Origin of the sequence: Nonomuraea ferruginea (assembly GCF_039540635.1) — a bacterium.
GTDB classification, from domain to species: domain Bacteria; phylum Actinomycetota; class Actinomycetes; order Streptosporangiales; family Streptosporangiaceae; genus Nonomuraea; species Nonomuraea ferruginea.
In genome coordinates this window covers 56,064-102,901 of record NZ_BAABFD010000029.1, presented here as the reverse complement: position 1 = coordinate 102,901, position 46,838 = coordinate 56,064, and the positions used below count along the sequence as shown (strand labels likewise).

Genomic DNA, 46,838 nt, shown 5'->3' with positions numbered 1-46,838 from the left:
CACGAGCAAGATCAAGAGATTACGTGGCCATCGACCAGGATTTCCGATGTCCGTCTACCGGGACCCTTCTGGCCATCTACCTGGAGTCACCTGTCCGCCGACCTGGAGTTTTAGATGGCCGCATACACCTCCCGGGGGACACCTCGGACCCCAGAGAATTCAGAGCTGTTCGAGCCAGTGGGTCAGGAACCGCCGCCGCGGGGGGCGGGGAAGTAGAGGTAGCCGTCCACCCGCGGGCCTGCGACGACGCGATCGCGGCCTGGACGGCACCGTCGCCCGTGCGGCCGCGGCGGACGAACTCCCGGTCGTACTCACGACGAGACGGGGGTTGACGCCGGCACGATCGAGGAGCTTCGCTGCCGGCCGTCGAATCCCGGCGGCACGGTCACCGGGTCGAGGGTCAGGTCGGTCATGCCACCTAGTCGCCGGCCCTGGACGGTGCCGAGTTGTAGAGCAGGTCGCGGTACTCGGGGTGATTGCGCAGCCAACTGAGGATGAAGGGGCAGATCACCAGCGCTTTCAGTCCTCGTTCGCGGATGTCGTCGAGCGCGGCGCGAGCCAGGGCGCCGCCGATTCCTCGACCCTCGAAGGTCGGGTCGACCTCGGTGTGAGCCAGGACGATCATCTCGCTGGTCTCCTGGTAGTCGATGAATCCGGCGACCGTCGTCTCGCCGACGGAGGCTTCGTAGCGCCGCCGGTCCGGATTCCTGGTCACGTTGACGTCGATGGACATTGTTCGTTGAGCCTCCTGTTTCGGTGCTGTGACAGGTCGTCATCTCGGGTCCACCGTGGGTTGCCCGGGGCCAGACGAATCAGATCGGTAGCGCTCCCCGCTCGCCACGTGGAAGGTCGGATTCGCGCAGCCGACGCTACTTCGCGTCAGGGAGAAGTGCCTAACCCGGTCGACCCAACCCGGTGCCTGACCGTGGTCTGCCTGTCTGGTCAGGGAAGCGGCAGTTCTCTGAGCTGCCGGCGGGAGGTGATGTCCAGCTTCCGGAAGATGTCGCGGAGGTGGGCTTCAACCGTGCGTGGGCTGAGGAACAGTTGGCGCAACGACCTCCCGGGAGGTCGCTGCGGTGGCCACCAGCCGTGCGATGTGCGGCTCGTGGGCGGTCAGGGAGTCGGTCGGCTGGGCGGTCCGTCTGCGGGGATGCTCACCGGTGGCGCGCAACTCGCGGGCGGCGCGCTGCCCTCGGGCGGATAGCCGCCTCTGATCATCTGTGCTCCTGACGGTCGGGGGACGCGGAGGACGGCGATCGGGGCGGTGCCGCGCCGGGCGGCAGGAGCCGTGTTCGAAGCTCGGGTTTGAGGATCTTGCCTGAGCCGGTTCTCGGCAGTGTGTCCATGATGTCGAAATAGACGGGGATCTTGTACTTTGCGAGCCGGGAACGGAGGAAGTCCGCCAGCTCTGCCGCGGTGAGGGCGACGCCGTCACGGGGGACGACGAAGGCCCGGCCGACCTCGCCCCATTTCTCGTCGGGCACCCCCACCACGGCGGCCTCCGCCACGGCGGGATGCCCGAAGAGCACACCCTCCACCTCGGCCGGATAGACATTCTCCCCGCCGGAGATGTACATGTCCTTCAGCCGGTCGACGATGTGAAGGTGCCCCTCGTCGTCGAGGGTGGCGATGTCCCCGGAGCGGAACCAGCCTCCTTCGGTCAGCGCGGCGGCGGTCGCCTCCGGGTTCCGCCAGTAGCCGGGGGTGACGTTGGGCCCCTGGATGTGCACTTCGCCCGCCTCGCCGGCCTCGGCCTCACTGCCGTCGGGCCGGACCACGCGTATGTTGGCGAAGAACACCGGCACGCCGGCCGACCCCACCTTGCGCACGCTTTCACCCGCCTCAAGGAAGGTGGCGCCCGGCGAGGTCTCCGTCAGTCCGTAGCCCTGACAGAAGACCAAGCCCCGCTGCTGGTACGTGCGGATCAACGCGACCGGGATCGCCGCTCCCCCTGACATCAGGGTCCGCAGCGAGGACAGGTCGGCGTCGGCCCACCGCGGCGACCGCGCGAGGGCGGCGAACATCGCGGTGACCCCGAACATCCAGGTGACGCGGTGCTTCTCGATGAGGTCGTAGCAGGAGTCCACGTCCCAGAACGGCATGATCAGCGAGGTGCCGCCCTTGAGGAAGGTCGGCAGCAACGTCTGGTTCAGCGCCGCGACGTGGAAGAGCGGCGCACTGATCAGCGTCACCTCGGTGCTCGCCACGTCGACCCCGACCATGATGTTGAAGCAGTTCCACACCAGGTTGGCGTGACTGAGCATCGCCCCCTTGGGACGCCCGGTCGTGCCCGAGGTGTAGAGGATGAGAGCGATGTCGTCGAGCGCGACCGGGGTGTCGATCGGCGTGGCATCGCCTCCCGACAGAAAGGCCTCGTACTCCCGCTCCCCCGGTGCCGGCGACTCCAGCGCCACGGCCGTGCGCAGTCCCGGGAGTCCCGGAAGATCGCGTACGACCGTGGCGCACTCCGGCGCGTAGACGAGGACGGAGGCGCCGGAGTCCTCCACCATGTAGGCGATCTCCGATGCGGTCAGCCGGAAGTTCAGCGGGACGAAGATCCCTCCGAGCAGGTGCGTGGCGAACATGGTCTCGGCGAAGGCGACGTGGTTGGGGCCGAGGTAGGCGACCCGGTCCCCGGTCCGAACCCCGGCGCCGCGCAGACTCGATGCGAGCCTTGTCGTCCGCTCGTGCACCCAGGCGTAGGTGACCGCCCGGCCGTCGAAGACGAAGGCGATGCGGTTCGGGCTCATCCGCGCCCGGCGGGCCGGCCAGCCGCCCAGTCCGGCGTTACGCATCGGCGACTCCTGTCAGGTGGAGGACGGTTCGGCCGGGTCGGTCGCGCGCGCCGCCGGGGCGACGGCGGTCAGGTCGCGGCGGCTGGTCTCGCCCAGGGCCAGGAGGCAGACCACCGTCAGCAGGCAGGAGGCGGCGATGATCACCGAGATCATCATCGTCCCTCCCCCGCCGGTGGACGCGTCGAGCTGGGCGAACAGCAGCGGGGCCAGGCCGGCGCCGAGCCCGGCGAGCTGGTAGCCCATCGAGGCTCCGGTGTAGCGGCTCCTGGTGGCGAAGACCTCGGTGTACAGCGCCGCGAGCGGGCCGTACATCATCGGGTGGATGACCGCCTGGCCCAGCACGAGCGCGACGGTGAGGACGGCGACGCTGCCGGCGTCCACCATCGGGAAGAGGACGAAGCCGAACACGGCCATGAGGAGTGCGCCGGCCAGCACGACCGGACGGCGTCCCACCCTGTCCGACAGCGCCGACCACCCGATGATGCTCAGGACGGCCAGCGCCGAGGAGAGCGTGAGACCGTTCAGCACGTCCGGCCGGGGGAAGCCTGCCCGCACGCCGTAGGCGATGAGATAGGTGGTCAGCGTGCCCTGCGCCACGAAGGCGGACAGACCGACGCCCACACCGAGCAGGAGAGTCCTCGGGTGATGGCGGAGCACGTCCAGCAGCGGCGCTCGGGAGCCATGGTCCGCGGCGGCCTTGAACACCGGGGTCTCCTCGACCCTCAGCCGGACGAACAGGCCGACCGCCAGCAGGACGACGCTGATCAGGAACGGCACCCGCCAGCCCCAGCTGAGGAACTCCTCCTCGCCCAGGACGGCGGCCGTGCCGCCGAGCGCCGCGGTGGACAGCACCATGCCGAAGGGGGCTCCGGCGTTGGTGAAGCTCGCCCACAGTCCGCGACGGCTGGTCGCGTGCTCGGCGGACATCAGCACGGCTCCGCCCCATTCACCGCCGACCGCGACGCCCTGCAGGATCCGGAGTACGACGAGTGCGATGGGCGCGAGGACGCCGATCTGCGCGTAGGTGGGGAGCAGGCCGATGAGGAAGCTGGCGACGCCCATCAGGGTCATGCTCAGCACCAGCATGCGCTTGCGGCCCAGCCGGTCGCCGAAGTGGCCGAAGATCGCTCCGCCGAGCGGCCTGGCCAGGTAGCCCGTGGCGAAGGTGCCGAAGCTGGCGACCGTCGCCGTGAGCGGGTCGAGAGAGGAGAAGAAGACCTTGCTGAAGACCACGGCCGAGGCGGTGGCGTACAGCAGGAAGTCGTAGTACTCGATGACGCTGCCCAGGAAGCTTGAGGCGACCGCGCGTCGGAGTTGGATCCGGTTGGGGGATGTGACTGGCAGGTTCGGCATGACCGAGCTCCTCGTCCGGGAGCGAGCTAAGACTCTCGCTTGCTTGTCCCGGAGGTTAGGCAGATCCATAACGGACGTCAATACTTTGCCCAATATGGGCGGGGGGTGGGGTGCGCCGCGCTCGCCGCGCCGGGCGCGGGCCGTACGTTTCGCCCGGTCAGGCGTAGTGACGGTAGATCACGCGCGCGACGCAGGCGGGCTTGGCGGAGCCGTCGATCTCTACGGTGAAGTCGAGGAGCATCTGGACGCCGTCACCGGGGACGTCGTCCACCGACGCCACGGCGGCGGCGAGGCGGATCTTGGCGCCGACCTTGACGGGACTGGGGAAGCGGGCCTTCTCCAGTCCGTAGTTGACGCTCATCGTCACGCCCCGGATGTCGAGCAACTCGGTGAAAAGCGGGATGACCAGGGACAGGGTCAGATAGCCGTGGGCGATCGGACCGCCGAACGGCCCCTCCTTCGCCCGCTCGGGATCGACGTGGATCCACTGGTGGTCGTCGGTGGCGTCGGCGAAGGTGTTCACCCGTTCCTGGGTGATCTCCAGCCATTCGCTGCGGCCGAGGTCCGCCCCGGCGAGCGCCTTGATCTCGCCGAGTCCGTGCACCGTCGTGGTCATGACCGTGTCGTCCCTTCCTGCGCACCCAGCCCGAGCAGGCGCGCGGCATTGTCCTTGAGGATGCGGGAGCGGACCTCCGGCTTGATCTCGAGCTTGCCGAAGTCGGCGAGCCAGCGGTCCGGGGTGATCACCGGATAGTCGGATCCGAAGAGCACCTTGTCCTTCAGCAGCGTGTTCGCGTACCGGACGAGCTGCGGCGGGAAGTACTTGGGCGACCATCCGGACAGGTCGATGTAGACCTGGGGCTTGTGCGTGGCGACGGCCAGCGCCTCGTCCTGCCAGGGGAACGACGGATGGGCCAGCACGATCTTCAGGTCGGGGAAGTCCACGGCGACGTCGTCCACCAGCATGGGGTTGGAGTACTTCAACCGGATCCCGCCCCCGCCCGGCACGCCCGCGCCGATACCCGTCTGGCCCGTGTGGAACAGGGCGATCGCGCCGGACTCCTGGATCACCTCGTAGAGGGGATAGGCCATGCGGTCGTCGGGCGCGAAGCCCTGGATGCTGGGGTGAAACTTGAAGCCGCGCACGCCGTGCTCCTCGACGAGCCGGCGGGCCTCGCGGACGCCCGCCCGGCCCTTCCACGGATCGACACTGGCGAACGGGATCAGCACGTCGGCATGCTCGGCACAGCTCTCGGCGACCTCCTCGTTCGAGATGCGAGGGTGGCCGGTGGCGTGCTCCGCGTCGACGGTGAACACCACCGCGGCCATCTTGCGCTCTCGGTAGTAGGCGGCCATCTCGGGGATGGTCGGCCTGGGGTGCTCCTTGAAGTACTTCTCCGAGGCGCCGAACAGCTCCGCGCTCAGCGAGACGTGCCCGCCGGCGGAGACCTCGGCGTGCGTGTGCACGTCGATCGCGACCAGTTCGCCGACGTTCATCCGCGGCATCTCAGCTCTCCGCCGTCTTCTGTTCGGGGACCTTGGGCGCGGGCACGCCGTACGTCTCGGGATCGGCGCCGACGCCCGTCCGCCATGAGGCGGCGATCGCGTCGGCCGTCCAGCCACCGTCGGCGTAGGCCACCGCCTTCTCGCCGGGGTGGGACCAGAGCGCCAGCCGGTCGCCGCCGATGCCGATGGCCTGGCCCGTCACCTCCGCGGAGGCGTCGGACGCGAGGAAGACGACGAGCGGGGCGACGTCCCCGACCGTGCCCAGGCCCTCGCCCCTGCGCAGCCATTCCGGGAACGGCCGCCCGGTCCGCTCCGACTCCTCGATGACCGGGGCGAAGGCCGGGATCGTCTTGGTCATCTCCGTCGCCGCGACCGGGACGATCGCGTTCACCGTGATGTTCGCCCTGGCCAGCTCCATCGCCCAGGTCCGGGCCATGGCGACGATGCCCGCCTTGGCGGCGGCGTAGTTGGTCTGGCCGAAGTTCCCGCGCTGACCGGCGGGCGACGAGACGAGGATCAGCCGTCCGCCCGTCCCCTGCTCGCGCATCCGCACCGCCGCCGCCCGGGCGCAGGTGAACGTGCCCCGCAGGTGCACGTCGATCACCGCGTCGAAGTCCTCGTCGGACATCTTCCACAGGACCCGGTCCCGCAGAATGCCCGCGTTCGTGACCATCACGTCCAGCCGGCCGAACTCCTTGACGGCCGTGGCGACCAGCCGCTCGGCGGCCTCGGCGGAGCCGACCGGGGCGACGACGGCCGCGGCCCTGCCCCCCGCCGCGATGATCCCACCGGCGACTCCGGCCGCCGAGTCGCCGTCCAGGTCGTTCACGATGACCGCCGCCCCGGCCGCCGCCAGCGCCTCGGCGTAGGCCCGCCCGAGGCCACGACCCGCGCCCGTGACGACGGCCACCTTGCCCGACAGATCCATGCACCTCACCTTTCGCAGGGAAGCCTGACATCGCCGAATCTATGGCACTTATGTGACTGCCGTCAAAGATTTGCCTGACGTTGAGAACCGTCTACCCTTTGGCTGTGACCTTCGGTGGCGAAGACGACCTGACAGCGCAGTTCCGGCGCCCGCAGTCCCTGATGTTCAGCTTTCTCGGCATCTACGTGCTGGACCGCGGCTTGGCCGTCTACTCCGGCAGCGTCATAGACGTGTTCGCCCGCCTCAACGTCTCCGAGGAGGCCGTACGGTCGACGCTCGCGCGCATGGTCAAGCGCAACCTGCTGATCCGGCACCGACGGGGACGAAAGGTGTATTTCGGGCTCGCCCCGCACGCCGCGGAGGTGCTGAAGGATGGGCGCAGACGGGTGTGGGAGACCGGCGCGGTGAACCGCGACTGGGACGGCACCTGGACGGTCGTCGGGTTCTCGCTGCCGGACAGCCGGCGCAGCACCCGGAACGACCTGCGCTCTCAGCTGATCTGGAACGGCTTCGGCCTGCTGCAGAACGGGCTGTGGATAGCGCCGGGCGAGAAGGACGTCACGGACATCATCGCCTCGCTGGAGCTGGGCGACCACGTCACCGTGCTGACCGCCCGCGCCTTCAAGCCGACCGAGGCCGCCGACCTCGTCAGGAAGGCCTTCGACATCGAGCGGATCGCCGGACGCTACCGGGCGTTTCTCGCCCAGTGGGACGTCCCCCGGCCGCTCCCCGGCGCGCCGGACGACCTCGCCCGCCAGTTGCTGCTGCACACCGACTGGCTGCAACTCGTCCGCCAGGATCCCCACCTGCCGGCCGAGCACCTGCCCTCGGACTGGCCGGCCATCCGGGCCGAGCAGCTCTTCCAGGTGCTCGCGCGGGAGTACGAAAGACGCGCTGCCGAGCAGGCCGCCGCCATCCTGGACGAGCTTCCCGTGTGACGGCAGGCGCCACCGCCGTTGATCATCGTCGTCCGCCGAACTCCCAGTGGTGGACTTCGATGTCGGCATAGCGGTCCGAGGTCAGGACGGTGCGGGCCGTGTCCCGATCCCCCGCCCGGATCAAGGCTGCCGTGCCCAGCCAGGTGGCGCCGTCGTCGGACAGCAGCGACCCGTAGGCGATCAGGTCGTCCTGCCGGTCGGGCGGTGGAAGGAGGTCGGCGGCCTGGCCCGTGCCGAGGCCGAGAACCAGATAGCGGCTGCCGCCTTCGCGGCCACCGGGGAAGTCCCACATGGTGCGACCCAGGACGTTGCGCCAGCGGCGCAACAGCACGTCCCGGTATACGCCGGCCTGGTAGTTGGGCTCGTCGAAGGCGAACGCCCGCGCGGCGGCGGGGTCCGGCAGGTCGACGATGTGCACGCTGCCGGTGGCCGTGTCGCCGTCGAGGGTGGGGCCGCGGGCGATCAGCCGCGCGTCGAAGCGGTCCATGTAGGACCAGTGCTCCTCGGTGAGCTTCTCGCGCAGCGCCGCGGAGCCGGGCCGGTCACGGTGGTAACAGAAGAATTCCATGTCGAGCCTGTCTATCACGGGTTGCGGCAGGACCCGGTGCCGCGCGGACCATCCAGGCCGCCGTGGCCGAGCAGGCCCTGACAGCGCTCGATGGCGGCTTGTGGGCGACGATCGCAACCTGTAGGTTGCCTTTGATGGCAACCTACAGGTTGCGAAAGAGGGTGACATGGGTTCGGACGCGATCGAACGGGTGCTGGTGCTGCGGCACCCCGTCGAGCGGGTGTGGGCCGCGCTGACCACCGCGGAAGGGCTCTCGCGGTGGTTCGGCTCGGTGGCGGAGATAGATCTGCGGCCCGGTGGGCGCGCGTTCTTCCGCTGGGACGACCTCGGCGACGAATCCGTCGCCACCATCGTGGTGGTCGACCCACCACGCCGTTTCGCGTTCAGGTGGGCGATCGAGGGCCTGCCGGAGGACGACGCACCCCGGACGCTTGTGGACTTCACCCTGGAACCGATACCGGACGGCACCCGGCTGCGCCTGGTGGAGAGCGGGTTCGCCCAGGCCGCCGCCGACGTGGCCCGCTCCGCCCACCAGGCCAACAGTCAGGGATGGGACGCCGAGCTCGCCGACCTGGAGACCTACCTCGATGCGGCAGCCTGATCCTGAACGGCAGGCCGTCGCGGTGTTCGCGGCGCTCACCGATCCGACGCGGCGCGCACTGCTGGAGGAGCTCGCCCGCGCTGGGCCCGCCACCGTCACCGACCTGGCACGACGGCTGCCGATCAGCCGCCAGGCGATCGCCAAGCACCTCGGCCAGCTCGCCGAAGCGGGCCTGATCAGCCCAGGAGAACCGGCCGGCCGTCGCCATCCCTACCGGCTGGAATCAGCCCCCATTCGCACGGCGCAGATTTGGCTGGCCATGCTCGCCAACCGGTGGGACGACCGGCTGACCGCGCTGGAGCTCGCACTGGACGCCACCGACACGAAGGAGTCGAGCGACAATGAACAAGCCTGAATTCACCGCCGGCCTGAACATCGCCATGAAGATCCCCAAGGCCCAGTACGAGGCCACCGTGGCCTTCTACCGCGACACCCTGGGCTTCGAGGTCGAAGAGGATGATGTCTCGTACGCTCCGACCGTCTCGAGAACTCATTCGGTACGGTTCGGACCCAATACGCTGTGGCTCGACTGCGTCGACAACTACAGCCGGCCCGACCTGTGGCTGCAGCTGCACACCGATGACCTGGACGCGGCAGCGGCCAGACTGGCCGGCAGTGGCATCCACCCGTGTGACGAGGTCGAGCCCCTGGAGGGCCTCGACTCCAGAACCCACTGGATCAAGAACCCGGCCGGTGTCGTGCACCTGCTCGCGGAGTCCCGCTGATCCCGCGGCCGTACGGTCACCGGACGGCTCGTCGCAGGACGGCCTGGATGTGATCAGGGTCGGCGGGGGCGTTGTCGAGGAGGATCGCGGTGCACAGTCCGTCGGAGGCCGCGACGAGGGCGGCGATCGCCGAAGGGTCGTCGGTCAGAGTGGCGGCGAGCTCGGCGATGTTCTCCCGCCAGCGTCGTGCCACGGGTCGTAGCGCGGGGCGGCGGGCGGCCAGGGTCGCCAGCTCGCGTTCGGCCAAGGCGCGTTCACGTCCGGAACCGCCGGACTCGGCGATGAGGTGGGCCAGGCCGGTGAGCTTGTCGCCGGGGCTGTCGATGATGTCGCGGATGCGGTCGGTGTAGGCGTCGGCGACACTCGTGAGGGCGGCGACGAGCAGGTCGTCGAGGGTCGCGAAGTAGTAGGTGCTCAGGGACGTCGTGGTGCCGGCCTGCTTGGCGACCGTGCGGTGGGTGACGCCTGCCGCGCCGTCGCGCGTGACCACGGCGAGGGTGGCCTCGATGATCTCCGCGCGTCGTCTCTCGCCACGCGCGCGGCGGCCGTCGATGTGCTCGCTGTCGTCGGTGGTGTCGCCCATGCCGCTCCTCGGTCCGACCCAAAAGGATAGTCGGACCATCGTTCAAACGTCGGTGTCGCGGCTCCGCGCCTCCCCGAGTGTGGGCACGTGACGCAGCATCCCGACGCACAGCACCGCGGCAACGGCGATGGCGATCCCCGCGACCAGGGAAGCGACGTTGAGTCCGCTGGTGAAGGCCTGCTGGGCCGCCTCGACGGTCCCGGGCGGAAGACTCTCGCTGATCGCCAGGGTCGCGTTCAGGCTGTCGGTGAGGGCGCCGGAGGTCTCCGACGTCAGATCTCCGGGCACCGTCACCCGAGCGCGGTAGACGGCGGTGGTGAGACTGCCGAGCAGGGCGACGCCGACGGCGATGCCGAGCTCCTGGACCGTCTCGGAGATCGACGCCGCCGACCCGGATCGCGCCGCCGGCACCGCGCCCACCACCATGTCGGTGCCCAGGGCGGCGAGGGCGCCCAGCCCGAGATAGACGAACGTGAAGCCGGCCGCCACAGGGACCTCGTCGTCGAGCCCCGCGCCGGCGAGCAGCGCGTAGCCGGCGAGGGACGCCCCGAGTGCGGCGCCCATGACCGAGCCGGGGCGGAAACGCCGGGCGACCAGAGGAGCACCGATGGCGGCGGCGAACATCGCCAGCGCCGGTGGTCCCATCCAGAGCCCCGCGTCGAAGGGCGTGAGCCCTTGGACGAGCTGGAGGTACTGCGTGACCAGGTACATCGAGCCCCCGACTCCGACCAGGCCGATGAGCAGCACACTCAAGGCCACGGTGAAGGCCCGGTCGCCGAACAGCGACACGTCCAGCAGCGGGTCGGGGAGGCGACGTTGACGGCGTACGAACACGATCCCGGCCAGAACGCCCGCCAGGGCGTAGACGAGGGTCGGGCCGCCGGGGCCGTCGGAGGCGATGCGCTTGACGGCGTAGACGACCGGAAGGATCGCCGCCAGGGACAGACCCACGCTGATCAGGTCCAGCCGGCCGGTGGACGGGGCCGCGTACTCCGGAAGCAGGGCACGTGCCCCGGCCAGGACGGCGAGGGCGATGGGCACCGCCGTCAGGAACGGCGCTCCCCACCAGAAGGAGTCCACCATGGCTCCGCCCACGATCGGCCCGGCGGCCATCCCGAGCGCGAACATCGTGGCCCAGACCCCGATGGCGACCGCGCGCTGACGCGCGTCGGGGAACATGTTCGAGATCAGCGACAGCGTGGAGGGCATGAGCGTCGCCCCGGCCACCCCCAGCAGGGCTCGCGCGAGGATCAACAGCTCGGCCGTGGGGGCGAACGCGGCGAACACCGAGGCCGCCGCGAAGGCGACCATCCCGATCTCCAGCAACCTGCGCCGCCCGATCCGGTCGCCCAGCGTGCCCATGGTCACGAGGAACCCGGCGACGAGGAACCCGTACGCGTCCATGATCCACAGCAGTTGGGCAGCCGACGGGGACAGGTCGGCCGCCATGCTCGGCGCCACCAGGTACAGGACGGTCACGTCCAGTCCCAGCAGCACCGTCGGCATGGCCAGCAGGCCCAGGCCCGCCCACTGGCGCGCCCCCGCCCGCGTGAACTGTTGGCGCGTCATCACGTCCTTTTCGCTCTCATCATGTTTGAACGATAGTACAAATAGTACGATCGTTCAAGGTGATGGGATCGGGCGTGAAGCCGGCCGCGATTCTCGATCGCCGGAGTCAGCGATCGCCGGTGAAGGTGGCGCCGATCTCCGCCATCCGCCCGGCCGCGTAGCCGGGGTCGATCAACGCCTCGGGGGTATGGAGGCCGGGCGGCACGGGGGCGCCGCGCAGGCCGAGCAGTCGCTCGACGCCGAGGGCGACACCGAGCGCCGTCAGCGGGCGCTGCCCCTCCGGGTGGAAGAGGTAGCGGCTCGTCCTGAGTGGCGCGCCCGCGCGGTCCACGCCTTCGAGGTCGATCCTGACCTCCGCGGACGGGGGCCCGCCGCGCCGTCTGCCCGCCGATTCGCCGATCGCGAACGCGAAGCGGACGTTGGGCGCGCCCGTCGCGAGGGCGAGGCTCGGCACGTCGAGGATGGGGACGATCCGGCCGGGCAGCACGGCGCCGTCGACGCCGGTGACCTCCACCTCCGCATCGGGGCCGCCGACCCAGTGGAAGACGCCGTCGCGGCGGACCTGCCCCGCCGAGGTGGCGGCCAGCAGGCGTTCCATGTCCGCCACGGCCGCGGGCCCGCCGCTGTCCTGTTCGTCCAGCACGCCGCCGACCTCGATGGTGTCGAGCCGGTCGAACTCCCCGGCGAGGCCGAGCACCGCGAGGACGACGAGTCCCGCGTACCAGTGGCCGGCCAGCAGGACCGGCGTCGCGCCGGCTCGCAGGCCGGCGGCGACCACCTCGGGTCCGATGTCGACCAGGCCGCTGGAGATGCTGACGTACGGCAGGCCGCGGTCCTGTGCGAAACGCAGTCCGTTCAGGTGGCTGTCCCACACCGTTGCCACGACCGCCGAGTAGCCGTCGGTCCCCTGGAGGCCGAGGTCGCCCCGCCGCAGATCGATGGTCGCGGCTGTCGCGCCGCCGAGTTCGTCGGCGACCCGCCGGGCGCGGCCGAGATCGCGGCCCGCGATCGTCAGCGGCAGCTCCGGGTACCACCGGCGCAGGAGGGTCGCGGTCCCCGCCCCCGCCTGGCCGGATCCGCCCATGATCAGTACGGAGTGCTCCACTACCGACAGCCTCACGCTGGTCAGCCTGGCGGAGGCCGCCGGAGTGAGCAGGCCAGTCGTCTACGACCACTTCGGCACCCGTCCCGGCCTGCTGATCGCGCTCTACCGGCGGCTCGACGAGCGGCACCGGGCCGCCGCGGAGGCGGCCCTGCGTGACGCCCCGGCCGTCCCCCGCGAGATCGCCCGCGTCCTGAGCGCCGCCTACTTCGCCTGCGCCACCGACATGCCGGAGTGGACCGCCATCTCGGCCGCCCTCAAGGGGAACCAGGAGATGGAGGCGATCGAGCGCGAGCTGCTCGACGGCTACACGGACCTGATGGCCCGCGCCCTGCGGCCGTACACCGAGCTCACGCAGGAAGCCCTCCGGCTCCGCTGCGTCGGCGTGCTGGGCGCGGCCGAGGCTATCGCCGCGGAGCTGAACCGGGGGCGTGCCACCGCCGCCGCGGCCATCGCGGCGCTGACGGACCTGACCGTCGACGGCATCGCCGCCGGTTCCCTTGGTGATCAGAATTGAGAACCGGGACGATTAAGAGCCCTTCAGAACGCGATCAAGTGCTGCCCGGCCCGCAGGTCCCCAGTTCGGCTTGCCGCCGGGAAGGCCCCGGTCTCCGTTCTGGCCCATGAGCATCAGGAAGAGGCTCTTCATGGCGGCCAGCCCGCGGGCGCGCCGGATCGTCGCCTCGTCCGCATGCCCGTACGTGTCGAAGAACCGTGCGGCGGTGCCCGTGGGGAGCAGCAACCACGCGGCGGCGAGGTCCCACGCGGGATCGCCGGCGAACAAGGCACCGAAATCGATGACGCCTGAGAGCGTCCCGTCCGTGACGACGACATTCGCGGGATGGAGGTCGCCGTGCACCCACACCGGCGGGCCCTCCCACTCGGGAGCCGCGACGGCGTCGTCCCAGACGGCCCGGACGGCGCGGACATCGCCGACGGCGTCGACGGCCTGCAAGAACTGCTCGAAGCCGCCCGTGCACCCCTTGGGGTGAGCGCCGAGGTCCGAACTGGCCGGGGCCTCGGCGGGCGCCTCCACGTGCAGCGCCCTGAGGAAGCCCGCCAGCGTGTCGGCCGCGTGGGCGCCGCGGCTGATCGAGCCGTGGTCCAGCGGCTCGCCGGGAACCCACGTCATCACGGTCCAGTGCTTGGGGAAGCGCTCGGACGGTTCGCCGGACCGCACCGGGGTCGGCACCGGAAGCGGCAGGCGCGGGGCCAGCACAGGGAGCCACCGCCGCTCCTTGAGCTGGAGCTCCGGGGTGGGGTCCATGCGCTGCATGCGCACGGCCAGCTCGTCCCCGAGGCGCCACATCTGGTTGCCCCAGCCGCCCGCCACCTCGCGGACCGCCAGCCCCGCAAGGTCCGGATGTTGCTCCTGCAGCAGGTCGCGTACCAGGTCTGCGGTGATCTCGATCTCGGTGTCGGTCATGCGAAGTCACGGTAGTGAGGCGTGGGGCGGAGCGGCTCTCCACCCCGGCCTGAAGGCCGGAGCACTGCGGCCGACCCAGGTAGCACACCGGCTAAGCGGACCTTGGCATGTCGAAGGAGAGGGCGCGATACCTTGCCTTCGGTGCCTCGACCGCGTGACCGGAGGAGTCGATGCCGGGATGACGGCAGGGCGACCGGTGCCCACGCAGGACGACGTGCTCGGATACTTCGACACGCTGTCGAACTGGGGACGGTGGGGCGACGACGACGAGCTCGGCACGCTGAACCACATCACCGACGACGTCCGGCTGGCGGCGGCGCGGGCCGTGCGCCACGGCAGGAGCGTGTCGTGCGCATGGGAGGTCGCCGTACCGGAGGACATGGAGCGGTCGACGACGGCGTGCCCGTGCGCCGCGGACATGCCGGGTGCGGAGAACATGCCGGCGCCCGGATTCCGTCATGACCGGCACTGGGGCTTCTCGTCCGAGCGGATCGGCGTCACGTTCCACGGCAACACCCTCACCCACGTCGACTCGCCGTGCCACATCTTCTGGGACGGCGCGATGTACAACGGGCGGTCGCACGCGCTGGTCGACGCCGCGACGGGCTCGGCGTGGGCGGCCGTCACGGCGGCGGCGAACGGGATCGTCACGCGGGGTGTCCTGCTGGACGTCGCGAGCGCGCGGGATGTGCCGTGGCTGGAACCGGGGCAGGGGGTGTTCCCCGACGATCTGGAGGAGGCCGAGTGTCGCCAGGGTGTGCGGGTGCGATCCGGCGATGCGGTGCTCCTGCGGACCGGTTACGGCCGCGTCCGGCACGAGACCGGTGCGGTCAGCGGTTTCTCGCAGGCCGGGTGGCACGCGTCCTGCCTGCCGTGGCTGCACGAACGGGAGGTCGCGCTGATCGGCGCCGACACCCCGCAGGACGTTCTGCCATCGGGTTACGAAGGCGTGCTGATGCCGGTCCACGCCGTGAGCCTCGTCGCGATGGGTCTGTGGATGCTCGACAACTGCGACCTGGAGGCGTGCGCGACGACGGCTGCCGAACTCGGCCAGTGGGACTTCCCCCCTGCCGGGCGGTGGTGTCCCGCACGGCGCCGGAAGAGGATGGTCGGTCATGCGGCGATGTGCTCTGGGCGGACGCCCATGCCGATGAAACGACCCAGGAGGTGGCGCAGCGGCGGCAGCGTACGGAACGCTGTGAAGATCGGGGGCACGTGCCGCGTCGTGTCGTCGCCCAGGTCCTTGGGATAGAGGTCGCGCAGGATGCCGAGCTGGAAGGCCTGGGTGATCCTCGCGGCGCGGTCTCTGCGTGACTGCACCCGGCCCAGGTCGGCGTCTTGTGGTGTGCCGCCTCTGGCGAGAAGCGGGCCCAACAGGTTGGCGGTGGCCACTGCGTCCTGCACGGCCAGGTTGATGCCCACGCCGCCCGCGGGCGACATGGCGTGGGCGGCGTCACCGATGCACAGCAGTCCTGACCGGTGCCAGCGTGGCAGCCGGTCCACCCGGACGCTCAGATGGTGCACCGCCTCCCAGTCGTGGATCTCCTCCACGCGGTCGCGCAGCGCGGGCGCCAGGTGCGCCACCCGGTCCCGGAACGCCGGCAGCCCGGCGGTCTTGAGCTCCTCGAAAGCGGCCGCCGGGATGGTGTAGGCGATCTGCCAGAAGTCCCCGCGGTCGATGGAGATCAGTGCCCCCTTGCCGCCCTGGAAGAAGGGCACCTGGTCCTGCGGGCGGCGGGGCAGGCGGAACCACAGCACGTCCATGGGGGGCGAGGTGCTCACCGGGGCGAGGCCGGCGCGGGCCCGTACGGTGGAGTGGCGGCCGTCGGCGCCGATCACCAGGTCGGCCCGCACCTCCACGGGGCCGTCGGCGGTGTCGGCCAGGACGCCGGTCACCCGTCCCTGATCCGTGAGCAGTTGCGTGACCTGGGCGCGACGCAGGAGGCGGAAGGAGGGGTAGGCCGCGGCCTTGCCGGCCAGGAAGTCCAGCACGTCCCATTGCGGCATGAACGCGATGTAGGGGCAACGCACGTTCAACCGGCTGAAGTCGGCGAAGGTGACGTCCCGGCCGCCCATGTTGACCGTCACCTGCGGCATCTTGGTGTGCGGAAGATCCAGGAACTCTTCGATCCAGCCTAGTTCGGCGATCAGTTGCAGGGTGGAGGGGTGGACGGTGTCGCCGCGGAAGTCGCGCAGGAAGTCCGCGTGTTTCTCCAGCACGATCACCTCCACGCCCTGACGGGCCAGGAGCAGCCCGGCCATCATGCCCGCGGGGCCGCCCCCGACGACACAGCACTGTGCGCGCATCTCATCCTTCTTCCGGAAACAGCAGCCCGACCAGGGCTGCGATGTCAATCGGGGTGCCCAGCCGCCGGTTGACGGCGACAGTAGCGAACAGGGTCCTCGCGGCCGTGACCGTGTCGTGCGGGCGCAGCTCGCCGGCATCGATGCGTTCGAGCAGGAAGCCGCCGATGAGTCGCTGGCCCTCACCCGCCAGGGTCGCCAGCGGCACGCGGGCCTGGGCGGCGCTGAAGAACACGGCCATCAGTTCGGCGTTGTCGGCCAACAGCCGGTCGAACGCCTCCAGCAACTCGGTCAGCACCACGGCAGCCGGCCGGGTGTCGTGGTGCTGTGTCCGTAGCTCCCGCAGGCGGGGAAGGAAGCCCCGCTCCGACAGGAGCGTCTCCACCATCGCCTCCTTGCTTTCGAAGTAGCGATACAGCAGGCCGGGGGTCACCTCGGCGGCCTGAGCCACGTCCTTGACCGTGGCCCCGTCCACGCCCTTGTCGGCGAACACGCGCAAGGCCGCGTCCAGCAGTTGCTCCCGGCGCCATGCCGCCTGCGCACTTCGCGTCCTGGACATACCCACCTCGTTGAGTAAATGTTTATTCAACATAGCACGCACATGGTCCAGGTTGCACGGTGCTGAACGAGGTCACCATCTCGGGCGCGGCCCCCCGCGACTGATCAGCCCGTAAGCGTGGCCAGCAGTCCGCGGGCGGAACGGGCGGCCGCCGCGGCGACCCCGGGGATGCCCGAGGTGATGAACGAACCGCCGCCGGCCAGGTCGCCCACCACGTGCAGGCGCGGATCGGCGGGGACCAGCCCGCCCGACGGGTGCAGCACGGCCAGCCCGTCGGTGAGCAGGGACGTGACCAGCGGCTCGGCGGCGCGGGGCACCGCCTGGGGCGGCGGGTTCACGGCGTTGACGACGACGTCGGCGTTCAGGTCGCCGCCGTCGCCCCGGACCCGGAACCCTCCCTCCGCCGCCTCGATCTTGCGTACGCCTGCCACCATGGTGAGCTGCCCGGCCTCGAACAGCCGCAGCAGCGCGGCGGCGTTCACCGGCACCATGGGCGAAGCCAGACCGGTGGCCAGGCGGTAGTGCCCGCGCAGCCGTTCGCGGTCGGGCTCGGGCAGCAGCCGCCAGGCGTACGGGCCGACGGTGTGGGCGGTCTCCTGCAGCACCCGCCGCCCGATCCGCGGGTCGGCGACGGCGGCCAGTTGCCGCCGCAGCCGCCGTACGGGCTCCTCCGACCCCGCCGCCAGCACCTCGGCCGCGAAATGCGCGAAGTCCTCCCCCGCCGTGCCCAGTTCGGCGCGGAGCAGCCCGGTGAGATCATCCAGGGTGACGCCGCCGTGCTCACGGCACAGCGCCTCCACCCGCTCGACGGTCACGTGCACGGGCCGATGGCCGAGAGGACGTTGCCAGACGTGGGGCAGCATGCCGCTCCGCGACACCAGCGCGATCCGCCCGGCGTGGCCGCGCGCGGTGAGCGACACCACCACGTCCACGGCGCTCAGCCCGCTGCCGATCACCGCGACGTCGGCCTCGGCCGGGACCTGGCCGAGCGTGTACGCCAGCGGATACGGATCGGCCACGAACCCAGCGGCGCCACCCAGGCCGTAGTGGTCCTGCGGCGTCCCCCCGCCCACGCACAACACCACCTGGTCGGCCGGATGCTCGTGCCCGTCCTCGGTGCGCACCCTCAGCCCGGCGCCGCCACCGGAGCGGGCCGCCGCGACGACCCGGGCGGCGGCGACGCGCGTCCGCCACCCTCGCCCGCGCAGCGCGGCCAGAGCGGCCTCGGCGGTGTCGGCCAGGTACGAGCCGTAGAGCGCGCGCGGCACCAGCGGCTGTCCCAGCAGCTCGTCCAGGTGGGTGGCGGCTCGCTCCGGCCCCAGCCAGGAGGCGTAGTGCCCGGCGTCCAGATAGCGGATCGACATGATGACGGGCGGGACGTTGACCAGGACACTGTCGAGATCAGGCCCGTACGGGCGTCCCCGCCACAGGTGCGGGGACGGCTCGAACACCGTGACCTCCCCCGCCGCCGATCCGGCCTCACCCACGGCCAGCGCGTCCACCAGGCCGACCGCGGCGGCGCCGCCTCCGATGATCGCGATACGCACAACGTTCTCCCTTGTTAGCCCGAAAGGTCCCTCCGAGGCTTGTACGGGCCGTGACCGCGCTCCATTACCCGCTTGCGGGGGATCGGCGAGGAATGACCCCCTCAAATGAGGGGTTGGCGGAGGCAGGGAGAACAGACAGGCTGACCCTCGTCCGGCCCCCGCCCGCAGCCCTTGAAGGAAGCTCGATGACGCATGCGCCCCGCCACGCCGAGATCCTGTCGGCCGCCGAGCGGGCTCCCGACGCGCGCGAGCTCTTCAGGCGCGCCTCGGCCAGGCTGCGGCGCCACCTGCCGTTCGACGCCGCGGTGTGGACGGCCACCGATCCGGAAACGGGCCTGGTCACCGCGCCCATGGTGGTGGAGAACCTCGGCACCGGCGAAGGATGCGCCGCCTACTGGCAGAGCGAGCTCCTGGAGGAGAACGTCCTGCCGTTCCGTGACCTCGCCCGCGCGGCCGTCCCCGTGGCCGGTCTGCGCGCGGCCACCGGCGACCTGCCCGCGCGCAGCGCCCGCTTCCGCCGCCTGCTCGGCGACCAGGGCGTGGACGACGAGTTGCGGGCCGTGCTGAGGATCGGCGACCGGCCGTGGGGCGTGGTCAGCCTGTTCCGCATGCGGGGAGGCCCGGCGTTCGGCGCGCGCGAGATCGCGTTGCTGGCCGACCTGTCCGGACCGCTCGCCGACCGGCTGCGCAGGTTCGCCCATCCGTCCGGCCCGGACGGCGACCCCGGCGCCCGCGCACCCGGCCTGCTGCTGTTCGACGAGCACGGCGAGGTCACGTCGATCAACGAGGAGGCGCGGCGCTATCTCGCGCTGATGCCGGACGGGCCGTCCATGCCCACGGCGCTCGGGCTGAGGCTGCCCATCTGGCTGATCGGCACGACTCTGCAGGCGCGGGCCATAGCCCAGGGCCACGATCGGGGCAACGCCAGGATTCGCATCCGGACTCTCGACAGGCAGTGGCTGACCTGCCGCGCCTCATGCCTGAGCGGTCCCGGCGGACGGCCGGGTCCTACGGCGCTCGTGATCGAGCCCGCGTCCCCCGGCGACCTGGCGGTCATCGTCGCCCAGGCGTACGGGCTGACGCCCCGGGAGTTCGAGGTCGCCCAGTTCGTGGCACGGGGGCTGTCCACCGCCGAGATCGCCACGGCCCTGTTCATCTCTCCCCACACCGTTCGCGGTCACCTCAAGGCTGTCTTCGGCAAGGCGGGGATCTCCAGCCGCGGTGAGCTCGTCGCGCACCTGTTCGCCGGACCCTACCGGCCGTAGGCGCCACCATCAGTGGCCGGTCGTGCACCCTGCCCGGGTTCGCACGCCGCGGCGTCGCCGCCACGGACGGACTCACCTCAAGACGATCCGTCGCGCCCTGGCGAGGTTGGCGATCAGTTCGGCACGGGTCTGATGCTCGTGCGCGACCCACGCGGGTTGACCGGGACCGCTGCGCCACGACTCGCTGAGCGGGCTGTTGTCCACGGTGTCGAACCCGAACTGGTCGTACAGTCGCGTCACGAGTTCCACGGCTTCGGGAAAGTCGCTCGAGGCCGACAGCGCCAGACGGCCAGGAGTGCCCGCCGCCGTGCCCGCGGTGGTGATGCGGGGGGCCTGGATGTGGGTGAAGGCCTTGACGACCTTGGATCGCGGAAGGTGCTCCTGGCGCAGCTCGTGAACGGTCTTCTCACCCGAGTCGACGACCGGGATATGGCCGTCGCGCCAGACCATGTAATTGTTCGTGTCGAGCACGATCTTGCCTGCCAGTTCCTCCTCGGGCATGTCGTTGACCACCTTGAGAGGGACCGCCACGACCGCGAAGTCACCGGCGGCGGCGCCGGCGGCGGTCGCGGCACGCGCCGACGGGCCGAGTTCGTCGACGAGGTCCCGCAAGGTCTCGGGTCCTCGTGAGTTGGCGATGACGACGTCGTAGCCGTTCGCGATCGCCGCACGCGCGATCTGGCTGCCGACCTCGCCCGCGCCGATGATGCCGATTACTGTCATGGTCTTTGACCTCAACCTCTGGTGAGACTGTCGGGGGTTTCGCACTCAGATCTGGTTCAGGCCGCCGTCGACGTACAGGCTCGAACCGGTGATGAAGCTGCTCTGCCCGGAGGCGAGGAAGGCCACGGCGGCGGCGATCTCCTCCGGGCGCCCGAGCCGGCCCAGCGGCACGTGCGCTGCCAGTTGCCGCCTGAAGCCGGCGGCCTGCTCATGGTCGGGAGCGAGCCCTGACAGACCGGGGGTGTCGGTCGGGCCGGGCGTGATGGTGTTGACCCGGATGCCGCGTCCCTTGAGTTCGTTGGCCCAGGTCCGCGCGAACGATCGGGTGGCGGCCTTGGTCGCCGCGTACACGCCGAACGCCCCATCGCCGGCGTCCGCGTTGGTGGAGCCGTTCAGGATCACCGAGGCGCCGTCGTTGAGCAGGGGCAGCGCCTTCTGCACGGTGAACAGCGTGCCCCGGACGTTGATGCCGAAGAGGGTGTCGAAGTGCTCCTCGGAGATCTGCTCAAGCGGCACGAACTCGGCGACGGAGGCGTTCGCGAACAGTACGTCCAGGCCCTGTCCCCTGCTGCGGATCGTCTCGTAGAGCCTGTCCAGGTCGGCCAGGTTCGAGATGTCGCCGATCACCGCGGTGGCCGCTGAACCGATCGTTCCGACGGCCGCGTCGAGTTCGGTCCTGCGCCGGCCGGTGATGAACACGTGCGCGCCCTCGGCCGCCAGTCGTACGGCACTGGCCAGGCCGATTCCGGTGCTGCCGCCGGTGACGAGAGCGGTCTTGCCTTCGAGTAGCCCCATGGGGACAACCTCCTCAGATTTCTGTATCGATCGATACGGAACTCGTACGGTAGCACTTCTGTATCGATCGATGCGAAAGAGGTAGGCTGCGGGCGTGCGGACCAAACAGAGCGGCCCCATCGGCCGGCCGCGAGGATTCGACCCCGACGAAGCTCTCGAGCGCGCCATGCTGGTCTTCTGGGAGCACGGCTACGAGGGGGCCAGCCTGGCCAGCCTGACCGATGCGATGGGCATCTCCACCACCAGCATGTACGCGGCGTTCGGCAACAAGGAGGAGCTGTTCCGCAAGGCCCTGGAGCGCTACACCGAAGGCCCGAGCGCATACCTGGCCCGGGCCCTGGAGGAGCCAACCGCCCTCGGCGTCGCCACCGCGATCCTGGCCGGCACCGTACGGACCACCACCCGCCCGGCCCACCCCCACGGGTGCCTGGGCGTCCAGGGCGCCCTGGCCGCCAGCGACTCCGGGCGTGGCGTCCGCGACCTTCTCGCCGCCTGGCGCAACGACGGCTGCTCCCGCGTACGAGAGCGATTCCAGCGAGCCGTCGACGACGGCGACCTGCCTCCGGACGCCGACCCGGGGCTACTGGCCCGCTACGTCACCACCTTGGCCTTCGGCATCACGGTGCAGGCCGCGAGCGGCGTCGGCCGCGACGAACTCCAGGAGATGGCCGACGCCGCCCTGCGCAACTGGCCGCTCCCCTGAGAACCGCGCTCATCCCTCGTCCACACGGCGCTGGGGCTTCCGTCCCCTTCGCACCTCGTCGATTCTTCGGAACTCGTCGAAGAGACCCGCCGCGGGCATCCGCGCGGACGGCCGGCCTGATCACCTGGTCGTCCGCGCCCCACGGCCGCGGGGTTGCCGAGGGGACCGCGGCGGCCGGGTCGCGCCTGAGCAAGGCACGGATCTGGTGATCCGCGCCCGCCCGCTGCCGGCGGGGCCGAAGCAGGTCAGACGCCGAACGCCGCCGGGTAGCGGATGACGCCGCTGGGGACCGGTCGTTCAGGGTCGAGTGCGAGCGCCATCATGTACTTGTCCTCGACGTCGAAGGGCGGGCGGATGCCGTACCCGGAGGCCGGGGTGAAGCCGAAGCGCGGGTAGTACTCGGCGTGGCCGAGCACGACCACCAGGTTCTCGCCCTGCTCGCGGGCGGCTCGCAGGGCGGCGCGGATCGCGGCGGAACCGGCGCCCCGCCGCTGGTGTCCGGGCTTGACGGCGCACGGGCCCAGGGCGAGTGCGGGTGAGTCGCCGACGTGACAGCGGGTGAGCAGCGCGTATCCGATGAGCTCGCCGCCGGCGGCCTCGGTCAGCCAGGACAGGCCGGGCAGCCACGCCTGCGCGTCGGCCCGCAGCGCCTCGACGAGGTCGGCCTCGTGCGGAGTGAGGAAGGCGGCAAGGTTGACGTCGCGGATGGCGGCGACGTCGCCGGCGCTCTCGGGACGGGTGGTCCAGGAAGGGGTCATGGTCGGGTGCGTCTCCTCGTCCTTCGCGGGCCGGTGAACCATCCTGCCGGAAGCCGAGGGACGACGGCCTCGAAGAGCGTTCATGAGCGCCCCGGCGATCGGCCGCCGCCCGCGTTGCGAGGGTCAGGAGTAGAGAGGCTGCGAGAGGGAGGATCCCTGCTGCTGAAGGTATTCGCGCATGGTCGTGCTCAGGCGCCGGCCCCGTTGCTCCAGCTCTGAGGCGGGCACGACGACGCTGGAAAGGCTCACGGCGTAGTAGTCGCCGTTGAACGCGAATGCCGTGCCGGTGCACACGTAGCCGGGTTGCCACTCCTCCTGCTCGATGCTGAAGCCGCGCTCCGCGCACCGGGCGATGTCGGCGGCGAGCCATTCCATGTCGATGATGGTGTCGCGGGTGAACCGGGCGAGGGGCGGCTTGACCCCGGCCTCGGCGAGACGGTCGGGCCAGAACAGGGACAGGACCGCCTTGCCCATCCCGCTGCAGTGGAGAGGCATCCGGGTGCCCAGCAGCGAATAGCGGACGAATCCGTCGGGCGAGTCGATTTTGTCGATGACCGTGATCATCCCGTCCCGGAGCAGCCCGATGTGCGCGGTCACCCTGAACTCCTCGGTGAGGCCGCGCACCAGTGGACGGATGAGGGACACGATGTCGATCCGCCCGAGCGCCAGAGTGCCGAGTTCGGCGAGCCGGAGGCCGAGGAGATAGTGCTTGCCGTCAGCGGAGCGCCGGACGAATCCGTTGCGCTCCATCACCCTCATCGTCCGCAGGCAGGTCGTCGTATTGATGTCACACTTGTCGCACACCTCCGTCAGAGTCGCCTGCTCGACCGTCGCGAGGTATCCCAGGATTTCGAGGGCCCGTTCCAAGCTGCGTAGCTCGTATGCCATGTGCTCAGCCCCTTATCCACCGGTTGCGGCATCGACGATTATGTCAAAGTTGACCTCAGAGCCGCTGTAATCCTGGACCAGACGACCCGCGCGCAGGACCACGACCCGGTCCGCGATCTCGCAGGCCAGCCGCAGCTCCTGCTCCACGAGCAGGACCGTCGTCTCGGCGGCGGCCGACATCCGCGCGATGGTGGCGTAGAGCTGGGCCACGATCGACGGCGCGAGGCCCAGCGACGGTTCGTCGATCACCAGCAGCCGCACGGGGCGGAGCATGGTGCGGCCCAGCGCCACCATCTGCTGCTCGCCGCCCGACAGGTTGGTGACCGGCTGGTTCCGTCGCTCGGCCAGGACCGGGAACGCGTCGAAGACCTCGTCGAGCCGGCGCAGCGCCGCGGAGTCGACGCCGAGGGTGAGGTTGTCGAGCACGCTCAGACCGGTGATCAGACCACGTCCTTCGTGCACGACGGCGATCCCCCCGTCGCGCACCCGCCGGTGGCAGGGCAGCACGTCGATGCGCCGGCCCTCCCAGCGGATCTCGCCGCGGGACTTCACCAGGCCCAGCACCGAACGCAGCAGCGTCGTCTTGCCGGCGCCGTTGGTGCCCGCGATCGCGAGCTTCTGGCCCGCCGGAACGGTGAGGTCGATGTCGAACAGGACCTGTGTGGAGCCGTACCAGGCCCCCACCGATTGAAGATCAAGCATCGTTACGTCCGAAGTAGGCGCGGAGAACGGCAGGGTCGGCGAGGACCTCGGCCGGCGTGCCGCGGGCGAGGACCTCACCGTTGCTGAGGACGACGGACTCGCCGCACGCCCTCCTGACCAGGTCAACGTCGTGCTCGACGAGCATGACGGTGGCTCCGGTGGTGCGTTGCGCCTGTTTGATCGCGTCGAGCAGCAACCGGCGGCTGGTGACGTCCAGCCCGGCCGCGGGCTCGTCGAGCAGGAGCAGGTCGGGCTCGGCGGCGAACGCGCGGCCGACGTCGACCAGCCGCCGCACCCCGAAGGGCAGGTCCTGGACGTCCCGGTGCAGCAGATCGGACAGCCCGAGGACCGCCGCCACCTGCTCGGCCGCCGCCAGGTCGCGACGTGCCTGGCGGCGGCCGGTGCGGCTGCCGCCGATCTGGCGCAGCAGCCCGACGGTGCGGAAGCGCTCCCGGCCGAGCAGCAGGTTGTCGAGCACGGTCAGGTCTTCGAGCAGGCGCACCTGCTGGAAGCTGCGCAGGATGCCCGCCCGTACCCGGGCCACGGTTCCCATGCCGGTCAGCTCCTTGCCGCGGAAGCGCACCGAGCCGTGCTGGGGTGTGATCACCGCGGAGATGACGTTCATGATCGTCGTCTTGCCGGCTCCGTTGGGCCCGATCAGGCCGAACAGCGAGCCTTCGGGCACGTCGAACGACACGCCGCCCAGGGCCCGAACGCCGTTCACCGTGACTCGCACGTCACGTACTTCCAGCACGGCCGGGGGCGGGCCGGCCTGGTCGGTGGCCATCACGACGAGCTCCGTTCAGCGACCGGGGTGAGGGGAGGTGGAGGTGCGGCGCCGCGGCGTCCCATCCGGTCGCGGATCCCGTCCAGCACGCTGGCGATGCCGCCGGGGAGCACGACCAGCAGCAGCATCAGCACCGCCCCGTTGACGATCGGGTAGGCGTTGGGCATGCCCAGGCGGGCGAACAGCTCGGGCATGAGCACGACGTACGCGGCTCCCAGCCACGCGCCGTGCGCCCGGCCCGTGCCGCCCAGGATGAGCGCGACGAGCAGATTGAGTGAGGAGAACACCGTGAAGCCGGCGGGCGTGACGCTCCCGGCCACGTGCGCGAGCACCACGCCGGCGAGCCCGCCCAGCATCCCGCTGAGCATGAAGGCGATCAGCTTGGTGCGGACGGTCGACACACCGGCCGACTCCGCGAGCAGGTTGGAGTTCTTCACCGCCGCCATCGCGCGGCCGATGGGGTTGCGCTGCAGGCGGATCACGAGCCAGGTCGCCAGCAGCGCGATCACGGCCGCGAGCCCGTAGCCGACCAGCGGGTCGGCGGTGGTGATCGCCCCGAACCCGCCGGGGTTCACCAGGAGCCCCTGGGTCCCGCCGGTGACCGAGGCGAAGGTGGTCAGGCCCCACTGGAAGAGCTCGACGAACGCGAAGGTCAGGATCGCCAGGCGCAGCCCGGACACGCGCAACGCCGGGAGCCCCACCAGGATGGCGGCGAAGCCGGCGATCACCGCGGCGGCGATCAGTTCGACGCCGATCGACACCGAGGTCGTGCGCGACATCCAGGCCGCGGTGTACGCGCCGATGCCGATGAAGACCGCCTGGGCGACCGACAGCACGCCCGCGCGCCCGAACACGATGTCCAATCCGATGATCGCGGTCACGTAGACCAGGATCATCGTCGCCTGGTACAGGCTGAAGGAGTCGAGCAGCAGCGGGAGCGCCGCCAGCAGCGCGAGCAGGAGGACCGGGCGCAGCGCGCGGACGGGTGATCGTCGGTCAGGCACGGGCTTCCCGCCCTTCGGAGAGGTAGCTCCGCGGCGCGAAGGCGAGCACCACGATGATCAGCGTGAACACGGCGGGGGTCACGGCCTGCGCCCCGAGCAGATAGACGACGAACGCCTCGTAGACGCCGAGCCCGAAGGCGAACGCCAGCGGGAGACCGAACCGGTTGAGCCCGCCGAGAATCCCCGCGATGAACGCCTTCATCGCGAAGGGCGTCATGTAGTACGCGTCGACGCTGGTCCGGCTGGCGACCAGGATGCCCGCGACCGAGGCGAGGATCGCGGCGAGCGCCCAGGTGGCCACCCGCACGCGGGCGGACGGGATGCCCAGCGACTCCGCCACGGCCCGGTTCTCGGCGACGGCGTTCAGCATCGCGCCGACCCGGGTGCGCCGGCGCACGAGCGACAGGCCCAGCACCGACAGCAGGGCCACGACGATCGTCACCAGGTCGCTCAGGTTCAGGGCGAGCCCGCCGAGGTCGAAGACCGTCCGGCTGCCGAGGGTGAGGTAGGACTGGGTCCGTCCGCCGAGCACGTTCTCGGCGATGGCCGTGGCCAGCAGGAGCAGGCCGAGCGTCGCCACCAGGTCGGAGCCGACCTGCCGGTCCGACGCCCGCTGCAGGACGAGCGCGTCGAACAGGACGGCGACGACCACCGCCGTGAGGACCGCCAGCACGATGGCGACCAGGGGGTTCACGCCCAGCTGCTGGTAGAGGTACCAGCTGAAGAAGGCCGCGATCATGCCGAACTGGCCGTGCCCGAAGTTGACGGCCTTGCTGACCTGGTAGATCAGCAGGATGCCGGCGAGGAGGAGTGCGTAGACCCCTCCGGTGGCGGCCCCGCCGATCAGCAACGACAGTTCGGACATCAGCGGCCGACCGTCCGGGAAGCCGGCCTGACCGGGCGGACCGCCCGGTCAGGCCGATCGGTGACGCGCATGTCAGCGCCCGATCGCCGTGAACGGCTGCTCGGTCACCGTGCCGTTGTCCTTGATCGCCTCGATCCCGGCGGCGCGGACGCCCTGCCGTTCCTGGGGACCGAAGGTGATCGCCGGGATGACGCCGGTCTCGAAGTCCTTCATCTTCTGCAGCGACGCCTCGAAGCACGACCGGGTGAGGGCCTCGGCCTGCTTCAGGGCCTCGGTCGTCACCAGCGCCTGGACGTACCCGACCGTGTTCCAGCTGGTCGGCGCCTTGCCGCCGTGGGCGGATGTCCAGTCGGTGACGAACTGCTTCACCTTCGGGTCGTCGGACTTCTCCAGGTTCGCCAGCTTGCTGGGGGCCAGGAGTCCCTGAGCGACCGGCCCGAACGCCTCGATCCATCCGGTGTCGAGCATGTCAGACTGCGCGCCGATGCCGGGCTTGTAGCCGATCTTCTGCATGGCCGTGATCGCGTTGCCGACGTCGGGCGGGGTCGCGAGGAACAGGACGTATTCGGCGCCGGCCTGCTTGAGCTGCTCGGCGATCGGACGGTAGTCGGTGGTGTTCGGCTCGCTGCGCACCACCGTCTTGAACTCGATCCCCTCGGCGTCGAGCACCTTCTTGGCGCCCGCCAGGGCGTCGTCACCGACGTCGCCGTTCATCGCCATGATCGAGAAGCTCTTCACCTTCCGTTCGCCGACCAGGAACCGGGTCAGCGCCTCGAACTCGTCGGAGAAGTTCGTCCAGAGCATGTAGACGTACGGGTTCTGCATGGTGCCGATCTGGTTGGACGGCGCGTACGGCGCGACGGCGGGGATCTTCGCCTGGTTGATGTAGGGCAGCCCGCCGACGAAGTTCTGGGTCCCGACGCCGCCGGAGATGGCGAACACCTTCTCCTGGTCGACCAGCCGCCGCACGTTCTGCAGGGCCACGTTGGGCTGGTACTGGTCGTCCAGGACGGTCAGCTTGATCTTGCGGCCCTGGATCCCGCCGTCAGCGTTGATCTTGTCGAAGTACCACTGCTGGCCCTCCAGCGCCGGCTTGGCGGCGGAGGCGCTCGGCCCGCTCAGGCCGGAGGTGATCCCGAGGTTGATCTCGGATTCGGTCACCCCTGGGCTCTTCTCACTGGTGTCGCAGGTGCTCGGCGCCGCGCTGGCGGCCTCACCGCCCGCGCTCTCACGCTCCACGCCGCAGCCGGTCACCATCAGCAACAGCGACGTCGCGGTGACCGTCAACCCGGTCAGGCGTCGGTCTCGTCGGGGCACGATTCCTCCTCGAATCTGGTTGTACTCGGCCGGGTTGGCGTGGCCTGCGGCCTCCGAAACGGCCGTCACAGGGTGATCTCGCTCCCGTGGACGGGTGCGGGCTGGGGGAGCCATCCGAAACGCCGCTCGTAGGTCTCGGCGATCGCGATCAGCCGGTGGTCGCTGAAGTGCGGGCCTACCAGCATCACGCCGACGGGCAGTCCGTCGGCCTCGGCCGCGGGAATGGACAACGCCGGATGGCCGGTGGCGTTGTGCAGCGGGGTGTTGTCCAGCATCGTCCAGCCGCGCAACGCCTTGGCGAAGTCGTCGGCGCCGGGATCGACGCGATGCGCGTAGTGGCTCGCCGTCGGCATGGCGAGCACGTCGACCTGGGCCAGGGCGTGGTCGTAGGCGGTCCGCAGAGCGGGGATGCTGCTCTGCGCGGTCGCGTAGATCGCCCCGAAGTAGCGATCGCGCAGATACTCGCCTATCGCCGCGACGGCTTTGAAGGATCCGGGCATCTCGTCGCCGTAGGCCGCCACGCCCTTGCCGAACGCCTCGCGCTGCTCGGGCGCGTAGCGGCCGGAGAAGTGGTATCCCTCCCCGTTGCCGTAGACGGTGGCCGCGACGCCTTCCAGCAGGGCGGCGAACATGATCGACCCGGCCACCTCGTGCTCGGGAACGGAGATCTCGATGAGTTCGGCCCCGAGTTCGGCGAACCGTTCCCACACCTGCTCCATCGCCGCGAGGGTCTCGGCCCTGCCCTCGTGACCGTCGTCGGGAAACCGCGTCCCCTCTGTCAGGATGCCGATCCGCAGGCCGCGAAGGTCGTCGCCGGCCGTCCTGACCGCTTCGGCGAACGGCAGCTCCGGGACCGGTCCGGCCTGCCGGGGGTCGGACGGGTGCGCGCCCGACACGGCGGCCATGGCGATCGCCATGTCGGACGCCGTCCGGGTGAGCGGGCCGACGTGGTCGAACGTACGGTCCAGCGAGGCGAGCCCGGTGTAGGGGACCAGCGAGAAGGTCGGCTTGAGACCGAGCACGCCGCACCAGGACGCCGGCAGCCGGATCGATCCGCCCTGGTCGGTGCCGAACGCGATGTCGACGTGCGGGTGGAAGAGCACCGAGGCCGAGCCGCCCGAGGATCCCGAGGCCGTCCGGCCCAGGTCGAAGGGGTTGCGGATCGGGCCGAAGGAGCTGGTCTCGCCGCCGCCGGAGAACGCCAGCGCCTCCAGGTTGGTCATCGCCACGATGCGTCCGCCGGAACGCAGCACGCGCTCGGTGAGCACGGCGTCCGACTGGGGCGTGCTGTTCTGCATCACGCGTGAGCCCACCGTCATGGGCACTCCCGCGACGGCGATGAGGTCCTTGAGCGCGATGCGCTTCCCGGCGAGCAGGTCGCTGGTGCGCTCGGCCTCGTCCGCGCGGACGTCGACCCAGCGCAGCACCGCGTTGCAGGGGTCTTCCCCCGGTAGAGGAGGGCGGCCGGTGTTCCTCGGTCCGGCGACCACGCTGGGCGGCGGCACCAGGGGGCCGACCAGTTGCTGGAACCGTTCCACGCGCGAGAGGACGTCGCGGGCCAGTGCGTGGAACCCGTCCAGTTCTTCCTCGCCCACGGTGAAACCGACACGTTCGGCATACCGGTTGATCTCTTCGCGCCGAATGTCTCGAATCATCGCCTCGGCCTTCACATTGTGAAACTCGCATTCGATTGATGGCATTGAAGAGGCGCCGGTCTCCCACTGTCAAGAGGAAGACCGGGAAAACCTTTCCTTGCAGGTCCCGACGCTGACCTGCGAAGTCGGCGGTCAAGAAGACCACGTTCGGGCATCGGGCGATTGCTGTCGGCTACACCCTTGACGTGCTCTGAGCCGGTCCCTCATTCTTTACTCACTCATTTTGAATCGACATTTCACATAGCGAAAGTAGGGCGAGATGAGCGTCGATACCCCGGCCGACGAAGGGGGCCGGCCGAGCAGCGGCAGCCTTGAGGGGTTGCGGGTCGTGGAGGTCGCCACGATGCTGGCGGCGCCGTTCTCCGGGATGCTGCTCGCCGATCACGGCGCCGACGTGGTGAAGGTGGAGATGCCGGAGGTCGGCGACGGCATCCGGCAGTGGGGGCACAGGAAGGGCGACGTCGCCCTCTACTGGAAGGTCCTGGCGCGGAACAAGCGCACGGTTACCCTCGACCTGCACGAAGAAGCCGGCCGTGAGCGGCTCAGGCACCTCCTCGCCGACGCCGACGTCCTCATCGAGAACTTCAGGCCGGGCACGCTGGAGCGCTGGGGCCTGTCGCCCGACGGACTGCGGGCCGCCAACGAACGACTGGTGGTGCTGCGGGTCTCAGGATGGGGCCAGGACGGGCCGTACGCCGACCGTCCCGGGTTCGGCACCCTCGTCGAGGCGTTCAGCGGATTCGCCCACATCAACGGCTGGCCGGACCGGCCCCCCACCCTGCCGCCGTTCGGCCTCGCCGACTCCATGGCCGGCATGATCGGCGCGTTCGGCATCCTGTGCGCCCTGCGGGAACGGGACCGGAGCGGCCGCGGGCAGGTGATCGATCTCGCCCTCTACGAGCCCATGCTCGCCGCCCTCGGCTCACTGGTCATCGACTACGACCAGCAGGGCATCGTCCAGGACCGGATGGGCAACCGCACGCCCTTCAGCGCCCCGCGCAACGCCTACCAGGGCAAGGACGGCGGCTGGTTCGCGATCTCGGCGAGCAACCAGAACACCGCCACCCGGCTGCTCACCACCATCGGCCGCCCCGAACTGCTCGACGATCCCCGCTTCGCCACCAACACCGTACGGACGGCGCACCAGGACGAACTCGACCAGGTGATCTCGGCGTGGGCCGCGCTCCGTACCCGCGACGAGGCCATCGCGGACCTCAACGCGGGCGGGGTGCCGGTCGCGCCGGTGAACTCGGTCGCGGACATCGTCGGCAACGAGCACGTCGTGGCGCGGGGATCGCTGATCCGGGTCTCCGACGACGAACTCGGCGAGGCACTGGTGCAGGCGCCCGTGCCCCGGCTGAGCGACACGCCCGGCCAGGTACGGTTCCTCGGCCGCCCACTGGGCTCCGACGACGACCAGTGGACCGGCGGCCTGTGGAGATGACACGCCGGATCTTCGTCACCCGCCCCCTCCCCGACCACCTCGCCGACTCTCTGCGCGCCCGGGGCGTGACCGTGGAGACCTACGACGGGGAACTGCCCGTGCCCCGGACGGACCTGGTACGAGCGGTCCGCACCTCCGACGCGGTGATCGTCACGATCTCCGAGCGGGTCGACGCCGACCTCATCGCCCAGGCGCCGGCGGACGGGCCGCTGCGCGTGCTCGGCACCATCTCGACCGGCACCGACCACATCGACCTCGGCGCCGCGTCCCGCCAGGGCCTGCAGGTACGGCGTGTGCCCCCGGCGATCACCGCGGTCGCCACCGCGGAGCTCACCCTGGCCCTGACGCTGGTCACCGCCCGCCGGTTGATCGAGGCGTGGCACGACCTGCGCGCCGGGTCCTGGAACTCGTGGATGCCCTACCAGTGGACGGGCGGTCTGCTCGCCGGCCGGTCGCTCGGCGTCCTCGGACTGGGCGCCATCGGCGGGCTGGTCGCCGGCTACGGCCATGCCCTCGGCATGCGGGTCAGGTTCACCGCCCGCTCCCCGCGCGAGGATCTCCCGCCCTGGCTGGAGCAGGTCCCCCTCGACACGTTGCTCGCCACGTCCGACGTGCTGAGCGTGCACGTTCCGCTGACGGACGAGACGGCCGGCCTCGTCGGCAAGCGTGAGCTCGGCCTGATGCCGCGGGGCGCGCTGCTGATCAACACCTCGCGTGGCGGTGTCGTCGACGAGGACGCGCTCCTCGCCGCCCTCGACGGCGGGCGGCTGGCCGGGGCGGGCCTGGACGTCTTCGGACGCGAACCCGTGGACCCGCGGCATCCGCTGGTACGGCACCCCCGGGTCGTCGCCCTCCCGCACGTCGGCAGCGCGACGACCTCGACGCGCGACGACATGATGCGCAGCGCCGTCGAAAGCGGCCTGCGTGTGCTCGACGGGCTCTCGCCGGCGGACGAGACAGTGCCGCCAGGCTTCGATCGAACGGTGGACAGGAGGCCCGCCAAGTGACGAACAGCACCGATCCCACGACCGAGCACGAGATCGTCGTAGCCGCGGACATCGGCGGCACGTTCACCGACATCGTCGCGGTCCGCGGGGAGCGCATGCTCGTCGGCAAGTTCCCCACCGACTACGACGATCTCAGCAGGCCGGTCCGCGACGGCGTGGACCTGGCCCGCCGCTCACTCGGCGGCCCGGACGCCAGGGTCGGCACGGTCATCCACGCGACCACGGTGGCCACCAACGCGGTGCTCGAACGCCGCGGCGCCAAGGTCGGCATGCTGATCACGAAGGGCTTCGCCGATCTGCTCCAGATCGGCAGGCTCCGGCGCGCGGACCCCTACACCCTCGACCATCGCAAGCCGGCGCTGCTGGTGGACGTCGATCTCGTCGCCGAGATCGACGAGCGGATCGACGCGGCGGGCAAGGTGGTGACACCGCTGGACGAGGCGCAGGTGGAGGAGGCGGCCCGCCGCATGGCGGACGCCGGGGCCGAGGCGGTGGTGGTCGGCTTCCTGCACTCCTATCTCGATCCCGCCCACGAGCGCCGCGCCGCCGCGGCCGTCGCCAGGATCGCCCCCGGCCTTCCGGTGGTGACCTCGGCGGAGATCATCCCCGAGGCCCGCGAGTACGAGCGGATCAGCACGGCGGTGATCGCCGCCTACCTCGGGCCGGTGGTGCGGCACTACCTGCGCCGGCTGGCGGACCGCCTGCGCGACGAACCTCCCGTCGACCAGTTGTGGGTCATGAAGTCCAGCGGCGGGCTGGCCACCGCCGACCACGCCATCACCCACCCGGAGGAACTGGTGGAGTCCGGTCCCGCGGCCGGAGTCATCGCCGCGGCGTGGGCGGCGCGCCGCGCCGGCGTGCGGACCGCCGTCGGGTTCGACATGGGCGGAACGACGACGAAGGCCGCCCTGATCATGGACGGCACCCCCCGGATCAACCATGACTACGAGATCGGCGGGGCGGCGCACTCGGGCGACTTCCTGCGCAAGGGCACCGGGCATCCGCTGCGCTCCCCGGTCATCGACCTCGCCGAGATCGGGACCGGCGGCGGCAGCATCGCGTGGCTCGACGCGACCGGCGCCCTGCGGGTCGGGCCGCGCAGCGCGTCGTCCACACCGGGACCCGCCTGCTACGGACGCGGCGGCGACCTGCCCACCGTCACCGACGCCGACCTCGTGCTCGGCTACCTCGACTCGGCCCCTGCCGAGGAGGCTGGCGGTCTCGGCGTGCTCCGGCGTGACCTCGCGGAGGCGGCGCTGAGCACGCTCGTCACCGCCGGCGCCGCCCGATCGGTGGTCCACGCCGCCTCCGGCGTGTTCGAGCTGGCGGTCGCGCAGATGGCCGGGGCCGTCCGGCTCGTCTCGCTCGCCAAGGGGGTCGATCCGCGCGAGCTGACCCTGATCCCCAGCGGCGGTGCGGGCCCGGTGCACGCGTGGGCGATCGCCCGCGAGCTGGGGACGAGCACGCTGCTGTTCCCCGCCTTCCCCGGGGTCGCGTCGGCTCTCGGGCTGCTCCAGTCGGAGGTACGCGTCGACCTGGCCGTCGGGGTCCGCGCGCGGCCGGCGGACGAGGCGGACCGCGACCTGCTCGCGGCCCACCTGGCCCGCCTGACGTCCGAGGCGGCTGGACAGGCGCGCGAACAGGCGCCGGGCCGTGAGCTGAGCTCGCTCACGGCGCAGCTCGACATGCGCTACGCCGGGCAGACCTACACGATCCCCGTCGACCTCGACGGCACCGTGCTGCCGGCCACCGACGACCTTCTCGCGCGCTTCGGCGCCGCCCACCGGGCCGCCTACCACCACGAGACCCCGTCGCGGGAAGTCGAGGTCACGACCGTCCGCGTCACCGCCACCGCGCCGTCGGGCACCGTCGAGACCACCCCGCGGTGGGCGGCCGTGCCGGCCGCGGCGGAACGTACGGTGATCTTCGACGGAGTGGCCCACCGCGTGCCCGTGGTCCAGCGCGCCGACGTCGACGCGGCCGGACTGACGGGTCCGGCGCTCGTGATCCAGGTGGACACCACCATCGTCGTCTCGCCGGGGGCACGCGTCCGGGCCGTCGGCGACGGTTCGCTGCTGGAGATGAGGCTGCCGTCCGCCGACGGCCCGGACAAGGAGGAGACCAGATGACCGGCTCGGCGAAGTCCGCCGTCACCCTTCAGGTTTTCGGCAACGCGCTGCACGGCCTGGCCAACGAGCTCCAGGTGTCCATGATCAGGGCCGCCTACTCCCCCATCATCAAGGAGATGTTCGACTGCTCGGCCGGGCTGATCTCCCCCGACGGCGAATACCTCGCCCTCGCCGACGGGATCCCGCTGCAGCTCGGAGTGCTGTCGACCGTGGCCCGCGAGCTGGCGCCCTTCGCCGGCGACCTCGGGCCCGGCGACGTCCTCGTCACCAACGACCCGGCCACCGGCTCGCCCCATCTCAACGACTACCTCACCGTGGCCCCCGTCCTCGTGGACGGATACCTGGCCGGCTACGTCTCCACCCTCATGCACCACGCCGACGTCGGCGGCAAGACGCCGGGCAGCATGCCCGCCGACGCGACCGAGATGTTCGCCGAGGGCATGCGCTGTCCTCCCGTACGACTCGTACGGGCGGGCCAGGTCAACGAGGAGCTCATGAGCGTCCTGCTGGCCAACAGCCGGCTCCCCGGCAGCATGCGCGGCGACCTCGACGCGCAGATCGCGGGCACCCTCGTCGGCGTCGAGCGGATGACCCAGCTGGTCCGCCGCTACGGCACCGCAGTCTTCGACCGGCTGCGGCGGGAGTATCTGGACTACTCCGAGGCCCTGGTGCGCGCCGAGCTGAAGGAGTTCCGCCCCGGGACCTACGCCGCCGCGCGCACCCTTGAGCTGCACCACGACCCGGGCAGCGCACCCGAGCTCGTACGCGTGCACGCCGAGGTCGACGTCGCCGGCGACGGCACACTCGCGATCGACCTGTCCGGCTCCGACCCGCAGATCGCCCTGCCGTTCAACGTCGTGCTGTCCAACAGCCGATCGGCCGCGCTGGTCGCCCTGCGCTGCTTCCTGTCCGACGAGCTGCCCATGAACGCCGGGATAGAGCGGTGCGTGCGCGTCACCTGCCTGCCGGGACGGGTCACCAACCCCGAACTGCCGGCGCCGGTCGGCGCGCGCGCGGCCCTCGCCGCCCTGGTGAACGAGGCCATGCTCGACGCGATGGGGCAGGCCCACAGCAGCATCCGGGCGGCCGGCAGCAGCGGCGGCACGACGATGCCGTACGTGTGGGCCCATGCGAACGGCATCCTCATCGACAACTCGACGACCGGCGGGATGGGCGCGACCTCCCGGCGGGATGGCGCGAGCGTGGTGGACAACTGTGTGACCAACGCGATGAGCTACCCCAACGAGGTGCTCGAACAGGACCACCCCGTCCTGATCGAGGAAGTCCGCCTGCGCCGCGGTTCCGGTGGCGCGGGCCACCACGACGGCGGCGACGGGCTCGTCCGCCGGGTGCAGTTCCTCGCCGACGGCGTGCTGTCACTGCGGGGCTACCGCACGCTCAGCGGTCCGCCCGGCGCCGACGGCGGCGCCGACGGGACGGTCTCCCGATGGACCCTCATCCGGGACGGCCACGAACGGCCGCTCGCCCCCCAGCAGACCGGGATCACGACCCTGCCCGGCGACGTGCTGCTGATCGAGACGCCCGGCGGCGGAGGCTTCGGCCCGGCGGAGAGGACCTCCGATGGAGCCTGACCGCGATCGGCTGTGCCGGGCGCAGTCGCTGCTCTTCGTGCCCGGGGACCGTCCGGACCGGTTCGGCAAGGCCCTGGCCGCCGGAGCCGACGCCGTCATCGTCGATCTCGAGGACGCGGTGCGGCCCGCCGACCGCCCGCGGGCCCGAGGCCACCTCGCCGACCTGCTCCAACGGCCCCACGCCGCGCCGGTCCCCGTCCTGGTCCGGGTGAACGATGTCCGCACCGGCGAGCTGGCCGCCGACCTCGAGAGCGTCGTCCGCGCCGGGCTCGGCGGCCTCGTCGTGCCCAAGCTCGACCCCGAATCGGCGGCGGACACCGACCGGCTGATCAGCGAGGCCGAGCAGGCCCGAGGTCTGGCACCGGGCTCGATCCCGGTGCTCGGCATCGTCGAGACGGCGGCGGGACTGCTGCGGCTCGCCACCCTGCCGCGGCTGCCCGCGCGGGTCGTGCGGCTCGCTTTCGGGGCAGGCGACTTCTCCGCCGACACCGGCGCTGCCTGGCTCCCCGGCTCCCCGTCGCTGCTCGCGGCGAAGTCGATGATCGTGTGGATCTCCACGGCGCTGGGCCTCGCCCCGCCCGTCGACACCGCGTTCCCCTGGGTGAGCGACCTCGACGGGCTGCGTACCGAGTCCGACCAGGCCGCGGCCGTCGGCTACCTCGGGAAGTTCTGCATCCACCCGGCGCAGATCGAGACCGTGCACGCCGCGTTGCGGCCGTCGGACGACCAGGTGCGGCGGGCCGAGGCGGTCGTCGAGGCGCTGTCCGCCTCCGGCGCGGCCGGGGCGCAGCTGCTGGACGGTCAGCTCATCGACGAAGCCGTGGTGAAGTGGGCACGACGTGTGCTTGCGATCGACGGCCGGCCGCCCCACGCTTGACAGAGATCACCACTACCCCCGGCCCCGTCGGGCCACAGGAGAGAACCGTGTCGGCCATTCCCGAATACAGCGCCTCGTCCATGGATGAGGACCCGGCCCCGGACGAAGTGCTCCTCGACCAGGTCGCGCAGAAGGTGCTCTGGCTCGCCACCTCCATGGTGCACCACGCGAACCGGGTCAGGGCGAACCCGAGCGGCATCAAGGTCGGCGGCCACCAGGCGTCGTCGGCGTCCATGGTGAGCCTGATGACCGCCCTGTGGTTCGACGGGCTCACGGCGGAGGACCGGGTCTCGGTGAAACCCCATGCGTCACCCGTCCTGCACGCGATCAACTACCTGCTGGGACGCCTGGACATCAGCTACCTGACCCGTCTGCGCGAGTACGGCGGGCTCCAGCCGTACCCGTCCCGCACCAAGGACCCGGACCACCCTGACTACTCCACCGGCAGCGTCGGCATCGGCGCCACCGCACCCGTCTGGGGCGCGATCGCCAGGCGCTACCTCGCGGCCCGCCTCGGCACCGAGGCCGGTGGCCGCCAGATCTCGCTGCTCGGCGACGCCGAGCTGGACGAGGGCGCGATCTGGGAATGTGTGGCCGACCCCATGGTCTCTCACCTGGGAGAGGTCCTCTGGGTCGTGGACCTCAACCGCCAGTCGCTCGACCGGGTCGTGCCGGACATCGCCATCGGACGGTGGTCCGGCATGTTCGCCGCCGCCGGCTGGGACGTCGTCGAGGTGAAGTACGGCCGTCAGCTGCACCGCATGTTCACCCGGGCCGGCGGACAGGCCCTGCGCCGTCGCATCGACGAGATGAGCAACGAGGAGTACCAGTGGCTCCTGCGCACGCCGGCCCCGGACCTGCGCGAACGGCTCGTCGGCGGCGGCCCCGACGCCCGCGCGCTGCGCCGGGTGCTGCGCGACAGCGATGACGCCGAGCTCGCGGCGCTGATCCGCGACCTCGGCGGGCACGACATGGTGGAGCTGTCGCGGGCCTTCGCCACGGCGGATCCCTCCCGCCCCACGGTCGTGTTCGCGTACACGATCAAGGGCTGGAACCTGCCGATCGAGGGCCACCCGGGCAACCACTCGGCGCTGCTGTCCGACGCCCAGTACCGGCAGCTCGCCGAGCGGGTCGGCGCCGATCCGCAGGATCCGTGGCGCCCCTTCGAGGCGGGCTCCGCCGCCGAGCGGCTCTGCGCCCAGGTCGCCGACCGCCTGCGGCGCGGAGAGTCCCCTCTCAACGAGCCGCCCGCGGTGCCCACCGAGCTCGGCCGGCGCTATCGAGGACGTCAGTCGACGCAGGCGACGCTGGGACGCGTCCTCGGCGACCTCGCGCGGGACGCGCCGGACGTCGCGGCGCGGGTGGTGACCGTCTCCCCCGACGTCGCGAGCTCCACCAACGCCGGCGGCTGGATCAACCGCGTCGGCGTGTGGTCGCCCCGCGAACGCCACGACTGGTTCGCGGAGGACGGCGACCGCCTCATCCGGTGGCGTGAGTCGCCGCGGAGCCAGCACATCGAGCTGGGCATCGCCGAGGTCAACCTGATGGGCCTGCTCGGCGAACTCGGCGCGACCTGGCTGACCGTGGGCGAGCCGCTCCTCCCGATCGGCACGATCTACGACCCGTTCGTGGGGCGGGCGCTGGAGCCGTGGTCGTTCGGCACGTACGCCGGCGGGCGGTCCATCCTGGTCGGCACCCCGTCGGGGGTCACGCTCGCCGCGGAGGGCGGCGCGCACCAGAGTGTCGTCACCCCCACGGTCGGCCTGCAGCAGCCCGGTGTCACCACCTACGAACCGGCCTTCGCCGTGGAGGCCGAGTGGTGCCTGCTGCACGCGCTGTCCCGGCTCGGCCGGGCCGACGGCGAGTCGGCCTACCTGCGCCTCACCACGCGGCCGATCGACCAGGAACTGGCCGCCGTGCCTGACGACGCCTTCGGCCGGGAGCGGCGACGGCGTGCCGTGCTGAACGGCGGATACCGCCTGCGGGCCATGCCCGGGGTCCCCGACGTCACCCTCGCCGCCGCCGGCGCTCTGGTGCCGGAGGCGATCGAGGCGGCCGAGCGGCTGGAGGAGGCCGGCGTCGCCTGCGACGTGGTCGTCATCACCTCATACGACCTGTTGTGGCGGGCCATGACAGCGGGACCGTCCGGCGACGGGACGTGGATCCTGGAGGAGATCTTCCCGGCCGCCCGCCGCTCGCCGTTGGTGACCGTGCTGGACGGACACCCGCACACCCTCGCCTTTCTCGGCGCGTTCACCGGGAGCCCGGTGTCCTGCCTGGGTGTGTCGAGCTTCGGACAGGGCGGCTCACTGGAGGACGTCTACCGCAGCCACCGGATCGACGCGCCGTCCATCGAGGAGGCCGCGCTGGGACTGCTCCGCCGCACCTCCTGAGGGACGGCCGGCTCGTCCGGGCCTGGTCGGGCACGGTGTCAGAGGCTGCCGAGGAATTCCAGGAGGAGGCGGTTGACGTCGTCGGGGCGTTCCTGCTGGATCCAGTGACCGCAGTCCAGAAGGTGGCTGCCGGTCAGGCCGGGGAGGGTGTGGGGGTAGGCGTCGACGGCGTCGGACAGCCACATGGTGGAGGCGTCGCGCCTGCCGCCGATGAACAGGGACGGCTGCTTGATCGGGGCCCCGGCGTAGGGGGCCAGGTCTTCCCAGTCGCGGTCCATGTTGCGGTAGCGGTTGAGCGCTCCGGTCAGGCCGGTCCGCTCGAACTCCGCGGCGTAGAAGCCGAGCTCCTCCTCCGTCAGCCAGGACGGCAGTGCCCCGGCGGGGAACCGCTCGCGCAGGGTGCCGCCGTCGCGGGTGACGAAGTGCGGGTCGGGTCCGGCCATGGTGTCGCCGGACAGAGCGCGGTAGAACCCGGCGAGCCAGCCGCGCACGTCGGGCTCGATCTCGGACTCGGCCCGTCCGGGCTCCTGGAAGTAGGACACGTAGAACTCCTCCTCTCCGCCCATCTGCGCGAACATCTCGCTCGGCCGGGGTCCGCCCGGCGGCGTGTAGGGCACGCTCAAGATGCCGACCGCGCGGAACACCTCGGGCGCGACCAGCGCGGACTGCGCGGCGATCGTCGCCCCCCAGTCGTGGCCGACGATCGCCGCCGAGGTCTCGCCGAGCGCCCGCACGACCGCGACGTTGTCCTGGACCAGGTCGAGCATCCGGTAGGCGGCCGGGTCCCGCGGCTTGGACGAGCGGCCATATCCCCGCACGTCAAGCGCGACGGCCCGGTAGCCCGCCTGTGCCAGGACGGGCATCTGCCGCCGCCACGAATACCAGGACTCGGGGAACCCGTGCACCAGCAGCACCAGCGGCCCGCTGCCCTGCTCCACCGTGTGGATGCGTACCGCGCCCGCTTCCAGGATCCTGTGCTGGACCGTCATCGCGCCCTCCCCCGACCTGCGACCTCGTGATCGCGTCGACCATAGGTCGGCGGCTTCCGGCGGGCCAAGATTCGTTGCCGTGTCGGCAACTCGCCGACGCCGAGACGATCACCTCGCTCGCCGGGGCCTCTTCGTCGGCCGGCTCAGCAGCAGGTCCGCCAGCTTCGACCGGCCGTACGCACCGGCCGGGTCATAACCGCGCCGCCAGTTCAGGCCGTCGAAGTCGATCGTGCCGCGGGCGGCCATGCCGCTGCTCATGATCACCACACGCGCGGCGGGCGCCTGCAGCGGCAGCGGCAGCAGCCGCACGGTCAGCGCGAACGGGCCGAGGAAGTTGCTGCCCAGCTGCAGCTCGAACCCGTTCGACGGTCTCGTGCCGCACCGGCGGGAACATCACCCCGGCGTTGTTGAGCAGCATGTCGAGCGGCCGCCCGCCGGCGATGAGTGCGTCGGCGAACTCCTGGACCGAGGTCAGGTCGGCCAGGTCGATCCGTCGTACCTCCATCTGCGCCGCCGGATGGGCCCTGAGGATCTCCGCCCGCGCCTGCTCGCCCTTGGCGACGGTGCGCACCGCCAGGATCACCCGTGCGCCGGAGGCGGCGAGCTTGGTCGCGGCAGCCTGGCCGGTGCCGCTGTTCACGCCGGTCACCACGGCGAGCTTGCCGCTCTGGTCGGGTACTTGGTACATGACGGATCTCCCTAAAAACTGCTGGTCTGCAACCTCTCCAACCTTAAAAGACCGATGGGCTCTTAATAAGAGACCGACGGTATGTATCATGGGAACGTGAACTTCAAGCGCGCCCGCACCGAGGAGCAGCGGACCGAACGACGACGCCAGATCTTGCGGACCGCGGCCGCGATGCTCACCGAGATGCCGGTCGCCAAGCTCAGCCTCAACGAGCTGAGTCGCCGCATCGGCCTGGCCAAGTCCAACGTGCTGCGCTACTTCGACTCCCGCGAGGCCGTCCTGCTCGACCTGCTGGACACCGAGATCCAGGACTGGCTCGCCGGCCTGGAACACTCCCACCGGCCCGGTGAGGGCACACCCCGGCAGCGCGGCGACCGGCTGGCCGAGATCCTGGCCACCTCACTGACGCGGCGGCCGGTACTGTGCGACCTGGTCAGCGCCCAGACCGCCGTGCTGGAGCACAACATCTCCACCGAGGTCGCCGTCCGGCACAAGCACGCCGCCAAGCACTCCATGCAGACCCTGGTCCGGCTGGTGCTGCGGCATGTGCCCGAACTCGGCGATCAGGGCGCGTCCCGGGTGGTGGAGCTCACCCTGCTGATGGCCGCCGCGGCCTGGCCCTGCGACCGGCCCTCGGAGGCCATGCTGGCCGCCTACGCCTCCGACCCGGAGCTGGCCGCCATGCGCCTCGACTTCACCGACGTGATACGCCGGACGGTGAAGGTGACCATCTCCGGGGTGCTGGCCCGCCAAGAAGAAGCGGCAAAGGCGAGCGCGGCCCCCTGAACCAGGAACGCGCCCGCCATGGCCCCCGACCCTGGCGGCCTGGGCGTGGGCCGATCAACCAGATCGCTTGTCGGGCGCCTCAGCACTGCAGCCTGCCGTACACGCCGACTGGTGTGCCGCACCTCGAGTGATGCAGCGACAAGTGAGAGGGAAGTGCCATGGAACTGGATTACGTCCTTGCCGGCTATCGGGTGGCTACACGCACTGATCGGCAAGATTGGCAGGAGGCCGGCCTGCCTGGCCCTAGTCTGCTGTCGCTGAGCGACTGCGTGGTGGACTTGGTGCCGGTGGATCCCAGTGGTTGGGATCACTGGTTCGCCAGTCCCCAGGAGGCTGAGATCGCCCGAAATCAGGCCGGAAACTCGGGGTTGCACGTGCTCGGAGTCGGATTCGCTGCCGCCGATGTTCGGGGGCTGCAGGCCGATATGGCCGACGATGGCTGCGACGGCAGCCTCCAGGAGCGACTGATCCGGCATGAGCAGTTCCCCGGCCCCGGCGAGCGGCGGCTGGGTTTCGAACTGGTCGGCTTCGACATCGGAAACTGGCATACCTGGACCTGCATGGGGGACCTCGTCACCGACGTTCACCAAGCCACCGGCATCCAGCCGGACCTCAATGGGCTGATCCAGGACGAGCAAGACGCGCGTCGGGCCGCTCAATGGCTCACCGACTCAGGCCTCGGCGATCCCAAGGTATTTCTCTGGGCGGCCGCGCTGCTCACGGAGCCACCGCGAGCGACCCTCCGAACCGAGGAATAGCGCACGATCGGAACAGCACCCCTCCACCAGTGATCGGGCGCTTCGAGAAGCTTGCCCGCCAAGCGGTCTGGGCGGCCTCGGGGCTGTACAGCTCGATCGCGCCGATGTTCTTCATCCGGGGCAGCTATGAGGGCTCGGCCGTCGGCTGGCCGGGTGCTCCCGGATGCCGCCCTGGCGGCATACCGGGCATGCCGGGCGCTTCCGGGAAGCAGGGCGTGCCCTGCTGTCCGAACCACTGGACCAGGTATCGCCGCATCAGGCGCACCTCGGCCCACTGGTCGTCGCGTACCGTTCGGGCGAAGCCGGCTACCTCGGCATGCTCCGCCTCACCGTGCATGAGCACCTGCTGCGACATCATGATCGCCATCATGTGGTGCGGGATCATGTACTGCAGGAACGTCCTGTCGAGCTGATCTCCCGAAAGCCCCGACAGGTCGGGCATCGTGGTCACGCTGGGGCTCGGCGCCGGACTCCGCGGGTACCACTGCTCCAGCCACCCTCTCATCCTGCCGATCTCGGCAGTCTGCGTCGTGACGATCGACTGCCCGAGCCGCCGCATGTCGGGCCGCTCGGACCGCTGCAGTTGCCGCGCAGCGGTGACGGCCTCCTCGTGGTGGGGCACCATCTGCGCCAGGTAGTCGTATTCGCTGGTGATGGGGTACATCGGCCCCAGCCCCGGGCACGTCGGCCGCGGATCCGCAGGAGAAGGACTCGGGGACGCTGCCGGTGCGGCCGCAGCGGCGGTCCCGAAACCCGTGGTGACGGCGGCCAGGAGTGCCCCGGCGGCGGCAGCGGTCCTCACAGAGCGTCGCTTCATGCGTCCCCCAACGCCGATTCGACACCTCCACCCACTGTAACGTCACCGCCCTGACCATGGCGCTCCGCCGGTGTTCAGGGCCTGGGCCAGGCCGGCGTCTCCCGGAAGCGGAAGCGCACGATGCGGGTGGACCGTTTCATGCCCGGCACCAGGTTCATCACGCGGTACAGACAGCGGATGCGCGCGGGGGCCTTGGCCCTGAGGATCGGCGCGTCGTACATCGGCGCCTCGTCGACGTACTCCAGCCGTGGGTGCCACGCGGCCAGCGCGGCGGGGACGTCGAAGCCGCAGTGGAACCGAGCGTCGTACTTGCGCAGCGTCGGGTCCCACTTCGAGGTGCGCCAGGCCCAGACCGGCACCGTGTCGATCTGGATCTGCCCTGTGGGGAAGGCGTCGACGACGCCCGTCAGCAGCCGGTGGACGTCCTTCTCGGTCAGGTACGGCACCAGCCCTTCGGCGATCATCAGCGCCGGCCTGCCGTGAGGGACGCGGTCCAGCCAGGTCAGGTCGGTGACGTCGGCGCCGACGAGCGTGCAGTGGTCGCGCGGCGGCAGGAATCGCCGCCGCAGCTCGATGACGGCGGGGTAGTCCACGTCGTACCAGTCGACGGTGGCGGGCGGGTCGATCCGGTGGACCCGGGCGTCGAGGCCGCAGCCCAGGTGCAGGACCACCGTGTCGGGATGATCGGAGAGGAAGCTCCGGGCCCAGTCGTCGTGGGCGAGGGAGCGGACCACGGCGGCCAGGCCCATCTGGCTCCTGCCGAATCCGCGCCGGTCGTAGCCGGGGTCGAGGCGGCGCATCACCCGCTCGGCGTAGGCGTCGCCGAGGATCGGGGCCGGCAGCAGGTTGTCCAGTGCCTTGGCCTTGAGAACAGGAGTGAGGGTCTTCTGCACTCCGAGGAGTCCGGTGTCCGTCACGACGACCACGCTACTCTTGTTCCACAAAATTCGTGAAGTTTCTGAAATATACTAAAATATGACGACACGACGACGGTAACGTCACGACGGAGGAAGGAGCTGCCGCGGTGACGCGAGCAGGCGAGGGCGCCATCGCGGACTTCCGGGAACGGTTCGCGCAGATCCTGGTCGAGTCCGGCATGCCGCGGATGGCCGCACGCGTGTACGCCGCGCTGCTGGTCACCGACTCCGGCAAGCTGTCGGCGGCCGAGCTGGCCGGGGAGCTGGGCGTCGGCGCCTCGGCGATCTCCGGGGCGGTCAAGTACCTGGTGCGGGTGCGGCTGGTCGAGCGTGGGCGCGAGCCCGGCAGCCGGCACGACTTCTGCCGCGTCCACGAGCACACCTGGAGCCACTTCATCAGCCAGTCCGTCCCGATGCTGGTCCAGGTGCAGACCGGCGCCGAGCAGGGCGCCACGCTCCTGGGCCTCGACTCCACGGCCGGGCAGCGGCTGGACGAGACCCGCCGGTTCTTCGCGTTCATGCGCGAGGAGATCGAGCGGTCGATGGCCAAGTGGCGGCGGCAGACGGGCGAGCCCGAGGACGGCTGAACGGCCCCGGCGTCAGGTCTCCATCAGGGCCGCGGCCTCCTCGTCCGACAGCGCGTCGATCTCGGCCGCCAGCCGCTCCTCCACCGCCGCCGCCAGCCCGCGGACGGTACGGGTCAGGAAGAGGATGTTGAGCGGCAGCTCGATCTCCACCTCCGAGCAGATCCTGGCGACGACCCGGGTGCCGAGCATGGAGTGCCCGCCCAGGTCGAAGAAGTCCTCCTCCACGCCGAACCCGTCCCGGTGCAGCACCTCGCTCCAGATCTCGTACACCAGCTCCTCCGCGGCCGTCCGCGGTGGGAGGGCTTCGGCGGCGGCCGCGGGGACGGGGGCGGGCAGGGCGGAGCGGTCGAGCTTGCCGTTGGGCAGCCTGGGGAAGGAGCCGACGGCCAGGTAGAGGCTGGGGACCATGGTGGAGGGCAGCCGGTCCTGGAGGTAGGCCCGCAGCTCGGCCACGGGCGCGTGCTCGTCCACGTACGCCACCAGGGCGCGGCCGCCCGGCGCGTCGTCGCGGACGGCGGCGACGGCGCGGGTGACCCCCGGATGCGCGGTCAGGGCGGCCTCGACCTCGCCCAGCTCCAGGCGCACGCCGCGCACCTTCACCTGGTCGTCCACCCGGCCGACGAACTCCACAGCGCCGTCGGCCAGGCGCCGCACCAGGTCGCCGGTCCGGTAGAGGCGGGCGCCGGGCGGGCCGAAGGGGTCGGGGACGAACCGCTCGGCGGTCAGGGACGGCCGCCGGTGGTAGCCGCGGGCCAGCCCGTCGCCGCCGAGCCAGAGCTCTCCCACCACGCCGGGCGGCACCGGCTCCAGGACCTCGCTCAACACGTGGGCGGTGGTGTTGGCGACCGGGCGGCCGATGGGGACGGTCTGCTCCCCCGGCCGCGTCAGGTGGGTGAGCGACCAGATGGTGGTCTCCGTCGGGCCGTACATGTTGTGCACCTCGCCGGCCACCTCACGCAGCCGCCGGGCGAACGCGGGGCCGAGCGGTTCGCCGCCGCTCAGCACCCGGGGCAGGCCGACCGGCAGCTCCTCGGCGAGCTCCTCCAGCACGGACGGGGGCGCCTGCACGGTGCGCACGTCCGCCTCGGCCAGGACCGCGCCCAGCTTGCTGTCGGGCGGCGCCACGACCACGGTGCCGCCCGACAGCAGAGGTCCGAAGAGTTCGAGCGCGGCGATGTCGAAGGACATCGGGGTGAGCAGGAGCATGCGTTCGGCCGCGGTGAAGGCCAGGCTCGTGACCAGGTTGACCACGCCCCGATGCGGCACCATGACGCCCTTGGGCACCCCGGTGGAGCCGGAGGTGTAGATGACGTACGCCAGATGGCCGGGCGAGACCCGGGGCAGCGGCCGGTCGTCCGGCGGGCGCTGCGCCAGGTCGGTGAGCGCGGGCACGCCGGGCAGCCGTCCGGCCAGCTCCGGCGTGGTCAGTACGAGCGCGGCCCCCGAGTCCGCCAGCATGAAGCGCAGCCGTTCGGCGGGGTAGCGCGGGTCGAGCGGCACGTAGCAGGCGCCCGCCTTGAGCACCGCGAGCAGCGCGACCACCAGGTCACCGCCGGGCGGAAGGCAGACCGCCACCGGCGACTCCACCCGGACGCCGCGCGAGACGAGCACCCGGGCCAGCGCCGCGGCCCGCTCGTCGAGCTCGCCGTAGGTGAGCGTGCGGCCCTCGTGCGGGACGACGACGGCGGGCGCGCCCGGCGTGGCGGCCGCGTGCCCGGCCACGAGCTCGTGCAACGGCATGGAGGGGTACGGCAGCCGCGGCCCGTGCCAGGAGGTCACCGTCTCCTCCCGCCTCCCGGCGGGCATCAGCGGCAGCCGCGACAGCGGGAGGGCGGGGTCGCCGGTCGCGGCGTCGAGCAGGGCGAGGAACCCCTCGGCCAGCCGCGCG

At 71.0% G+C, this 46,838-nt stretch carries 46 protein-coding genes and 1 pseudogene (1 of these 47 only partly in view); 17 read left to right on the top strand and 30 right to left on the bottom strand.

Features of this window, described 5'->3' with window-relative positions; translation table 11 throughout:
* Positions 1–418: 418 nt before the first annotated feature.
* The 7 genes from ABD999_RS39715 to ABD999_RS39685 all read right to left on the bottom strand — a co-directional run bounded on the left by ABD999_RS39715 (position 419) and on the right by ABD999_RS39685 (position 6,582).
* The gene (locus ABD999_RS39715; protein WP_271278750.1) at positions 419–733 is read right to left on the bottom strand and encodes a GNAT family N-acetyltransferase; all 315 of its coding nucleotides are present in this window, start codon (positions 731–733) and stop codon (positions 419–421) included.
* 209 nt (positions 734–942) lie between these two features.
* Complete coding sequence (locus ABD999_RS44050; protein WP_378525372.1) at positions 943–1,053, bottom strand: LuxR C-terminal-related transcriptional regulator; 111 nt, start codon at positions 1,051–1,053, stop codon at positions 943–945.
* Between the two features lie 161 nt (positions 1,054–1,214).
* Positions 1,215–2,795, bottom strand: coding sequence for an acyl-CoA synthetase (locus tag ABD999_RS39705; RefSeq protein WP_271278749.1), 1,581 nt, complete (start codon positions 2,793–2,795; stop codon positions 1,215–1,217).
* A 12-nt stretch (positions 2,796–2,807) separates the two neighbouring features.
* Complete coding sequence (locus tag ABD999_RS39700; protein ID WP_148031708.1) at positions 2,808–4,148, bottom strand: MFS transporter; 1,341 nt, start codon at positions 4,146–4,148, stop codon at positions 2,808–2,810.
* Between the two features lie 157 nt (positions 4,149–4,305).
* On the bottom strand, positions 4,306–4,764 hold the full coding sequence (locus tag ABD999_RS39695; RefSeq protein ID WP_271278748.1) for a MaoC family dehydratase: 459 nt from the start codon (positions 4,762–4,764) through the stop codon (positions 4,306–4,308).
* A complete protein-coding gene (locus ABD999_RS39690) occupies positions 4,761–5,645 on the bottom strand; it encodes an amidohydrolase family protein (protein ID WP_148031710.1) in 885 nt (294 codons plus the stop codon). The genes ABD999_RS39695 and ABD999_RS39690 overlap by 4 nt, the downstream gene beginning before the upstream one ends.
* A gap of 10 nt (positions 5,646–5,655) precedes the next feature.
* Positions 5,656–6,582, bottom strand: coding sequence for an SDR family oxidoreductase (locus ABD999_RS39685; protein WP_271278747.1), 927 nt, complete (start codon positions 6,580–6,582; stop codon positions 5,656–5,658).
* A 104-nt stretch (positions 6,583–6,686) separates the two neighbouring features.
* Between ABD999_RS39685 and ABD999_RS39680 the strand changes: the two genes are divergently transcribed.
* Positions 6,687–7,520 carry a PaaX family transcriptional regulator gene (locus ABD999_RS39680; protein ID WP_271278746.1) on the top strand — a complete coding sequence of 278 codons (834 nt, stop codon included), beginning with the start codon at positions 6,687–6,689 and terminating at the stop codon, positions 7,518–7,520.
* A gap of 22 nt (positions 7,521–7,542) precedes the next feature.
* Here ABD999_RS39680 and ABD999_RS39675 read toward each other — a convergent pair whose 3' ends face one another.
* On the bottom strand, positions 7,543–8,088 hold the full coding sequence (locus tag ABD999_RS39675; RefSeq protein ID WP_271278745.1) for a YciI family protein: 546 nt from the start codon (positions 8,086–8,088) through the stop codon (positions 7,543–7,545).
* Between the two features lie 166 nt (positions 8,089–8,254).
* Between ABD999_RS39675 and ABD999_RS39670 the strand changes: the two genes are divergently transcribed.
* The 3 genes from ABD999_RS39670 to ABD999_RS39660 are packed head-to-tail and all read left to right on the top strand — an operon-like array spanning position 8,255 to position 9,414.
* Positions 8,255–8,689 carry an SRPBCC domain-containing protein gene (locus ABD999_RS39670; RefSeq protein ID WP_271278744.1) on the top strand — a complete coding sequence of 145 codons (435 nt, stop codon included), beginning with the start codon at positions 8,255–8,257 and terminating at the stop codon, positions 8,687–8,689.
* On the top strand, positions 8,676–9,044 hold the full coding sequence (locus tag ABD999_RS39665) for an ArsR/SmtB family transcription factor (RefSeq protein ID WP_271278743.1): 369 nt from the start codon (positions 8,676–8,678) through the stop codon (positions 9,042–9,044). Before ABD999_RS39670 ends, ABD999_RS39665 begins: the two co-directional genes overlap by 14 nt.
* Positions 9,031–9,414: a VOC family protein gene (locus ABD999_RS39660; protein WP_271278742.1), complete on the top strand. Its 384-nt coding sequence runs from the start codon at positions 9,031–9,033 to the stop codon at positions 9,412–9,414. Before ABD999_RS39665 ends, ABD999_RS39660 begins: the two co-directional genes overlap by 14 nt.
* A 16-nt stretch (positions 9,415–9,430) precedes the next feature.
* Here the strand turns inward: ABD999_RS39660 and ABD999_RS39655 are convergent, their stop codons facing one another.
* From ABD999_RS39655 to ABD999_RS39645, 3 genes are all read right to left on the bottom strand, one after another.
* The gene (locus ABD999_RS39655) at positions 9,431–9,997 is read right to left on the bottom strand and encodes a TetR/AcrR family transcriptional regulator (RefSeq protein WP_271278741.1); all 567 of its coding nucleotides are present in this window, start codon (positions 9,995–9,997) and stop codon (positions 9,431–9,433) included.
* 42 nt (positions 9,998–10,039) lie between these two features.
* The gene (locus tag ABD999_RS39650; protein ID WP_271278740.1) at positions 10,040–11,566 is read right to left on the bottom strand and encodes an MFS transporter; all 1,527 of its coding nucleotides are present in this window, start codon (positions 11,564–11,566) and stop codon (positions 10,040–10,042) included.
* 106 nt (positions 11,567–11,672) lie between these two features.
* Positions 11,673–12,686, bottom strand: coding sequence for a saccharopine dehydrogenase family protein (locus ABD999_RS39645; protein WP_271278739.1), 1,014 nt, complete (start codon positions 12,684–12,686; stop codon positions 11,673–11,675).
* On the opposite strand from ABD999_RS39645, the gene ABD999_RS39640 reads away from it, so the two are divergent.
* Complete coding sequence (locus tag ABD999_RS39640) at positions 12,649–13,185, top strand: TetR/AcrR family transcriptional regulator (protein ID WP_271278738.1); 537 nt, start codon at positions 12,649–12,651, stop codon at positions 13,183–13,185. The two genes, ABD999_RS39645 and ABD999_RS39640, sit on opposite strands and share 38 nt — an antisense overlap.
* 12 nt (positions 13,186–13,197) lie before the next feature.
* Here ABD999_RS39640 and ABD999_RS39635 read toward each other — a convergent pair whose 3' ends face one another.
* Positions 13,198–14,094 carry an aminoglycoside phosphotransferase family protein gene (locus ABD999_RS39635; RefSeq protein WP_271278737.1) on the bottom strand — a complete coding sequence of 299 codons (897 nt, stop codon included), beginning with the start codon at positions 14,092–14,094 and terminating at the stop codon, positions 13,198–13,200.
* Between the two features lie 178 nt (positions 14,095–14,272).
* Here ABD999_RS39635 and ABD999_RS39630 point away from each other — a divergent pair, with 178 nt between their 5' ends.
* A complete protein-coding gene (locus tag ABD999_RS39630) occupies positions 14,273–15,346 on the top strand; it encodes a cyclase family protein (protein WP_271278736.1) in 1,074 nt (357 codons plus the stop codon).
* Here ABD999_RS39630 and ABD999_RS39625 read toward each other — a convergent pair.
* The 3 genes and pseudogenes from ABD999_RS39625 to ABD999_RS39615 form a co-directional block, all read right to left on the bottom strand.
* Positions 15,277–16,401: pseudogene (locus ABD999_RS39625) on the bottom strand (FAD-dependent oxidoreductase); the annotation flags it as partial. The gene ABD999_RS39630 and the pseudogene ABD999_RS39625 sit on opposite strands and share 70 nt — an antisense overlap.
* 1 nt (position 16,402) lies before the next feature.
* A complete protein-coding gene (locus ABD999_RS39620) occupies positions 16,403–16,957 on the bottom strand; it encodes a TetR/AcrR family transcriptional regulator (RefSeq protein WP_271278735.1) in 555 nt (184 codons plus the stop codon).
* Positions 16,958–17,061: 104 nt separating this feature from the next.
* Positions 17,062–18,504: an FAD/NAD(P)-binding protein gene (locus tag ABD999_RS39615; RefSeq protein WP_271278734.1), complete on the bottom strand. Its 1,443-nt coding sequence runs from the start codon at positions 18,502–18,504 to the stop codon at positions 17,062–17,064.
* A 185-nt stretch (positions 18,505–18,689) separates the two neighbouring features.
* On the opposite strand from ABD999_RS39615, the gene ABD999_RS39610 reads away from it, so the two are divergent.
* Positions 18,690–19,769 (top strand): helix-turn-helix transcriptional regulator, encoded by a 1,080-nt coding sequence (locus ABD999_RS39610; protein ID WP_271278733.1) that lies wholly within the window; start codon positions 18,690–18,692, stop codon positions 19,767–19,769.
* Positions 19,770–19,841: 72 nt separating this feature from the next.
* Here the strand turns inward: ABD999_RS39610 and ABD999_RS39605 are convergent, their stop codons facing one another.
* Together ABD999_RS39605 and ABD999_RS39600 are read right to left on the bottom strand one after the other, a co-directional pair.
* Positions 19,842–20,492 (bottom strand): NADPH-dependent F420 reductase, encoded by a 651-nt coding sequence (locus tag ABD999_RS39605; RefSeq protein ID WP_271278732.1) that lies wholly within the window; start codon positions 20,490–20,492, stop codon positions 19,842–19,844.
* Positions 20,493–20,537: 45 nt separating this feature from the next.
* A complete protein-coding gene (locus ABD999_RS39600) occupies positions 20,538–21,287 on the bottom strand; it encodes an SDR family oxidoreductase (protein WP_271278731.1) in 750 nt (249 codons plus the stop codon).
* A gap of 94 nt (positions 21,288–21,381) precedes the next feature.
* On the opposite strand from ABD999_RS39600, the gene ABD999_RS39595 reads away from it, so the two are divergent.
* On the top strand, positions 21,382–21,990 hold the full coding sequence (locus tag ABD999_RS39595; protein ID WP_271278730.1) for a TetR/AcrR family transcriptional regulator: 609 nt from the start codon (positions 21,382–21,384) through the stop codon (positions 21,988–21,990).
* 245 nt (positions 21,991–22,235) lie between these two features.
* Here ABD999_RS39595 and ABD999_RS39590 read toward each other — a convergent pair whose 3' ends face one another.
* The 8 genes from ABD999_RS39590 to ABD999_RS39555 form a co-directional block, all read right to left on the bottom strand.
* A complete protein-coding gene (locus tag ABD999_RS39590; RefSeq protein WP_271278729.1) occupies positions 22,236–22,748 on the bottom strand; it encodes a GNAT family N-acetyltransferase in 513 nt (170 codons plus the stop codon).
* 123 nt (positions 22,749–22,871) lie between these two features.
* Entirely contained in the window at positions 22,872–23,636 is a 765-nt protein-coding gene (locus tag ABD999_RS39585; RefSeq protein ID WP_271278728.1) for an IclR family transcriptional regulator, read from the bottom strand.
* Between the two features lie 12 nt (positions 23,637–23,648).
* Entirely contained in the window at positions 23,649–24,338 is a 690-nt protein-coding gene (locus ABD999_RS39580; protein ID WP_271278727.1) for an ABC transporter ATP-binding protein, read from the bottom strand.
* Complete coding sequence (locus ABD999_RS39575; protein ID WP_271278751.1) at positions 24,331–25,125, bottom strand: ABC transporter ATP-binding protein; 795 nt, start codon at positions 25,123–25,125, stop codon at positions 24,331–24,333. The genes ABD999_RS39580 and ABD999_RS39575 overlap by 8 nt, the downstream gene beginning before the upstream one ends.
* Positions 25,125–26,129: a branched-chain amino acid ABC transporter permease gene (locus ABD999_RS39570; protein ID WP_271278726.1), complete on the bottom strand. Its 1,005-nt coding sequence runs from the start codon at positions 26,127–26,129 to the stop codon at positions 25,125–25,127. The genes ABD999_RS39575 and ABD999_RS39570 overlap by 1 nt, the downstream gene beginning before the upstream one ends.
* On the bottom strand, positions 26,122–26,994 hold the full coding sequence (locus ABD999_RS39565) for a branched-chain amino acid ABC transporter permease (protein ID WP_345483160.1): 873 nt from the start codon (positions 26,992–26,994) through the stop codon (positions 26,122–26,124). Before ABD999_RS39565 ends, ABD999_RS39570 begins: the two co-directional genes overlap by 8 nt.
* Before the next feature lie 72 nt (positions 26,995–27,066).
* Positions 27,067–28,311 (bottom strand): ABC transporter substrate-binding protein, encoded by a 1,245-nt coding sequence (locus ABD999_RS39560; protein WP_345483159.1) that lies wholly within the window; start codon positions 28,309–28,311, stop codon positions 27,067–27,069.
* 65 nt (positions 28,312–28,376) lie between these two features.
* A complete protein-coding gene (locus ABD999_RS39555) occupies positions 28,377–29,906 on the bottom strand; it encodes an amidase family protein (protein WP_345483158.1) in 1,530 nt (509 codons plus the stop codon).
* A gap of 319 nt (positions 29,907–30,225) precedes the next feature.
* On the opposite strand from ABD999_RS39555, the gene ABD999_RS39550 reads away from it, so the two are divergent.
* The 6 genes from ABD999_RS39550 to ABD999_RS39525 are packed head-to-tail and all read left to right on the top strand — an operon-like array spanning position 30,226 to position 39,408.
* Positions 30,226–31,410 (top strand): CaiB/BaiF CoA transferase family protein, encoded by a 1,185-nt coding sequence (locus ABD999_RS39550; RefSeq protein ID WP_271279851.1) that lies wholly within the window; start codon positions 30,226–30,228, stop codon positions 31,408–31,410.
* Positions 31,407–32,417 carry a 2-hydroxyacid dehydrogenase gene (locus ABD999_RS39545; RefSeq protein ID WP_271279852.1) on the top strand — a complete coding sequence of 337 codons (1,011 nt, stop codon included), beginning with the start codon at positions 31,407–31,409 and terminating at the stop codon, positions 32,415–32,417. The genes ABD999_RS39550 and ABD999_RS39545 overlap by 4 nt, the downstream gene beginning before the upstream one ends.
* Positions 32,414–34,546 (top strand): hydantoinase/oxoprolinase family protein, encoded by a 2,133-nt coding sequence (locus tag ABD999_RS39540; RefSeq protein ID WP_271279853.1) that lies wholly within the window; start codon positions 32,414–32,416, stop codon positions 34,544–34,546. Before ABD999_RS39545 ends, ABD999_RS39540 begins: the two co-directional genes overlap by 4 nt.
* Positions 34,543–36,138 (top strand): hydantoinase B/oxoprolinase family protein, encoded by a 1,596-nt coding sequence (locus ABD999_RS39535; RefSeq protein ID WP_271279854.1) that lies wholly within the window; start codon positions 34,543–34,545, stop codon positions 36,136–36,138. The genes ABD999_RS39540 and ABD999_RS39535 overlap by 4 nt, the downstream gene beginning before the upstream one ends.
* Positions 36,128–37,015, top strand: coding sequence for an HpcH/HpaI aldolase/citrate lyase family protein (locus ABD999_RS39530; protein WP_271279855.1), 888 nt, complete (start codon positions 36,128–36,130; stop codon positions 37,013–37,015). The genes ABD999_RS39535 and ABD999_RS39530 overlap by 11 nt, the downstream gene beginning before the upstream one ends.
* A 47-nt stretch (positions 37,016–37,062) precedes the next feature.
* Complete coding sequence (locus tag ABD999_RS39525; RefSeq protein ID WP_271279856.1) at positions 37,063–39,408, top strand: transketolase-like TK C-terminal-containing protein; 2,346 nt, start codon at positions 37,063–37,065, stop codon at positions 39,406–39,408.
* Positions 39,409–39,446: 38 nt separating this feature from the next.
* Here ABD999_RS39525 and ABD999_RS39520 read toward each other — a convergent pair whose 3' ends face one another.
* Complete coding sequence (locus ABD999_RS39520) at positions 39,447–40,397, bottom strand: alpha/beta fold hydrolase (protein WP_345483157.1); 951 nt, start codon at positions 40,395–40,397, stop codon at positions 39,447–39,449.
* A gap of 190 nt (positions 40,398–40,587) precedes the next feature.
* The gene (locus ABD999_RS39515; RefSeq protein ID WP_271276761.1) at positions 40,588–41,085 is read right to left on the bottom strand and encodes an SDR family NAD(P)-dependent oxidoreductase; all 498 of its coding nucleotides are present in this window, start codon (positions 41,083–41,085) and stop codon (positions 40,588–40,590) included.
* A 96-nt stretch (positions 41,086–41,181) separates the two neighbouring features.
* On the opposite strand from ABD999_RS39515, the gene ABD999_RS39510 reads away from it, so the two are divergent.
* Together ABD999_RS39510 and ABD999_RS39505 are read left to right on the top strand one after the other, a co-directional pair.
* A complete protein-coding gene (locus ABD999_RS39510; RefSeq protein WP_271276760.1) occupies positions 41,182–41,871 on the top strand; it encodes a TetR/AcrR family transcriptional regulator in 690 nt (229 codons plus the stop codon).
* Positions 41,872–42,029: 158 nt separating this feature from the next.
* Positions 42,030–42,629 carry a hypothetical protein gene (locus tag ABD999_RS39505; RefSeq protein ID WP_271276759.1) on the top strand — a complete coding sequence of 200 codons (600 nt, stop codon included), beginning with the start codon at positions 42,030–42,032 and terminating at the stop codon, positions 42,627–42,629.
* A 124-nt stretch (positions 42,630–42,753) separates the two neighbouring features.
* Here the strand turns inward: ABD999_RS39505 and ABD999_RS39500 are convergent, their stop codons facing one another.
* Together ABD999_RS39500 and ABD999_RS39495 are read right to left on the bottom strand one after the other, a co-directional pair.
* Positions 42,754–43,293, bottom strand: coding sequence for a DUF305 domain-containing protein (locus ABD999_RS39500; RefSeq protein ID WP_187281169.1), 540 nt, complete (start codon positions 43,291–43,293; stop codon positions 42,754–42,756).
* A gap of 227 nt (positions 43,294–43,520) precedes the next feature.
* Complete coding sequence (locus ABD999_RS39495; RefSeq protein WP_271276758.1) at positions 43,521–44,363, bottom strand: class I SAM-dependent methyltransferase; 843 nt, start codon at positions 44,361–44,363, stop codon at positions 43,521–43,523.
* Positions 44,364–44,470: 107 nt separating this feature from the next.
* On the opposite strand from ABD999_RS39495, the gene ABD999_RS39490 reads away from it, so the two are divergent.
* Positions 44,471–44,950, top strand: a complete 480-nt coding sequence (locus ABD999_RS39490; protein WP_271276757.1) for a GbsR/MarR family transcriptional regulator — start codon at positions 44,471–44,473, stop codon at positions 44,948–44,950.
* A gap of 12 nt (positions 44,951–44,962) precedes the next feature.
* Here ABD999_RS39490 and ABD999_RS39485 read toward each other — a convergent pair whose 3' ends face one another.
* Positions 44,963–46,838, bottom strand: partial view of a non-ribosomal peptide synthetase gene (locus ABD999_RS39485; RefSeq protein ID WP_271276756.1) — the 3' portion only. Its footprint extends 1,202 nt past the window's final position; the window shows 1,876 of its 3,078 coding nt (coding positions 1,203–3,078); the start codon falls outside the window, past its right edge; the stop codon is at positions 44,963–44,965.

What these genes read in the sequence shown, in the direction of transcription:
- ABD999_RS39715 (WP_271278750.1), bottom strand. Translation starts at nt 733, where the DNA reads ATGTCCATCGACGTCAACGTGACCAGGAATCCGGACCGGCGGCGCTAC.
- ABD999_RS39705 (WP_271278749.1), bottom strand. Translation starts at nt 2,795, where the DNA reads ATGCGTAACGCCGGACTGGGCGGCTGGCCGGCCCGCCGGGCGCGGATG.
- ABD999_RS39700 (WP_148031708.1), bottom strand. Translation starts at nt 4,148, where the DNA reads ATGCCGAACCTGCCAGTCACATCCCCCAACCGGATCCAACTCCGACGC.
- ABD999_RS39695 (WP_271278748.1), bottom strand. Translation starts at nt 4,764, where the DNA reads ATGACCACGACGGTGCACGGACTCGGCGAGATCAAGGCGCTCGCCGGG.
- ABD999_RS39690 (WP_148031710.1), bottom strand. Translation starts at nt 5,645, where the DNA reads ATGAACGTCGGCGAACTGGTCGCGATCGACGTGCACACGCACGCCGAG.
- ABD999_RS39685 (WP_271278747.1), bottom strand. Translation starts at nt 6,582, where the DNA reads ATGGATCTGTCGGGCAAGGTGGCCGTCGTCACGGGCGCGGGTCGTGGC.
- ABD999_RS39675 (WP_271278745.1), bottom strand. Translation starts at nt 8,088, where the DNA reads ATGGAATTCTTCTGTTACCACCGTGACCGGCCCGGCTCCGCGGCGCTG.
- ABD999_RS39670 (WP_271278744.1), top strand. Translation starts at nt 8,255, where the DNA reads ATGGGTTCGGACGCGATCGAACGGGTGCTGGTGCTGCGGCACCCCGTC.
- ABD999_RS39665 (WP_271278743.1), top strand. Translation starts at nt 8,676, where the DNA reads ATGCGGCAGCCTGATCCTGAACGGCAGGCCGTCGCGGTGTTCGCGGCG.
- ABD999_RS39660 (WP_271278742.1), top strand. Translation starts at nt 9,031, where the DNA reads ATGAACAAGCCTGAATTCACCGCCGGCCTGAACATCGCCATGAAGATC.
- ABD999_RS39655 (WP_271278741.1), bottom strand. Translation starts at nt 9,997, where the DNA reads ATGGGCGACACCACCGACGACAGCGAGCACATCGACGGCCGCCGCGCG.
- ABD999_RS39650 (WP_271278740.1), bottom strand. Translation starts at nt 11,566, where the DNA reads ATGACGCGCCAACAGTTCACGCGGGCGGGGGCGCGCCAGTGGGCGGGC.
- ABD999_RS39640 (WP_271278738.1), top strand. Translation starts at nt 12,649, where the DNA reads ATGATCAGTACGGAGTGCTCCACTACCGACAGCCTCACGCTGGTCAGC.
- ABD999_RS39635 (WP_271278737.1), bottom strand. Translation starts at nt 14,094, where the DNA reads ATGACCGACACCGAGATCGAGATCACCGCAGACCTGGTACGCGACCTG.
- ABD999_RS39630 (WP_271278736.1), top strand. Translation starts at nt 14,273, where the DNA reads ATGACGGCAGGGCGACCGGTGCCCACGCAGGACGACGTGCTCGGATAC.
- ABD999_RS39620 (WP_271278735.1), bottom strand. Translation starts at nt 16,957, where the DNA reads ATGTCCAGGACGCGAAGTGCGCAGGCGGCATGGCGCCGGGAGCAACTG.
- ABD999_RS39610 (WP_271278733.1), top strand. Translation starts at nt 18,690, where the DNA reads ATGACGCATGCGCCCCGCCACGCCGAGATCCTGTCGGCCGCCGAGCGG.
- ABD999_RS39605 (WP_271278732.1), bottom strand. Translation starts at nt 20,492, where the DNA reads ATGACAGTAATCGGCATCATCGGCGCGGGCGAGGTCGGCAGCCAGATC.
- ABD999_RS39600 (WP_271278731.1), bottom strand. Translation starts at nt 21,287, where the DNA reads ATGGGGCTACTCGAAGGCAAGACCGCTCTCGTCACCGGCGGCAGCACC.
- ABD999_RS39590 (WP_271278729.1), bottom strand. Translation starts at nt 22,748, where the DNA reads ATGACCCCTTCCTGGACCACCCGTCCCGAGAGCGCCGGCGACGTCGCC.
- ABD999_RS39585 (WP_271278728.1), bottom strand. Translation starts at nt 23,636, where the DNA reads ATGGCATACGAGCTACGCAGCTTGGAACGGGCCCTCGAAATCCTGGGA.
- ABD999_RS39580 (WP_271278727.1), bottom strand. Translation starts at nt 24,338, where the DNA reads ATGCTTGATCTTCAATCGGTGGGGGCCTGGTACGGCTCCACACAGGTC.
- ABD999_RS39575 (WP_271278751.1), bottom strand. Translation starts at nt 25,125, where the DNA reads ATGGCCACCGACCAGGCCGGCCCGCCCCCGGCCGTGCTGGAAGTACGT.
- ABD999_RS39565 (WP_345483160.1), bottom strand. Translation starts at nt 26,994, where the DNA reads ATGTCCGAACTGTCGTTGCTGATCGGCGGGGCCGCCACCGGAGGGGTC.
- ABD999_RS39550 (WP_271279851.1), top strand. Translation starts at nt 30,226, where the DNA reads ATGAGCGTCGATACCCCGGCCGACGAAGGGGGCCGGCCGAGCAGCGGC.
- ABD999_RS39545 (WP_271279852.1), top strand. Translation starts at nt 31,407, where the DNA reads ATGACACGCCGGATCTTCGTCACCCGCCCCCTCCCCGACCACCTCGCC.
- ABD999_RS39535 (WP_271279854.1), top strand. Translation starts at nt 34,543, where the DNA reads ATGACCGGCTCGGCGAAGTCCGCCGTCACCCTTCAGGTTTTCGGCAAC.
- ABD999_RS39530 (WP_271279855.1), top strand. Translation starts at nt 36,128, where the DNA reads ATGGAGCCTGACCGCGATCGGCTGTGCCGGGCGCAGTCGCTGCTCTTC.
- ABD999_RS39520 (WP_345483157.1), bottom strand. Translation starts at nt 40,397, where the DNA reads ATGACGGTCCAGCACAGGATCCTGGAAGCGGGCGCGGTACGCATCCAC.
- ABD999_RS39515 (WP_271276761.1), bottom strand. Translation starts at nt 41,085, where the DNA reads ATGTACCAAGTACCCGACCAGAGCGGCAAGCTCGCCGTGGTGACCGGC.
- ABD999_RS39505 (WP_271276759.1), top strand. Translation starts at nt 42,030, where the DNA reads ATGGAACTGGATTACGTCCTTGCCGGCTATCGGGTGGCTACACGCACT.
- ABD999_RS39500 (WP_187281169.1), bottom strand. Translation starts at nt 43,293, where the DNA reads ATGTACCCCATCACCAGCGAATACGACTACCTGGCGCAGATGGTGCCC.